The 57,446-nt window shown below is 76.8% G+C and carries 46 protein-coding genes, 1 tRNA gene and 1 pseudogene; 39 read left to right on the plus strand and 9 right to left on the minus strand.

Translation table 11 applies throughout. From position 1 onward, the window contains the following. Positions 1 to 279 precede the first annotated feature (279 nt). The 4 genes and pseudogenes from LO771_RS08440 to LO771_RS08455 all read left to right on the plus strand — a co-directional run. A complete protein-coding gene (locus LO771_RS08440) occupies positions 280 to 840 on the plus strand; it encodes a type II secretion system F family protein (protein WP_230649333.1) in 561 nt (186 codons plus the stop codon). Positions 841 to 1,076: 236 nt separating this feature from the next. Continuing rightward, entirely contained in the window at positions 1,077 to 1,376 is a 300-nt protein-coding gene (locus tag LO771_RS08445) for a DUF4244 domain-containing protein (RefSeq protein WP_308188861.1), read from the plus strand. Continuing rightward, complete coding sequence (locus LO771_RS08450; protein WP_304944774.1) at positions 1,363 to 1,809, plus strand: TadE family type IV pilus minor pilin; 447 nt, start codon at positions 1,363 to 1,365, stop codon at positions 1,807 to 1,809. The genes LO771_RS08445 and LO771_RS08450 overlap by 14 nt, the downstream gene beginning before the upstream one ends. Then, positions 1,806 to 2,150 (plus strand): annotated as a pseudogene (locus LO771_RS08455) (Rv3654c family TadE-like protein); the annotation flags it as partial. The gene LO771_RS08450 and the pseudogene LO771_RS08455, both read left to right, overlap by 4 nt. A gap of 237 nt (positions 2,151 to 2,387) precedes the next feature. On the opposite strand, the gene LO771_RS08460 reads toward LO771_RS08455, so the two are convergent. After that, positions 2,388 to 4,793 (minus strand): DEAD/DEAH box helicase, encoded by a 2,406-nt coding sequence (locus LO771_RS08460; RefSeq protein ID WP_230649335.1) that lies wholly within the window; start codon positions 4,791 to 4,793, stop codon positions 2,388 to 2,390. Positions 4,794 to 4,862: 69 nt separating this feature from the next. On the opposite strand from LO771_RS08460, the gene LO771_RS08465 reads away from it, so the two are divergent. The 3 genes from LO771_RS08465 to LO771_RS08475 all read left to right on the plus strand — a co-directional run bounded on the left by LO771_RS08465 (position 4,863) and on the right by LO771_RS08475 (position 8,798). Continuing rightward, positions 4,863 to 5,204, plus strand: coding sequence for an STAS domain-containing protein (locus LO771_RS08465; protein WP_230649337.1), 342 nt, complete (start codon positions 4,863 to 4,865; stop codon positions 5,202 to 5,204). Between the two features lie 92 nt (positions 5,205 to 5,296). Beyond that, the gene (locus tag LO771_RS08470; protein WP_230649339.1) at positions 5,297 to 5,722 is read left to right on the plus strand and encodes an ATP-binding protein; all 426 of its coding nucleotides are present in this window, start codon (positions 5,297 to 5,299) and stop codon (positions 5,720 to 5,722) included. A 607-nt stretch (positions 5,723 to 6,329) separates the two neighbouring features. Beyond that, entirely contained in the window at positions 6,330 to 8,798 is a 2,469-nt protein-coding gene (locus LO771_RS08475) for a sodium-translocating pyrophosphatase (RefSeq protein WP_230649341.1), read from the plus strand. A gap of 155 nt (positions 8,799 to 8,953) precedes the next feature. Here LO771_RS08475 and LO771_RS08480 read toward each other — a convergent pair whose 3' ends face one another. Then, a complete protein-coding gene (locus tag LO771_RS08480) occupies positions 8,954 to 9,805 on the minus strand; it encodes an ABC transporter permease subunit (protein ID WP_230649343.1) in 852 nt (283 codons plus the stop codon). Next, the gene (locus LO771_RS08485; protein WP_230649345.1) at positions 9,798 to 10,712 is read right to left on the minus strand and encodes an ABC transporter ATP-binding protein; all 915 of its coding nucleotides are present in this window, start codon (positions 10,710 to 10,712) and stop codon (positions 9,798 to 9,800) included. The genes LO771_RS08480 and LO771_RS08485 overlap by 8 nt, the downstream gene beginning before the upstream one ends. Before the next feature lie 101 nt (positions 10,713 to 10,813). Here LO771_RS08485 and LO771_RS08490 point away from each other — a divergent pair, with 101 nt between their 5' ends. The 15 genes from LO771_RS08490 to LO771_RS08560 all read left to right on the plus strand — a co-directional run bounded on the left by LO771_RS08490 (position 10,814) and on the right by LO771_RS08560 (position 31,557). After that, on the plus strand, positions 10,814 to 11,272 hold the full coding sequence (locus LO771_RS08490) for a GbsR/MarR family transcriptional regulator (protein ID WP_230649347.1): 459 nt from the start codon (positions 10,814 to 10,816) through the stop codon (positions 11,270 to 11,272). A gap of 138 nt (positions 11,273 to 11,410) precedes the next feature. After that, complete coding sequence (locus tag LO771_RS08495) at positions 11,411 to 12,031, plus strand: hypothetical protein (protein WP_230649348.1); 621 nt, start codon at positions 11,411 to 11,413, stop codon at positions 12,029 to 12,031. 205 nt (positions 12,032 to 12,236) lie between these two features. Further along, positions 12,237 to 13,844 carry a methyltransferase gene (locus LO771_RS08500; RefSeq protein WP_230649350.1) on the plus strand — a complete coding sequence of 536 codons (1,608 nt, stop codon included), beginning with the start codon at positions 12,237 to 12,239 and terminating at the stop codon, positions 13,842 to 13,844. 392 nt (positions 13,845 to 14,236) lie between these two features. Beyond that, positions 14,237 to 14,665: a DUF3592 domain-containing protein gene (locus LO771_RS08505; protein WP_230649352.1), complete on the plus strand. Its 429-nt coding sequence runs from the start codon at positions 14,237 to 14,239 to the stop codon at positions 14,663 to 14,665. Positions 14,666 to 15,038: 373 nt separating this feature from the next. Beyond that, on the plus strand, positions 15,039 to 17,891 hold the full coding sequence (topA, locus tag LO771_RS08510) for a type I DNA topoisomerase (RefSeq protein ID WP_230649354.1): 2,853 nt from the start codon (positions 15,039 to 15,041) through the stop codon (positions 17,889 to 17,891). A 134-nt stretch (positions 17,892 to 18,025) separates the two neighbouring features. Beyond that, a complete protein-coding gene (gene tmk, locus LO771_RS31005) occupies positions 18,026 to 21,538 on the plus strand; it encodes a dTMP kinase (RefSeq protein ID WP_304944775.1) in 3,513 nt (1,170 codons plus the stop codon). 172 nt (positions 21,539 to 21,710) lie between these two features. Next, complete coding sequence (locus LO771_RS08520) at positions 21,711 to 22,925, plus strand: DNA polymerase III subunit delta' (RefSeq protein WP_230649356.1); 1,215 nt, start codon at positions 21,711 to 21,713, stop codon at positions 22,923 to 22,925. Positions 22,926 to 23,219: 294 nt separating this feature from the next. Beyond that, positions 23,220 to 24,341: a hypothetical protein gene (locus tag LO771_RS08525; RefSeq protein ID WP_230649358.1), complete on the plus strand. Its 1,122-nt coding sequence runs from the start codon at positions 23,220 to 23,222 to the stop codon at positions 24,339 to 24,341. Between the two features lie 181 nt (positions 24,342 to 24,522). Next, positions 24,523 to 26,148, plus strand: a complete 1,626-nt coding sequence (locus LO771_RS08530) for an alpha/beta hydrolase (RefSeq protein ID WP_230649360.1) — start codon at positions 24,523 to 24,525, stop codon at positions 26,146 to 26,148. 274 nt (positions 26,149 to 26,422) lie between these two features. Further along, complete coding sequence (locus tag LO771_RS08535; RefSeq protein WP_230649362.1) at positions 26,423 to 27,229, plus strand: LysE family transporter; 807 nt, start codon at positions 26,423 to 26,425, stop codon at positions 27,227 to 27,229. Between the two features lie 119 nt (positions 27,230 to 27,348). Further along, a tRNA-Thr gene (locus LO771_RS08540) sits at positions 27,349 to 27,422 on the plus strand. 408 nt (positions 27,423 to 27,830) lie between these two features. Continuing rightward, complete coding sequence (locus LO771_RS08545; protein WP_230649364.1) at positions 27,831 to 28,562, plus strand: HAD family hydrolase; 732 nt, start codon at positions 27,831 to 27,833, stop codon at positions 28,560 to 28,562. Between the two features lie 193 nt (positions 28,563 to 28,755). Further along, positions 28,756 to 29,019 carry a CopG family transcriptional regulator gene (locus tag LO771_RS08550; protein WP_230649366.1) on the plus strand — a complete coding sequence of 88 codons (264 nt, stop codon included), beginning with the start codon at positions 28,756 to 28,758 and terminating at the stop codon, positions 29,017 to 29,019. Continuing rightward, positions 29,016 to 29,429: a PIN domain-containing protein gene (locus LO771_RS08555; RefSeq protein WP_230649368.1), complete on the plus strand. Its 414-nt coding sequence runs from the start codon at positions 29,016 to 29,018 to the stop codon at positions 29,427 to 29,429. Before LO771_RS08550 ends, LO771_RS08555 begins: the two co-directional genes overlap by 4 nt. Before the next feature lie 295 nt (positions 29,430 to 29,724). Beyond that, positions 29,725 to 31,557, plus strand: coding sequence for a coagulation factor 5/8 type domain-containing protein (locus LO771_RS08560; RefSeq protein ID WP_374228102.1), 1,833 nt, complete (start codon positions 29,725 to 29,727; stop codon positions 31,555 to 31,557). Positions 31,558 to 31,647: 90 nt separating this feature from the next. Here LO771_RS08560 and LO771_RS08565 read toward each other — a convergent pair whose 3' ends face one another. From LO771_RS08565 to LO771_RS08575, 3 genes are all read right to left on the minus strand, one after another. Next, positions 31,648 to 32,307, minus strand: coding sequence for a pentapeptide repeat-containing protein (locus LO771_RS08565; RefSeq protein ID WP_230649370.1), 660 nt, complete (start codon positions 32,305 to 32,307; stop codon positions 31,648 to 31,650). A gap of 9 nt (positions 32,308 to 32,316) precedes the next feature. Continuing rightward, the gene (locus LO771_RS08570; protein WP_230649372.1) at positions 32,317 to 32,682 is read right to left on the minus strand and encodes a hypothetical protein; all 366 of its coding nucleotides are present in this window, start codon (positions 32,680 to 32,682) and stop codon (positions 32,317 to 32,319) included. A gap of 115 nt (positions 32,683 to 32,797) precedes the next feature. Beyond that, the gene (locus LO771_RS08575) at positions 32,798 to 33,025 is read right to left on the minus strand and encodes a dodecin (protein ID WP_230649374.1); all 228 of its coding nucleotides are present in this window, start codon (positions 33,023 to 33,025) and stop codon (positions 32,798 to 32,800) included. A 254-nt stretch (positions 33,026 to 33,279) separates the two neighbouring features. Between LO771_RS08575 and LO771_RS08580 the strand changes: the two genes are divergently transcribed. Further along, entirely contained in the window at positions 33,280 to 33,909 is a 630-nt protein-coding gene (locus LO771_RS08580) for an NADPH-dependent F420 reductase (protein ID WP_230649375.1), read from the plus strand. A 155-nt stretch (positions 33,910 to 34,064) separates the two neighbouring features. Here the strand turns inward: LO771_RS08580 and LO771_RS08585 are convergent, their stop codons facing one another. Continuing rightward, the gene (locus LO771_RS08585; protein WP_230649535.1) at positions 34,065 to 34,724 is read right to left on the minus strand and encodes a VIT family protein; all 660 of its coding nucleotides are present in this window, start codon (positions 34,722 to 34,724) and stop codon (positions 34,065 to 34,067) included. Positions 34,725 to 35,278: 554 nt separating this feature from the next. Between LO771_RS08585 and LO771_RS08590 the strand changes: the two genes are divergently transcribed. Continuing rightward, a complete protein-coding gene (locus tag LO771_RS08590; RefSeq protein WP_230649377.1) occupies positions 35,279 to 35,563 on the plus strand; it encodes a hypothetical protein in 285 nt (94 codons plus the stop codon). Positions 35,564 to 35,724: 161 nt separating this feature from the next. Continuing rightward, a complete protein-coding gene (locus tag LO771_RS08595; RefSeq protein WP_230649380.1) occupies positions 35,725 to 36,114 on the plus strand; it encodes a hypothetical protein in 390 nt (129 codons plus the stop codon). A 96-nt stretch (positions 36,115 to 36,210) separates the two neighbouring features. On the opposite strand, the gene LO771_RS08600 is transcribed toward LO771_RS08595, so the two are convergent. After that, positions 36,211 to 36,531 (minus strand): hypothetical protein, encoded by a 321-nt coding sequence (locus LO771_RS08600; RefSeq protein ID WP_230649382.1) that lies wholly within the window; start codon positions 36,529 to 36,531, stop codon positions 36,211 to 36,213. Positions 36,532 to 36,756: 225 nt separating this feature from the next. On the opposite strand from LO771_RS08600, the gene LO771_RS08605 reads away from it, so the two are divergent. The 5 genes from LO771_RS08605 to LO771_RS08630 all read left to right on the plus strand — a co-directional run bounded on the left by LO771_RS08605 (position 36,757) and on the right by LO771_RS08630 (position 44,842). Beyond that, a complete protein-coding gene (locus LO771_RS08605) occupies positions 36,757 to 38,643 on the plus strand; it encodes an ATP-binding protein (RefSeq protein WP_230649384.1) in 1,887 nt (628 codons plus the stop codon). After that, positions 38,640 to 41,051 carry a hypothetical protein gene (locus LO771_RS08610; RefSeq protein ID WP_230649386.1) on the plus strand — a complete coding sequence of 804 codons (2,412 nt, stop codon included), beginning with the start codon at positions 38,640 to 38,642 and terminating at the stop codon, positions 41,049 to 41,051. Before LO771_RS08605 ends, LO771_RS08610 begins: the two co-directional genes overlap by 4 nt. Before the next feature lie 254 nt (positions 41,052 to 41,305). Then, positions 41,306 to 43,174, plus strand: a complete 1,869-nt coding sequence (locus tag LO771_RS08615; RefSeq protein ID WP_230649389.1) for a threonine/serine exporter family protein — start codon at positions 41,306 to 41,308, stop codon at positions 43,172 to 43,174. A gap of 8 nt (positions 43,175 to 43,182) precedes the next feature. Next, positions 43,183 to 44,253: a hypothetical protein gene (locus tag LO771_RS08620; protein ID WP_230649390.1), complete on the plus strand. Its 1,071-nt coding sequence runs from the start codon at positions 43,183 to 43,185 to the stop codon at positions 44,251 to 44,253. 220 nt (positions 44,254 to 44,473) lie between these two features. Next, on the plus strand, positions 44,474 to 44,842 hold the full coding sequence (locus tag LO771_RS08630; RefSeq protein WP_230649392.1) for a hypothetical protein: 369 nt from the start codon (positions 44,474 to 44,476) through the stop codon (positions 44,840 to 44,842). A 116-nt stretch (positions 44,843 to 44,958) separates the two neighbouring features. Here LO771_RS08630 and LO771_RS08635 read toward each other — a convergent pair whose 3' ends face one another. Then, positions 44,959 to 45,453 carry an inorganic diphosphatase gene (locus LO771_RS08635; protein WP_230649537.1) on the minus strand — a complete coding sequence of 165 codons (495 nt, stop codon included), beginning with the start codon at positions 45,451 to 45,453 and terminating at the stop codon, positions 44,959 to 44,961. A 76-nt stretch (positions 45,454 to 45,529) separates the two neighbouring features. On the opposite strand from LO771_RS08635, the gene dacB reads away from it, so the two are divergent. From dacB to LO771_RS08680, 9 genes are all read left to right on the plus strand, one after another. Beyond that, positions 45,530 to 47,218 (plus strand): D-alanyl-D-alanine carboxypeptidase/D-alanyl-D-alanine-endopeptidase, encoded by a 1,689-nt coding sequence (gene dacB / locus LO771_RS08640; RefSeq protein WP_230649396.1) that lies wholly within the window; start codon positions 45,530 to 45,532, stop codon positions 47,216 to 47,218. Between the two features lie 26 nt (positions 47,219 to 47,244). After that, on the plus strand, positions 47,245 to 48,414 hold the full coding sequence (locus LO771_RS08645) for a zinc-dependent metalloprotease (RefSeq protein WP_230649399.1): 1,170 nt from the start codon (positions 47,245 to 47,247) through the stop codon (positions 48,412 to 48,414). A 492-nt stretch (positions 48,415 to 48,906) separates the two neighbouring features. After that, on the plus strand, positions 48,907 to 50,013 hold the full coding sequence (gene tilS / locus LO771_RS08650; protein WP_230649401.1) for a tRNA lysidine(34) synthetase TilS: 1,107 nt from the start codon (positions 48,907 to 48,909) through the stop codon (positions 50,011 to 50,013). Between the two features lie 14 nt (positions 50,014 to 50,027). Then, positions 50,028 to 50,582 (plus strand): hypoxanthine phosphoribosyltransferase, encoded by a 555-nt coding sequence (gene hpt, locus LO771_RS08655; protein WP_230649539.1) that lies wholly within the window; start codon positions 50,028 to 50,030, stop codon positions 50,580 to 50,582. A gap of 244 nt (positions 50,583 to 50,826) precedes the next feature. Next, the gene (gene ftsH / locus LO771_RS08660) at positions 50,827 to 52,857 is read left to right on the plus strand and encodes an ATP-dependent zinc metalloprotease FtsH (protein ID WP_230649403.1); all 2,031 of its coding nucleotides are present in this window, start codon (positions 50,827 to 50,829) and stop codon (positions 52,855 to 52,857) included. A 190-nt stretch (positions 52,858 to 53,047) separates the two neighbouring features. Further along, positions 53,048 to 53,653 carry a GTP cyclohydrolase I FolE gene (folE, locus tag LO771_RS08665; protein ID WP_230649405.1) on the plus strand — a complete coding sequence of 202 codons (606 nt, stop codon included), beginning with the start codon at positions 53,048 to 53,050 and terminating at the stop codon, positions 53,651 to 53,653. A 198-nt stretch (positions 53,654 to 53,851) separates the two neighbouring features. After that, entirely contained in the window at positions 53,852 to 55,696 is a 1,845-nt protein-coding gene (locus tag LO771_RS08670; protein WP_230649408.1) for a phosphatidylglycerol lysyltransferase domain-containing protein, read from the plus strand. 233 nt (positions 55,697 to 55,929) lie between these two features. Further along, on the plus strand, positions 55,930 to 56,796 hold the full coding sequence (gene folP / locus LO771_RS08675) for a dihydropteroate synthase (RefSeq protein ID WP_230649410.1): 867 nt from the start codon (positions 55,930 to 55,932) through the stop codon (positions 56,794 to 56,796). Continuing rightward, the gene (locus LO771_RS08680; protein ID WP_230649412.1) at positions 56,793 to 57,305 is read left to right on the plus strand and encodes a nuclear transport factor 2 family protein; all 513 of its coding nucleotides are present in this window, start codon (positions 56,793 to 56,795) and stop codon (positions 57,303 to 57,305) included. The genes folP and LO771_RS08680 overlap by 4 nt, the downstream gene beginning before the upstream one ends. Positions 57,306 to 57,446 lie beyond the last annotated feature (141 nt).

The raw sequence follows: 57,446 nt of genomic DNA on the forward strand, positions 1-57,446 counted from the left end.
GCCGGGGAAGCCGTACGGCGGCCCCGACGGCCCCGACGGCCCCGACGGTCCCGGCGGGAGGGACGGAGTCGGACGGCCGTGTCGGACGGCGTCACCGCCGGGAAGGGGCGCCCTTCGAGGGGGCGGCCGCGCGCTCTGCGGTTCCGGCCGTGGCCGTGGCGCGGCACAGGACCCACGAGGGGGGCGGCGAGAGGCCCCGCAGGGCCGCCCGGGGCAACCGAGCCGGACGCGGACCGCAACCGGCTCCGCCGCACGGCGCCCGTGGCTGCGGGGGTCTGCGTGGCCCTGCTGGTCGGCGGCGCGGCAGGTGTCCTGGCCGGCGCCGTGGCGGGGTTCGCCCTGCAGTGGGGGCTGCGGAGGCTGTCGTCGAGGGGCGCGGACGCCCCCGACCCCCGCCTGGAGGCGCAGCTGCCGCTGACGGCGGAACTGCTGGCCGCCTGCCTGGGGGCCTCGGGGATCCCCGCCGAGGCCGCGGCAGCCGTGTCCCGGGCGGTGGGGTCCCCGATGCGGGAACGCCTGGCCGCGGTGGCCGCCGGGCTGCGCATGGGGGCCGAGCCGTCCGACTGCTGGAGCCGGGCTGCCGCCGACTGTCCCGGACTGGCGCCGCTGGGCCGCTGCCTGTCAGCGGCCGACACCGACGGAGCGCCCCCGGTGGCCACCCTCACCCGGCTGGCACGGGAGCAGCGTGCGGCCGCGGTCCGGGCAGCGGCCGTACGCACCCGGAGGGCCGGAGTCCTTGCGACGGCACCGCTGGGCGTGTGCTTCCTGCCCGCCTTCGTCCTCGTCGGCGTCGTACCGGTGGTCGCCGGGCTCGCCTCTACCTTCCTCGCGCCGCGGTGAAGCCCCGTGGCCCGGCCGGACCGGGCCCGCCCCTCTCCCGCCCGCCGCGACCGCCGTCTTCCTCCCGCCCGACGGCCGCCCGTCCGTCCCGCGGATCCGCCCCGTCCGACCGGAGCACCCGGGCCGCTCACCGCACGGTCCGATCACCCCGCCGTCCGAGTCACCGCACTGCCCGACCACCCCGCCATCCGAGTCACCCCGCCATCCGAGTCACCCCGCCGTCCGAGGAGGACACCATGACCGCCCTTCCCGCCCGCATTCCCGCCCCCCGCGTTCCCGCGCCCCGCAGGCCGCTGTCGCAGCTGCCCCGCATCACGCCGGCCCGGCGGGCCCGTGTCCCGCTGCCGCGACGGTTCGCCGCCTCGGCCCGCCGGGCGGCCGCCCGCCCGGACGCCGGGATGACCACCGCCGAGTACGCGGTGGGGACGGTGGCGGCCTGCGGATTCGCCGCAGTGCTCTACAAGGTCGTGACCAGCGACACGGTCAGTGCCGCCCTCGCCAAACTCGTCCAGCGGGCACTCGATGCGGCGTTCTGATCCCCACTGCTCCCGCCGCTCCCGCAGCGCCCGTCCCGCCCGCCGTACGTGGCGGGAGGGCGGGTACGCGACCGCCGAGACGGCGGTCGCCCTTCCGGCGCTCGTCCTGCTCGCCGCGATGCTCGTCTGGGGCGTGCTGGCGGCCGCCGCCCAGATCCGGTGTGTGGACGCCGCACGGGTGGGTGCGCGCGCCGCCGCGCGTGGCGAGGAGGACACGGCCGTGCTCGCGGCCGTACGCCGGGCCGCCCCGGTCGGCGCCGAGGTCCGCCTGGTCCGCGGGGCGGAGACCGTCCGGGTGGCGGTCACCGCCTCCTTCGGGGGGCCTGGAGGCCTGGCGGGGGTGCTGTCGGTCCGGACGGCTGCCGATGCGGTGGCCGCCCGGGAGGACCTGCCGCCGCAGGCGCCTCCCGTCGCGGACGGGGGTGCGCCGTGATCCGGCGGCCCGAGGGCGCCGCGGGCGACCGCGGCTCCGCGACGGTGTGGCTCGTGTCGCTGGCGGCGCTGGTCTGCTGCGCCTTCGCGGCCGTGTTCGCCGCGGGCGCCGCCGTGGCGGCACGCCACCGGGCGGAGTCGGCGGCGGACCTGGCGGCCCTGGCAGCGGCCCGCGGGCTGCTGCTGGATCCCGCCGGGGCGTGCCGGCGGGCTGCAGGGATCGCCGCGGCCCACCGGGTCCGGATGACGGCGTGCACGCCCCGGGACGACGCGGTGGAGGTCGGGGTGGAACTGCCGGTGCGCGGCCTGCCCGCCGTGCTGCCGCCGGCGCGGGCCCGGGCCCGCGCCGGACCGCTGCGCTCCGAGCCGCCCGCGGCCGGCGGCACCCCCGCGGCCGGCGGCACCCCCGCGGCCGGGGGCACCCCCGCGGCCGGGGGCACCGCGTCGCGGTCGGTGCCGGTCCGGCGGTCGGCACCAGACCCGGCTCCACCGCGGCCGCCGGGCCCTGCCGGGGCCCGGCGGCAGGCCTCCCGCACCGCTTTCGGCGGCAGGGCGCCCCGGTGTCGGAGCGCCCCGACGTCAGGGCGCTCCGGCGAGCAGGACGTCCAGCAGCCGGACCGCCGCCGCCTTGTCCAGCGGATCGTTGCCGTTGCCGCACTTGGGCGACTGGATGCAGGAGGGGCAGCCCCGCTCGCACTCGCAGGCGGCGATGGCCTCCCTGGTCGCGGTGAGCCACGCACGGGCCCGACGGAACCCCTGCTCAGCGAAGCCCGCGCCGCCCGGGTGGCCGTCGTACACGAACACCGTGGGCAGCCCCGTGTCGGGGTGGAGCGGTACGGAGACCCCGCCGATGTCCCAGCGGTCGCAGGTGGCGAAGAGGGGCAGCAGCCCGATGGAGGCGTGCTCGGCGGCGTGCGCGGCACCGGGCAGTTCCTCCGGGGCGACACCGGCCGCGTCCAGCTGGTCCTCCGTCACGGACCACCACACCGCGCGGGTCCGCAGCGTGCGGGGCGGCAGGTCGAGTCTGGTCTCGCCCAGCACCTCGCCGGTCGCGATCCGGCGGCGCAGGAAGGAGACGACCTGGTTGACGACCTCCACCGAGCCGTAGTTCAGCAGGGCCTCCCCCCACGGCACGGTGGTGTCCGTGCCCAGCACGCTCACCGAGGTGGTGTCCCGCGCGACGGTGGTGTACGGCGGGTCGGCCTCCTCCACCAGCGCGACCGACGCCTCCAGGTCCAGCTCCCGCACCAGGTAGCTGCGGCCCTGGTGGAGGTGGACGGCCCCGCTGTGGACCGCGGTGTGGGCCGCCGCCGCGTCGACCGTGCCCAGCAGCCGGCCGGTGGCCGCCTCGACGATCTGGACGGGTGTCCCCCCGCCGCCGCGGATGTCCACACCGTCCGCCGCCCGCTCCCGGCGGGTCCAGTACCAGGCGCCGCCGGCCCGCCGCCGCAGCAGCCCGCGCTGCTCCAGCCGGTGCAGCAGGGGTTCCGCGGAGGGGCCGAACAGCTCCAGGTCGGACGGGCCCAGCGGCAGCTCGGCCGCGGCCGCGCACAGGTGCGGGGCCAGGACGTGCGGGTTGTCGGGGTCCAGCACGGTGGACTCCACCGGCCGCCGGAAGAGCGCCTCCGGGTGGTGGACGAGGTAGGTGTCCAGCGGGTCGTCCCTGGCGATCAGCACCGCCAGTGCGCCCTGACCGGCCCGCCCCGCCCGGCCGGCCTGCTGCCACAGGGAGGCCCGGGTCCCCGGGTAGCCGGCCAGGAGGACCGCGTCCAGCCCGGAGACGTCCATGCCGAGCTCCAGCGCCGAGGTCGACGCCACGCCGAGCAGCCGCCCGGAGTGGAGGTCGCGTTCCAGGCTGCGCCGCTCCTCGGCCAGGTACCCGCCTCGGTAGGCCGCGACCCGCCCGGCCAGCCTCCGGTCCACCTCGGCCAGCCGTTCCTGGGCCTGCAGCGCCACCACCTCCGCGCCGCGCCGGGACCGCACGAAGACGACGGTGCGGGTCGCCTCCGCCACCAGGTCGGTGAGCAGGTCGGCGGCCTCCGCGGTCGCGGTGCGGCGGACGGGCGCGCCCTGCTCGCCCACCAGGTCGGTCAGGGGCGGCTCCCAGAGGGCGAAGACCAGCTCCCCGCGCGGCGAGGCGTCCTCCGTCACCTCGGTGACCGGCACGCCCGTCAGCCGTGACGCGGAGGCGCCGGGCTCGGCGGCGGTGGCGGAGGCGAGCAGGAAGACCGGTTCGGAGCCGTAGCGGGCGCAGATCCGCCGCAGCCGGCGCAGCACCTGGGCGACGTGGGAGCCGAAGACGCCCCGGTAGGTGTGGCACTCGTCGACCACCACGTACCGCAGCGCCTTGAGGAAGGAGGACCAGCGGGTGTGCGCCGGGAGGACCGAGCGGTGGAGCATGTCGGGGTTGGTGAGGACGTAGGAGGCGTACTGCCTCACCCATTCGCGCTGCTCCACCGGCGTGTCGCCGTCGTGCAGCGCGGCGCGCACCCGGGGCGGCGCCAGTTCGGCGGCGCGCCGCCGCTGGTCGGCGGCGAGCGCCTTCGTCGGGGCGAGGTAGAGCGCGGTGGCGCCGCGGCCGTTGGGGGCCTCCGTGCCGTCCAGCAGGGTGCTCAGCACGGGGGCGAGGTAGCCCAGCGACTTGCCGGAGGCGGTGCCCGTGGCGATCACGGTGCTGCGCCCCGCCAGGGCCAGTTCCATGGCCCGGGCCTGGTGTTTCCAGGGCCGGGCGATGCCGAGCCCGGCGGCGGCCCCGACGACCTCCGCACGGATTCCGGACGGCCAGTCCGCATGGCTGCCCGGACGGGCGGGCACATGCTCCGTATGGGTGAGCCGATCTTGCCGTCCCCGGACGGCGGACAGCCTCTCCAGTACGGCGGCGGGCGGGTGACTGCTGGGCGGCACAAGGACCCAGTGTGTCACTGCCGTGACGGAGAATCGCGGCAAGCCGTCGTGCTGCCCTGGTCGCAGGTGGTTGAATGCCATCGCGGGTGGCGGTCGCCCGCCCTGGGCGACCGAGATCGCAACGAAGCAAGGCAAGGTGCTGGAGGTTCCGTGGACCTGTCCCTGTCGACCCGTACCGTCGACGACCGCACGGTCGTCGAGGTGGGCGGCGAGATCGATGTGTACACCGCCCCGAAGCTGCGCGAGCAGCTCGTCGAGCTGGTCAACGAGGGTCACTACCACCTGATCGTCGACATGGAAGGCGTGGACTTCCTCGACTCGACCGGTCTGGGTGTCCTCGTCGGCGGGCTCAAGCGCGTGCGCGCGCACGAGGGCTCGCTCCGTCTGGTGTGCAATCAGGAGCGCATTCTGAAGATCTTCCGGATCACCGGTCTCACCAAGGTGTTCCCCATCCACACCACCGTGGACGAGGCCGTCGCGGCGACCGACTGAGCAGACGCGCCCCGGGGACCGTCCGCACCTCCCGTGCGGGCGGCCCCAGGGGCGTGGCTCACGGCAGCAGCGCAACGATCCGAGGGGAATCCATGGCAACCGTCGAGCTCCGATTCAGCGCCCTCCCCGAGCACGTGCGCACCGCCCGGCTGGTCGCCGCCGCGGTCGCGCGCCGCGCCGGGGTCGACGAGTCCGTCCTGGACGAGGTGAGACTGGCCGTCGGTGAGGCGTGCTCACGGGCTGTCGGGCTGCACCTGCGCTCCGGACTGGAGGACCCGGTGCGGGTCACCCTGGTGGAGCAGGAGAAGCGGTTCCTCATCGAGGTGGGCGACGGCGTCGGCCTCGAACCCGAGCCCGCGGCCCCCGCCGCCGACGCGGACGCCGACGACTCCGGCGAGGACGCGATGGGCCTGGCCGTGATCAGCGGCCTCGTCGACGACCTCGACGTCGCCAGCGACGACGTGGGCGGAGTGGTCCGGATGAGCTGGCCGGTCGCGGAGCCCCAGGTCTCCGCCTGACCGGACCGCCCGGTCCCGTACCGGGCGTGGACGAGGGGCGCCCCCCGCACGCGGGGGGCGCCCATCGTCCACGCCCGGGAGCTGCGGGGCCCGGGGGCGGCGAGTGCCGCACCGTCCGCCTCTCGTCCCCGCCCTGCCCCTCCCGCCCCTCTCCCCGCTTCCTGCCCCTCTCGCTCCATCCGCCCCGTCTGCGCGCCCCTGCCTGCACCCCGTCCGCCTCCCCCGTCCCGTCCGGGTCCGCCCCGGACCAGGCCCGCCGCGCGCCGGTCCCTTCCGCCGCCCCGCCGGCCCGTTGGTCCCCCGGTGTGAAGGCCGTCCGCCCCGATGGCCGGGATCAGCACGCCATTGGAGGATGTCCCCAGTGGTGGCGACTGCCGCCGACGACGCCGTCGCCGGTGCCGCTGGTCTGTTGTGATCAAGGGTTGGTCCTTACAATCCTCGGCATTCGGCCGGTACCGCACAGGTCCGGCCGGATGTGTTGCAACGCCCGCACTGCCGAGCAGTTTTGTGCGCACCGCTCAGGTCGCGGCTGTTCCAGCGGTTCCGCCCCGACCTCCCGGCCCGACGCGGCCGGCGGCGCCGACGTGCCAGACGTCAAGGAGGACTGATGGCGGGGCTCAATGACACGGCAAGCACGTACGCAACGACCCGGACCTTCCACCCACCACTCGCCGACGCCGCCTCGGGCGTCACGGCCGCTCTCACCGGACGCAACCTGACCCTCGTGGTCGTGGTCGCCGCCGTCGCACTCGCCGCCCTCGGCGTCGCCGCGATCCTGGTCCGCCAGGTGCTCGCCAACGACCAGGGCACCGACGCCATGAAGCGGATCGCCGCCGCGGTCCAGGAGGGCGCCAACGCCTACCTCGCCCGCCAGCTGCGCACCATCGCCGTCTTCGCCGTCGTGGTGTTCCTGCTGCTGCTCCTGCTTCCCGCGGACACCGGGAGCCAGCGCATCGGGCGCTCACTGTTCTTCCTGGTGGGAGCCGCGTTCTCGGCCGCCACCGGCTACCTGGGCATGTGGCTGGCGGTCCGCAGCAACGTGCGGGTCGCCGCGGCCGCCCGCGCCGCCACGCCCGCCGCCCCTCCCGCCGGGGCCGCCGCACCCACGGCCGCGGGCGGCCCCACCGCCGCCCCCGACGTGCGGCTCGTCTCCCACCAGGCGATGCGGATCGCCTTCCGCACCGGCGGGGTGGTCGGCATGTGCACGGTGGGCCTCGGCCTGCTGGGCGCGTCCGCCGTGGTCCTGATCTACCGGGCCGACGCGCCCAGGGTGCTCGAGGGCTTCGGCTTCGGCGCCGCACTCCTCGCGATGTTCATGCGCGTCGGCGGCGGCATCTTCACCAAGGCGGCGGACGTCGGCGCCGACCTGGTCGGCAAGGTCGAGCAGGGCATCCCCGAGGACGACCCGCGCAACGCCGCCACCATCGCCGACAACGTGGGCGACAACGTCGGCGACTGCGCCGGCATGGCGGCGGACCTCTTCGAGTCCTACGCGGTCATGCTGGTCGCCGCCCTGATCCTGGGCCGGGCCGCCTTCGGCGACGACGGCCTGGCCTTCCCCCTGGTGGTCCCGGCGATCGGCGTGGTCACCGCGGTGATCGGCATCTTCGCGGTGTCGCCCCGCACTAGGGACCGCAGCGGCATGACCGCGATCAACCGCGGCTTCTTCATCTCGGCGGCGATCTCGCTGCTGCTGGTGGCCGCCGCCGTCTTCGCCTTCCTGCCGTCCAGCTTCGCGGCCCTCCACCACGTGCCGGCGGCGATCAGCAGCCACGACGGCGACCCGAGGCTGTTCACCCTGGGCTCGGTGGCCGTCGGCATCGTGCTGGCGGCGGTGATCCAGCAGCTGACCGGCTACTTCACCGAGACGACGCGCCGTCCGGTGCGCGACATCGGCCGGACCTCCCTGACCGGCCCGGCCACCGTCATCCTCTCCGGCATCTCGGTCGGCCTGGAGTCGGCGGTCTACTCGGCGGTGGTGATCGGTGCCGCCGTCTACGGCGCCTACCTGCTGGGCGGCGGCTCCATCGTGCTGGCGCTCTTCGCGGTGGCGCTGGCCGGCACCGGCCTGCTCACCACGGTGGGTGTGATCGTCGCGATGGACACCTTCGGCCCGGTCTCGGACAACGCCCAGGGCATCGCCGAGATGTCCGGCGACGTGCACGGCGCCGGGGCGCAGGTCCTCACCGAGCTCGACGCGGTGGGCAACACGACGAAGGCGATCACCAAGGGCATCGCGATCGCCACGGCGGTGCTGGCGGCGACCGCGCTCTTCGGCTCGTTCACGGACGCCATCGCCACGGCGGTGGACGACGTGGGGCCGGCCGCCCACGGCAACAGCCTCTCGCTCTCCATCGCGCAGCCCAACAACCTGGTGGGCCTGCTGCTGGGTGCGGCCGTGGTGTTCCTCTTCTCGGGCCTGGCCATCAACGCCGTGTCCCGGTCCGCGGGCGCGGTGGTCTTCGAGGTGCGGCGCCAGTTCCGCGACCACCCGGGGATCATGGACGGCACCGAGACGCCCGAGTACGGCCGGGTGGTGGACATCTGCACCAAGGACGCGTTGCGCGAGCTGGCCACGCCGGGCCTGCTGGCGGTCCTCGCCCCGATCGCGGTGGGCTTCGGCCTCGGCGTCGGGCCGCTCGGCGCCTACCTGGCGGGCGCGATCGGCGCGGGCGCGCTGATGGCGGTCTTCCTGGCGAACTCGGGCGGCGCCTGGGACAACGCCAAGAAGCTCGTCGAGGACGGCCACCACGGAGGCAAGGGCAGCGAGGCCCACGCGGCGACGATCATCGGCGACACCGTGGGCGACCCCTTCAAGGACACCGCGGGCCCGGCCATCAACCCGCTGCTCAAGGTGATGAACCTGGTCTCGCTGCTCATCGCCCCGGCGATCGTCCGGTTCAGCTTCGGCGCCCACGCCAGCACGGGCCTGCGGATCGGCGTGGCGGCGTTCGCGCTGGCCGTGGTGGTGGCCGCGGTGTACGTCTCGAAGCGCCGTGGCATCGCCATGGGCGACGGCGACGGCGGCGACGGCGGCCACGTCACCCGGTCCGCCGACCCGGCGGCGGTGCACTGATCCCCGAACGGGCCTGATCCCTGAACGGGCCTGACCCCCGAACGGGCCCGGCCCCGAACGGACCCGGCACCCGGACCGGCCCGGCACCCGGCCCCGGCGCACGGAGCGGGCCCGTCCGCACCCCGGTGCGGACGGGCCCGTCCCGTACGGAGCCCTCAGACCCCGATGTCGCGGCGCCGGAAGGCCCAGGCGCCCAGCAGCACCAGCACGGCGCAGACGGCCGCCAGCACCCCGGCGTGCGCCCACTGGAAGCCGTTCCGCAGCGGGTCGCCGCCGATGTAGTAGTGGAACGCGGAGAAGCGGCGCGTCCACCCCAGCCCCACCAGCGGCCCCAGGGCGTTCGCCGCGTACGACAGCACGCCGACGGCCGCGGTTGCCCCGAAGACCGTGCCGCGCCGCCCGACGAAGCAGCCGATGCAGAGCGCGAGGGCGCCGAAGAACGCGCCGAACAGCGCCAGGTTCAGGCACTGCGCGGCGAAGGCGGTGACCGGGATGCCGCCGAGATCGGCGGGCCCGCGGACCGCCAGCATCATCAGCAGGACCCCGCCGGCGACCGCCGCGGACCCGGTGGCCAGCGCCGCGTACCGCTGGAGGACCAGCCGCACCCGGCCCACCGGGTGCGCCAGCAGCAGGTCGAGGTAGCCGGACTCCTCGTCGCCGGCGACGGCGCGGGCGCCGGCGGCCGCCCCGTGGAAGAGCGCCAGCAGCGGGACGACGAGCCCGAACGGCGTGGAGCCGAGGTAGCCGGCCGCGCTGGACAGGTCCTCCATGTGGAAGGCCTGCCGCAGGCCCTCGGGGAAGCTCCGGGTGAGGTCCCCCATGGAGCCGCCGATCTGCGGGTAGAAGCTCGCGTACATCGCCCCGGCGAGCGCGGTGCCCGCGGTCCATCCGGCGAGGGCGCGCCGGTTGTCGCGCAGGGCCTGGCTCCACACGGTGCGGGGCAGCCGGCCGTGCGGCAGGGCCTCGGGCGCCTCCGGAGTCCTGGCCGCCTCCGGGGCCTCAGGCATCCGTGACGCGGTCATCGCCGCCTCCGTTCCGGTAGTACGCGAAGAACAGCTCCTCGAGGTCGGGCTCCTCGCACAGCAGCCCGGTGACGGTGTGCCGCGCGGCGGCCTTGACCAGGGCGTCCGGGCTGCCGGCGATCCGGCAGCGCAGCCGCGGCCCCTCGGCCACGACGTCGGTCACGCCGGGCAGCCCCTCGAACTCCCCGGCCGGGGCCGGTCCGTCGAAGTGCAGCTCCACCGTCCGCACGGCGCGCTCCCGCAGGGAGGAGACGGTGTCCACGGTGACCAGCCGCCCCTCGCGGATGATCGCCACCCGGTCGGCGACGGCCTGCACCTCGCTCATGACGTGCGAGGACATGAAGACGGTGCGGCCCTCCGCGCGGGCCTCCCGGACGAGGTCCAGGAAGACCTGCTGGACCAGCGGGTCGAGCCCCGAGGTCGGCTCGTCCAGCACCAGCAGTTCCGGCTCGTGCATGAAGGCCTGCACCAGCCCCAGCTTCTGCCGGTTGCCCTTGGACAGCGAGCGGATCCGCGGGGCGAGCTCCAGCCCGAGCCGTTCCGCCAGTGCCGTGACCCGCCGCTCGGGCACCCCGCCGCGCAGCGCCGCCAGGAAGGCCAGGCACTCCCGCACGGTCTGCCGCCCGTCGACGGTGAAGTCGCCGGCCAGGTAGCCGGTGCGGCGGTGCAGCTCCACCGCGTCGCGGCGGGGGTCGAGTCCGAGGACGACGGCCCTCCCGCCGCTGGGCCTGATCAGGTCCAGCAGGAGCCGGATCGTGGTGGACTTGCCCGCACCGTTCGGCCCCAGGAAGCCGAACACCTCGCCGCGCCCGACGTCGAGGGTCAGGTCGACCAGGCCGCGTCTGCGGCCGTAGGTCTTGGCCAGCCTCTCCAGCTGGATCGCTTTGTCCATGGATCCGATCCTAGTGAAGTTTCAGTAATGATTGAAGATTCGGAAGCGTTAGGATTCCGGTACGCGATCCGGTACGCAGCCCGGCCGAGGGAGGGCCCACGATGACCGACATGTCCGCGACCGCCGAGCGGCTCGCCCTGGTCCTCACCCAGGCGGGGATGCAGCGGATGGCGGCCCGCGTCATGTGCGCCCTGCTCTTCTGCGAGGAGGAGACCACCACGGCGCCCGAGCTCTGCGAGCAGCTCGGGGCCAGCGCCGGGGCGGTCTCCGGCGCCCTGAAGACCCTGGTCTCCCTCCGGCTCGCGGAGCGGATGCCCGCCCCGGCCGGCGACCGCCGCGACCACTACCGGCTGCGGCCCGACGGCTGGGCGGTCATGACGTCCAGCCGGGACCACCTCCTCGACACCATGCTGCGGACCGCCGACGAGGGCATCGAGGAGGTGGGCGAGGACAGCCCCGCGGGGCTGCGGCTGCGGGAGATGCGCGACTTCTACGCCTACATGCTCCGCGAGATGCCCGCCCTGATCGACCGGTGGCACGAGCAGCGCCGGGTGCGCTGAACCGGGCGCGCCGAGGGGTGCGCCGAACCTCGCGCGGGCCCGGGACCGGCCTCCCGGACCCCCGCCGCGACCGCTCCGCCGTGTAGGTTCCCAGGCGGTGCACCCGCACCCGCCGCCGAACCGAAGGGGAACACTCCGGTGAAGATCAAGCTGCTGGCCCTGCCCGCTGCGGGCGCCCTCCTCGCCTTCGGCGCGGCGGCGTGCACCGGCGGCAGCGACGACACCGCGCAGCTGGACGCCTGGGCCAAGAAGCTCTGCGGCACCGCCGGGGCCCCCTACGCCCGGTCCCAGGACGCACAGGCCGACCTCGGCCGGGTCCGGCAGGGCGAGAGCCCGGACGACCTGCGCAAGCGGCTCTCCGCCGACATGGCGGCCCAGGCGCAGGCGGCCCGGCAGATCGCCGCCGCCCTGGACGGGGCCGGGGCGCCGAAGGCCGACGGCGGCGCGCAGCTCCAGCAGCAGGTCCTGCGGGGCCTGCGCGACGCCGCCGCCGGCTTCGGGCAGGTGCAGCAGAAGGTGGACTCGCTGCCCACCGACGACCAGGCCAGGTTCGCCGACGGCCTGAGGAGCGTCAAGGACCAGATACAGCAGCCGGCCCAGCTCTACGGCTCGGCCGTCCGCAGGCTGCAGGCCGGGAAGACGGGCGAGTCCATCGCCAGGCAGCCCGGCTGCCTGGCGCCCGCCGGGGGCTCCGCCCCCGCCCAGGCGCCGTCCGGCTCCCCCGCCGCGTCCCCGTCGTCCGCCGCCCCCCAGGGCTGAGCCCCCCGGGCTCCGGACGGACCCCCGGGCTCCGGACGGACCCCGCGGCGCGGACGGGCACGGCGTGGACGGGCCCGGCGCGGACGGACCCGGCGCGGGACGCCGGTGCCGGTGCCGGTGCCGGGAGGGCAGGGTTCCGGCGCCGGGGGCAGGGGCCGGGCGCCGCGGAGTGGGTCCTCGGCGCGCGGCCGGGGAGAATGGGCGCGTGACGACCAGCGACGCCCCCGCCGACCCCCGCCTCCCCGCCCCCGACCCGGCCCGCGCCGCCCGGCTCCGGGAGGCGTTCACGGCCGCCGACTTCACCGCCGACGGCTGCCTGGAGCTCCTCGGCGCCACCGCGTACGCCGCCCTCGCCCGCAGCGAGACCGCGCCCGCCCTGCGCGCCACCCGGGGCGGAAGCCCCCTGGAGACCCTCGTCCGGCTCTTCCTGCTGCAGCAGTCCGTGCCCTGGGCGCAGGCCGCGGCGGCCCTGCCGGCCGACGACTGCCTGGCCGGCGGCTGGCTGCTGCGGGACGGCGACGCGGTGCGGGCCGCCGTGGACGTGCGCCCGTACGCCAACGAGGTCGCCGGGGCCGACAGCGCCGACGCCTGGGTGGTCTCCGACCTCGGCTGCGCCGTCGGCGGCGCCGGCGGCATCGGCGCCGCCGGCGCCGCGACGGGCGTGGACCGCCGCGACCTCGTCCTGGGGGTCGGCGGCGCCTCCACCACGCTCGCCGGCATCACGGTGCGCCGGCCCGCGCGCGAGACGCTCGACCTGGGCACCGGCTCCGGCGTCCAGGCCCTGCACGCGGCCCGCCACTCCGGCCGGGTCACCGCCACGGACGTCAACCCGCGCGCCCTGCACTTCACCCGGCTGACGGCTGCGCTCTCCGGGTTCGGCAACGTGGAGACCGCCGGGGGCAGCCTCTTCGAGCCGGTCGCGGACCGCCGGTTCGACCTGGTGGTCTCCAACCCGCCGTTCGTGATCTCGCCCGGCGGCCGGTTCACCTACCGCGACGGCGGCCTGCCCGGCGACGAGCTGTGCCGGCGCCTGGTGCGCGGCGCCGCGGACCACCTGGCGCCCGGCGGCTACTGCCAGCTCCTCGCCAACTGGCAGCACGTACGGGGCGAGGACTGGCACGAGCGGCTCGCCGGCTGGGTCGCCGGCACCGGCCTGGACGCCTGGGTGGTGCAGCGCGAGGTGCAGGACACCGCCCAGTACGCGGAGCTGTGGCTGCGCGATGCGGGCGACCACCGGGTCGGCGCGGAGCCCGGCGAGACGGCGGAGGAGGCCCGCGTCCGCTACAACGCCCGCTACGACGCGTGGCTGGACGCCTTCGAGGCGTCCAGGGTCGAGGGGGTCGGCTTCGGCTGGATCACGCTGCGGGCCTCCGGCTCCGACCGGCCCGCCGTCCACGTCGAGGAGTGGCCGCACCCGGTGGAGCAGCCGCTGGGGCCGCACGTCGAGCGGTGGTTCGACCGCCAGGACTTCCTGCGGACACGGGACGACGCGGCGCTGCTGGCCGCCCGCTACCGGCTCGCCCCCGAGGTGGTGCAGGAGCAGGTCGGCGCCCCGGGCGCGGAGGACCCCGAGCACGTGATCCTGCGCCAGAACCGCGGCATGCGGCGCGCCACCAAGGTCGACACGGTCGGAGCGGGCTTCGCGGGCGTCTGCGACGGCACCCTCGCCGCGGGCGACATCGTGGACGCCATCGCCCGTCTGCTCGGCGAGGACCGGGTGGTGCTCCGCGACCGGGTGCCGCAGTCGCTGCGGCTGCTGGTCGAGCAGGGCTTCGTCGAGCCGGTCGGGTCCGGGGAGGCCGCCGGCGCCTGATCCGGCGGTACGGGCGCGGGCGCGGGCACGCCGCCCCGGGCCGGTGCCGACTCCCGTGGCCCCGGCGGTCCTCGGCCTCCGACGGCCCCCCGCAGCCGCCCCCGCCCGCGCGGCGGAGGCCGCCCGTCCCGCTCCGGGGGACCTGCGGTACGGAGGGCCGGGCGTGGCCCCGGCGGGGGCAGCGGGCCGGTTCATCCGTGCGTCGCCCGGGATTCGCCCGCGGGACGCCCCGGATCGGTGCGGCGTTGGCCCGGCCGCCGGATGCTGGACCCCGCACCCGCGCCGGCGGAGAACGGCCGCCACGGGCCGCGGAGGCCGCCGGCCCCGGCCGGGGCGCTTCGGCGGATCCGGCGGCTCCCGGGTGCGGCGGACCGCGGACGGGGAGGCGACGGGTGGAGACGCCGACGGCGGTGGCGGCGGGGACGGTCTTCGTGCTCTTCGGCGGCGCGCTGCTGTGGTGGTGCGCCGCCGAGGCACTCCTGCGCCGCCGTCTGCGCCGCCACGGGGTGCCCGCCGTCGCCCGCGTCCTGGCCGACCGCGGCCCGGCGGAGGCCGACGACCCGGCGCCCGCCCTGGCGTACGCGACCGCCGACCGCGACGCCCCCGTGGTCTCCCGCCCCCGCGGACGCACCCCGCTGCGGCGTCCCGCCCGGCTCTCCCCGGGCACGCTGGTCCCGGTCGTCCACGATCCGCTGCACCCCGGCCGGACGGCGGTGGCGGACGGGCTGCGCACCGCGCCGACGGACGTCTTCTGGACGATCCTCGGCGCGGCCTCCCTCGCGGCCGGCCTCGCCCTCGTCCTCTCCGCCGCCGGCCGCTGACCGGTCCCGGACCGCCTGCCCGCACCCGGTCCGCGCCCGCTCCGCGCCCGCTTCCCGCCCGCTCCGGCGGGCCGTTCCCCGGGCAAAGACCGTGCCAAGACGGCCCCTTCCCCTCCGCCGTGAGGGCGGTCCGCGCGGCACGAACCCCCGCCATCGGGTTACCGTTCGAGTGGCGTCGGTGGACCCCGCCGGTGAAAAAGCGGGATCCGTCCGTTTGACAAGGGTGGCCGGGGTACGGTCACACTCCGCAGTTGGGGGCGCGTCGTGCAGCGCGGCGGGCCCCGGCGGAGGCCGGGTCGAACGGCGCGGCCGACACAGGAGCCGCGCACCACCGGCCGGCCCACCACCCACGACCGGGAGAGAAGAGCAGAAGGTGTCCCCGACCAGCGAGACCGCCCGCGACGGACGTCGACTCGTCATCGTCGAGTCGCCGGCCAAGGCGAAGACGATCAAGGGCTACCTCGGCCCCGGATATGTCGTCGAGGCGAGTGTCGGGCACATCCGGGACCTCCCCAGCGGCGCGGCCGAGGTGCCCGCCAAGTACACGGGCGAGGTGCGCCGCCTCGGCGTCGACGTGGAGCACGACTTCGAGCCGATCTACGTCGTCAACTCCGACAAGAAGAGCCAGGTCGCCAAGCTCAAGTCGCTGCTCGCCGAGGCCGACGAGCTCCTGCTCGCCACCGATGAGGACCGCGAGGGCGAGGCCATCGCCTGGCACCTGCAGGAGGTCCTCAAGCCCAAGGTGCCCGTCCGCCGGATGGTCTTCCACGAGATCACCAAGGACGCCATCCAGGAGGCCGTCCGCAACCCGCGCGACCTCAACCAGCGCCTGGTGGACGCCCAGGAGACCCGCCGCATCCTCGACCGCCTCTACGGCTACGAGGTCTCCCCGGTGCTGTGGAAGAAGGTCGCCCGCGGCCTCTCCGCCGGCCGGGTGCAGTCCGTGGCGACCCGCCTGGTGGTCGAGCGCGAGCGCGAGCGCATGGCCTTCCGCTCCGCCTCCTACTGGGACCTCACCGGCACCTTCGCGACCGGCCGCGCCGGCGACGCCTCCGACCCGGAGTCCTTCGCCGCCCGCCTCACCGCCGTCGACGGCCGCCGCGTCGCCACCGGCCGCGACTTCGGTGCCGACGGCCGGTTGAGGGCCGCCTCCGCGCAGGTGCTGCACCTGGACGAGCAGGCCGCCCGCGCCCTGGCCGCCGGCCTCGCCGACGCCGCCTTCGCGGTGCGCAGCGTGGAGTCCAAGCCCTACCGGCGCTCCCCCTACGCGCCCTTCCGCACCACCACGCTCCAGCAGGAGGCCAGCCGCAAGCTGGGCTTCGGCGCCAAGCGCACCATGCAGGTCGCCCAGAAGCTGTACGAGAACGGCTTCATCACCTACATGCGCACCGACTCCACCACGCTCTCCGAGACGGCGGTGACGGCGGCCCGCGCCCAGGTGACGCAGCTGTACGGGCAGGCGTACCTGCCCGACGCCCCCCGCACGTACGCCAGCAAGGTGAAGAACGCCCAGGAGGCGCACGAGGCGATCCGCCCCTCCGGCGACCGCTTCCGCACCCCGGCGGAGACCCGGCTCTCCGGCGACGAGTTCCGCCTCTACGAGCTGATCTGGATGCGCACCGTCGCCTCCCAGATGAAGGACGCGGTCGGCCAGTCCGTCACCGTCCGGGTCGGCGGGCGCAGCGCGGACGGGCGGGACGCCGAGTTCGCCGCCTCCGGCAAGATCATCACCTTCCACGGCTTCCTCAAGGCCTACGTCGAGGGCGCCGACGACCCCAACGCCGAGCTCGACGACCGCGAGCGCCGGCTGCCCCAGGTCGCCGAGGGCGACCCGCTCGCCGCCGAGCGGATCACCCCCGAGGGCCACGCCACCAAGCCCCCGGCCCGCTACACCGAGGCGTCGCTGGTCAAGGAGCTGGAGGAGCGCGAGATCGGCCGCCCCTCCACCTACGCCTCGATCATCGGCACCATCCTCGACCGCGGCTACGTCTTCAAGAAGGGGACGGCCCTCGTCCCCTCCTTCCTCTCCTTCGCCGTCGTCGGCCTGCTGGAGAAGCACTTCGGCCGCCTGGTCGACTACGACTTCACCGCCCGCATGGAGGACGACCTCGACCGCATCGCCCGCGGCGAGGCCAAGTCCGTGCCGTGGCTGCGGCGGTTCTACTTCGGCGACGGCGACGTGGACGCCTCCTCGGCCGCCCACGCGGGCAACGGCGACGGCGACCACCTCGGCGGCCTCAAGGAACTGGTCACCGACCTCGGGGCCATCGACGCCCGCGAGGTCAGCTCCTTCCCGGTCGGCGACGGCATCGTGCTGCGCGTGGGCCGCTACGGCCCGTACGTGGAGCGCGGCGAGCAGCGCGCCGACGTCCCCGACGACCTGCCGCCGGACGAGCTGACCACGGAGCTCGCCGAGGAGCTGCTGGCCCGCCCCAGCGGCGACTACGAGCTGGGCACCGACCCCGCCACCGGGCGGCCGATCGTGGCCAAGGACGGCCGCTACGGCCCCTACGTCACCGAGATCCTCCCCGAGGACACCCCGAAGACCGGCAAGAACGCGGTCAAGCCGCGCACCGCCTCGCTGCTGAAGTCGATGTCGCTGGACACGGTGACGCTGGAGGACGCGCTGCGGCTGCTCACCCTGCCCCGCACCGTCGGCACCGACCCGGCGGACGGCCAGGAGATCACCGCGCAGAACGGCCGCTTCGGCCCGTACCTCAAGAAGGGCACCGACTCCCGGTCGCTGGAGACCGAGGAGCAGATGTTCACCATCACCCTCGACGAGGCGCTCGCGATCTACGCCCAGCCCAAGCAGCGCGGCCGCCGTGCCGCCGCGCCGCCGCTGAAGGAGCTGGGCGCCGACCCGGTCAGCGGCAAGCCGGTCGTGGTCAAGGACGGCCGCTTCGGCCCGTACGTCACCGACGGGGAGACCAACGCCACCCTGCGCAAGGACGACGAGATCGAGACCCTCACGCCCGAGCGGGGCTTCGAGCTGCTCGCCGAGAAGCGCGCCAAGGGGCCGGTGAAGAAGACCGCGGCGAAGAAGGCCCCGGCGAAGAAGACGGCCGCGAAGAAGACGGCGACGGCGAAGAAGACCGCCGCCAAGAAGACCGCGACGGCCAAGACGGCGACGGCGAAGACCGCGACGGCGAAGAAGGCCGCCGGGAGGACTGCTGCCCCGGCCGAGCCCGACACCGCCGGCCTTCCGGTCTCCGGGCAGGTCTGACGCCCCGGTGGGCGGACCGGCACCGGCCGGTCCGCCCACCCGCCGGGGTCCTGCCGGTCACAGCGGTGTCATGAACGCGCGTACGGATGGTCACCCCCCGGTTTGAACCGGAGCCGGACGGTTAGGCTGGCCGCATGACGCGTGACGAGCAGCCACAGCCCAGTGCCGAGGCCGCGGCGGCGAAGCAGCCGCCCACGTCATCGCAGGTACCGCCCGGAACAGCCGGGCCGGGGGAGCCGGCGTCCGGCACCCCGCAGCCGCAGCCGCAGCCGGAGGGCCGGAAGCCGCAGGCCGCCGGGCCGCGGCCGGCGAAGCCGGAGCTCCGCAAGCCCGCGGCCCCGGAGCCGCAGGCCGCGAAGCCCCGGACCCCGGGACCGCAGAACCCGGAGCCGCAGACCCCTGAGCCGCAGGCCACGGGGCCGAAGTCCCCGGAGCGGGGAGCGCCGGAGGGCGCTTCCGCGCCCGGGGCCGGAGCGCCGTCCGCGTCCGCACCCGAGGCCGCCCCCGCCGGCACCCCCGGCGAGCGGGTCCGGGCCCTGCTGCGCCTGCGCCCCTACCGCCGCCTGTGGACCGCCCAGCTCGTCGGCGGCACCGCCGACCGGCTCTCCCTGCTCGTCCTGCTCGCGCTCACCGTGCAGGCGTCCGCCGCCGCGGGGCTCCTCGGCGGCGGCTACCGGGGCCTCGCCCTGACGGTCGCCCTCGTGTTCGCCGTCCGCCTGGCCGCGACCCTGCTCGTGGGGGCGGCGCTCCTGCGCCCGCTGCACGGCCTGCTCGCCGGCCGCCCCGACCGCCGGTGGACCCTTCTGGGCTGCGACCTGCTGCGCGCCGTCCTGGTCGGCACCGCCCCCTGGTGGATCGTCTGGACCGGGGACCGCGCCGCCGTCTGGCTCCTCGCCGCGGTCCTCCTCTCCGGCGCCGCCGAGCGGGTGTGGGCCGTCGCCAAGGACGCGACCGCCCCCGGCCTGCTCCCCGCGGCCGACCCGTGGGCCCCGGCCGCCCAGGCCCGCCCCTCCGGTGCCCAGCTCGACACCCTGCGCACCCTCGACCGGACCACCGGCTGGGCCACCGTTCCGCTGGGCGCCGCCGCCCTCGTCGTGCTCACCCTCGCCGCGAACCTGGCCGCCACCGGCTCCGACTGGCTGCGCGCCCACCAGTACACCGTCGCCGCGCTCGGCGCCGCCCTGCTCTTCGCCGCCTCCGCGGTGCTGCTGTACCTGCAGACCCTGCCCTCCGGCCGCACCGCGGCCGCCCCCCGCTCGCCCCTGCAGGGCCTGCGGGCCCCCGCGGACGCCGCCGGGCCCGTGCTCTCCCGCGGCCGCACCGGCTCCGCGCCGTTCTTCACCCTCGCGACCGCCGCCGCCTGCGCCGCCACGGCCGGCGCCGCCTCGGTGGCGCTGCTGCACGCCGGGGACCGCGGTGCGGGCCCGGTCGGCTACGGCCTGCTCGTGCTGGCGGCCGCGGGGGCCCCGGCCCTCGGCGTCCGCACCGCCCGGGCGGTGCTGCCCGCCCTGTCCCGGCGCCGGCTGCTGGTCCTCGCCCTCGGCGTCCTCGGGGCCTCGCTGGTCCTCGCCGGGCTCGTCCCCGACTTCGTCCTCGTCCTCCTCCTGACCGCGCTCGCGGGCACCGCCGCCGGCACGGCGGTCGCCACCGGCCGCACCCTGCTCGCCCAGGAGACCGAGGAGGCCCGGCAGCCCAAGGTCACCGAGCACCTGCACGCCGTCCTGCGCGCCGCCGTCGGCGCGGCCCTCGTCGGGGTGCCGCTCCTGGCCGCCGCCATCGACGCCCGCCGCCACGGCGACGGCACCCCCGGCACCTTCACGTTCAGCCAGGGCGGCGCCGGGCTCGCGCTGGCCGCCGTCGGCCTGCTCGTCCTGGCCGTCGCCGCGGCCGTGCTGCTGCGCACCGACGACCGGCGCTCCACCGCCCCCTTCGGCCGCGACCTGTGGCACGCCCTGCAGGGCGGCCCGACCCGGCCGCCGCACCGGGCCGGCACCGGCTACTTCATCGCCCTGGAGGGCGGCGACGGCGCGGGCAAGTCCACCCAGGCCCAGGCGCTCGCCGAGTGGATCCGCAGCAAGGGGCACGAGGTCGTACTGACCCGCGAGCCCGGCGGCAGCCCCGTCGGCCAGCGGCTGCGCTCGATGCTCCTGGACGTCGGCAACACCGGCATCTCCCACCGCGCCGAGGCCCTGCTCTACGCGGCCGACCGGGCCGAGCACGTGGAGAACGTCATCGTGCCCGCCCTGCGGCGCGGCGCCGTCGTGATCACCGACCGCTACATGGACTCCTCCATCGCCTACCAGGGCGCCGGACGGGACCTGTCGGCCGACGAGGTCACCCGCATCTCCCGCTGGGCCACCGGCGGCCTGGTCCCCGACCTCACCGTGGTGCTGGACGTCGACCCCGAGGCCGCCCGGGAGCGCTTCACCGAGGCGCTCGACCGGCTGGAGTCCGAGCCGGACGACTTCCACCGGCGGGTCCGCGCCGGGTTCCTCGGGCTGGCCGCCGCCGACCCCTCCCGGTACCTGGTCGTCGACGCCGCCCGCCCCGCCGCGGCCGTCACCACCTCCATCCGCCACCGGCTCGACCGCGAGCTGCCCCTCTCCGAGCAGGAGAGGGCGCAGCGCGCCGAGCAGGAGCGGCTCGCCCGGGAGGAGGCCGAGCGGCGCGCCGCCGAGGAGGCCCGCCTGAAGGCGGAGGCCGAGGAGGCCGAGCGCCGGCGCAAGGAGATGCTCGCCCGGCTGCGCGCCGAGGAGGAGGAGCGGGAGCGGCAGCGCAAGGCCGAGGAGGAGCGCCAGGCCGCCGAGGCCGCCCGCCGTCTCGCCGAGGAGGAGGCCAGGCGCCGCGCCGAGGAGGAGGAGCGCCGCCGCGCCGCCGAGGAGGCCCGCCGCAGGGCCGAGGAGGAGGAGCGCCGCCGCATCGAGGCGGAGGCCGCCCGGCAGGCCGAGCTCCAGCGGCAGCGCGAGGTCCAGCGGGCCGAGCAGCGCCGCCGCGCCGAGGAGGCGCTGCAGCGGGCGGAGGAGGCCCGGCTGCGCGCCGAGGCCGCCGCGGCCGCCGCGGGGGCGGGCGCCCTGCCCGGTACCGACGAGACCACCGCGGAGCTGCCGCAGGTCGGCCCCCGGCAGGAGGCCGCACCGGCCGGGTCCGCCCCGGAGCGGGACGCGGCCCCGGGCGACGTGACCGCCCGGCTGCCCCGCGTCCCGGACGCCGAGCGGACCGCCCCCCTGCCGCGGGTCCGGCCCGGTGGCGCCGCCGACGAGACGGCCGTGCTGCCCCGGATCTCCGGCGCCCCGGACGAGACGGCGGTGCTGCCCCGGATCTCCGACGGCCCCGCGGACCGTTCGCCCCGCCCGGTGCGGCGCCCCGGCGGGCCCTCCGCCGCCGCACAGGAGCCGGTGGAGCCGGTCGGGTCGGTGGAGCCGGTGGAGCGCACCCGGGAGATGCCCGCCCTCGACCTCGGGGAGCCCGGCGGCGGGACCGCCGGGGCGGCGGAGCGCCCGCGCCCGGACTGGGCCGAGGAGACCCCGATGGACGACCTCCCCAGCCTGACCGACCGCCTGCTGGGCAGCCGCGAGGAGTGGGAGCGGTGGGAGTCGGCCAGGGACGACGCCGACGGCGCCGACGGCGGCAGGAAGCGCCGCCGCTGACCGCCGAGCCGGTCCGCCGGCCCGTGGACCGGGTCCGCCGGCCAGGGAGGGGAGGGGCCCGGAGCCGTGACGGCTCCGGGCCCCTCCCCTCCCTGGTCCGGACGGCCTGTCGCACCCCCGGGCTAAGCTCGGGGCACGGAACCGGCAGAGGCGGAAGCGTGGAGATGGCGCCGTGAGCGTGTGGGACGACCTGGTCGGCCAGGAGCGGGCGGTCGAGCAGCTGACCACCGCCGCCGTCGCGGCGCGCGCCGTGGTGGCCGCGGGCCGCGGCGCGCCGACCGGTCCCGGCTCCGGTTCGGCCATGACCCACGCCTGGCTCTTCACCGGACCGCCCGGCGCGGGCCAGGCGACCGCCGCCCGCGCCTTCGCCGCCGCCCTGCAGTGCACCAGCCCCGACCTGGACCTCGGCGGCACCCCCGGCTGCGGCTTCTGCGACGGCTGCCACACCGTGCTCGCCGGCAGCCACGCCGACGTGAAGACCGTCCGCAACGACGGCCTCTCCATCCCCGTGCGCGACATGCGCGAACTGGTCCTGCGGGCCTCCAGCTACCCCACCGGCGGCCGCTGGTCCGCGATCCTCCTCGACGACGCCCACCGCCTCACCGAGCAGGCCGCCAACGCCCTGCTCAAGGGCGTCGAGGAGCCCTCGCCCCGCACCGTCTGGCTGCTCTGCGCGCCCTCCGTGCAGGACGTCCTGCCCACCATCCGCTCGCGCTGCCGCCTGCTGGTCCTGCGCACCCCGCCGACGGCCGCGGTCGCCGACATGCTGGTGCGGCGCGACGGCGTCGACCCGGCACTGGCCGACCTGGCCGCCCGCGCCTCCCAGGGCGACCTGGACCGCGCCCGCCGCCTGGCGGTGGACGAGCAGGTCCGCTCCCGCCGGGCCGACGTGCTGCGGATCCCCCTGGAGGTCGCGGACGTCGGCGGCTGCCTCACCGCCGCGCAGCGCCTCGTCGACACCGCCAAGCAGGACGCCGAGCAGCTCGCCGGGACCAGGGACGCCAAGGAGACCGACGACCTCAAGGCCGCCTACGGCGCCTCCGAGGGCCTGGGCGGCCGGGCCCCGCGCGGCATGGCCGGCGCGATCAAGGAGCTGGAGAAGCGGCAGAAGAGCCGCGCGACCCGCACCCGCCGCGAGACCCTCGGCGTGGCGCTGGGCGAACTCCTCGGCTTCTACCGCGACGTGCTCGCCCTCCAGCTCGGCAGCACCGGCGAACTGGCCAACGAGGACCAGCGGCCGGCCCTGCAGCGGGTCGCAGCCGCCGGTCCGCCGGAGTCCACCCTGCGCCGCATGGAGGCCGTCCTCGCCTGCCGCACCGCCCTCGACCGCAACGTGGACCCGCTCCTCGCGGTCGAGGCCATGACGCTCGCCCTCCGCGCGGGCTGACACCCGCCCCGCAGCACCTCCGCGCCCCGGGCCCCCGCGCATCCGCGCCCCCGGGCCCCTGGGCACCGTGCCCCCGCGCACCGTGCACCGTGCACCGCGCACCGCGCCCGGCCGACGGTCCCCCCGCACCGCCGTACGGCCCACGCCCTCCTCACCCGTACGTGTGGTCCGGGCGGCCCCGCCGGAGCAGTCCGCCGCGACCGCCCGCCGGTCCTGGAGGGTGGGTCTCCCGCGCGCCCGACGCGGCCGACGCGGACCCCGGGGCGCCGACCCCGTCCCGGAGGTGCTGCGCCCATGGTCCGTCCGGTCCTCGTCCTCGTCCTCCTCGCCGCCGGCGCCGCCGCGGTCCGGCTCGGCCGCACCGCGGCCGCGGGCTGGCGCGAGCAGGCGGCGGGGGAGGCGTACGACCTGCCCGCCGACCGCCGCGGCCCGCTGCGGCACGCCGCCGGCGCTGCGGTGGCCGCGCTCTGCGCGCTCGCCCTCCTGGCCGCGCTCGCCGACGGCGCGGGCGGAGGCGGCGGGGGAGCCACGGCCGCGGCCGGTCCCGCCGCCGCCGAGGCCCCCGGCGACGCCCTGCGGGCGCACGGCGGCCCGCCCCCCGCCGCACCCCCCGCCGACACCTCCGCCTCCGCCTTCACCACCGTCGGCAGCCCCGCGGGCGGCTCCCTCCTCCAGGGAACGCTCCCCGCCGCCGACGGCGGCCGGCGCACCGTGCACGTCTGGCTCCCCCCGCAGTACGCCGAGGACGACCGCACCCGGTTCCCGGTGGTCGTCCTGCAGCCGGACACCCCGGGGCGCACCGCGGACGCCGGTGCCCCGTACCTCTTCGACGGCTTCGCCGACGCGGTGCGGCAGCACCGCGCGGTGCCGTTCGTGGTCGTCGCCCCGCAGGCGCCGCCCGGTACCGGGCACCCCTGCGACCTGCTCGCGGCCGCTCCCGAGGCCGTGCCGGACGACGCCGTGCTGCGCTCCGCCGTCGCCGCCCGCTTCCGCACCCTGCGCCCCGGGCCGCGCGGCTGGGAGACGCTCGGCGTCGGCGGCGGGGCCCCCTGCGCGGCGGCCGCCGGCCTCGCCCGCCCCGACCTGTACGGCGCGGCGGCCGCCCTCACCGGCCGCTACGCCGCCGCCGTCCTCGCCCGCACCGCCGCCGACGGCCGTCCCGGACCCGAGGCCCCCCGCCTGCTCCTGGCCGCCGCCCGCCGGGACACCGCGGGCCGGGCCGCCGCCCGCGCGCTGCGCGACGCCCTGCACGCCGCGGGCGGCCGGGCGGCCGGGGCGCGGGTGCGCGTCTCCGAGGTGGTCCGGGACTTCGCGCCGGACCGCGAGCGGCTGCGCCTGGTCCGGGTCGCGGTGCAGTACCTGGCCGAGGCCCTGCCCGGCGAGGCCCGCCCGGCCCGGGGCCCCCGCGTGCGCTGAGCGGGCCCGCCCCGCCCGCCCCTGCCCCGGGCAGGCGGACCTGCCCCGCCGGCCCCTCCGGACGGTCCCCGCGCCCCCTGCCGCCGCCGACACGCCCCTGGGCGGCGGCGCACCCGTACCGCCCCGTGCCGGACGGTTACGCTCGGTGCAGGCCGCACCGCCGACACGGAGGGACACCGCGATGAGCAGCGCACGGAGCGTGCACCGGGCAGCGTGGCGAGCACGGCGGGGCGGTGCCGCGCTGCTGGCCGCCTGCGGGCTGCTGCTCGCCGGCTGCTCCTCCGGCGGCGGCCCGCAGGCGCCCGCCGGGGGCCGCCCGGCCCCCCGCTCCACCGCGGGGGACTCCGTCACCCCCGGTTCCGCGGCGCCGACCGCCCTGCGGCCGCTCCCGGCCGCCACCCCCGCCGCCCTGCTCCCGTACTACCGGCAGAAGCTCGCCTGGCACGCCTGCGACGGCTCGTTCGAGTGCGCGACCTTCAGGGTGCCGCTGGACTACGCCCGCCCCGGGGCCGGGGACCTCACCCTCACGGCGGCCCGGAAGAAGGCCACCGGCGCCGGCCACGCCCGTGTCGGCTCGCTGCTGCTCAACCCCGGCGGCCCCGGCGGCTCGGCCGTCTCCTACCTGGAGGGTGTCGCCGGGACCTTCGCCGCGCCGGTCCGCGCCGCCTACGACCTGGTCGGGTTCGACCCGCGCGGCGTCGGCCGCAGCAGCCCCGTGCAGTGCCTCGCCGGCCCCCGCATGGACGCCTACGCCGCCGCCGACACCACCCCCGACACCCCGGCGGAGGTCGACGCGCTGGTCCGGCTGGACCGCGAGTTCGCCGCCGGCTGCGAGCAGCGCTCCGGCCGCAGCCTGCCGCACGTGGGCACCGTCGACGCGGCCCGCGACATGGACGTCCTGCGGGCCCTGCTCGGCGACGCGAAGCTCCACTACCTCGGCAAGTCGTACGGCACCTACCTCGGGGCCGTCTACGCCGGACTCTTCCCGGGCCGGGTCGGCCGCATGGTGCTGGACGGCGCCCTCGACCCCTCCCTCGACGCGCGGCGGGCCGCCCTCGGCCAGGCGTCCGGCTTCGAGACGGCCTGGTCGTCCTTCGCCCGCGACTGCGTCACGCACGCCGACTGCCCCTTCGGCCGCACCACCGCGGCCGCCGGACGCAGCCTCGACGCCCTGCTCCGCTCGATCGACCGCAAGCCGCTGCCAGCCGGGGGCGGCCGCCGCCTCACCGAGGCGCTGGCCACGACCGGCGTCATCCAGGCCATGTACGCGGACTTCCTCTGGCCGCAGCTGCGCACCGCGGCCAAGGACGCCCTGCGCGGTGACGGCAAGGCGCTCATGGCCCTCGCCGACGCGTACTACGAGCGCCGCAGCGACGGCGGGTACGACAACCTGATGTACGCCAACATGGCGGTCAACTGCCTGGACATGTCCGCGCCCTTCCCCGGACCGCGGCAGGTCGCCGCCGCCGTCCCCGCCTTCGTCCGCGCCTCGCCGCACTTCGGGCGCGCCATGGCCTGGATGTCGCTGACCTGCGCCTACTGGCCGGTCAAGTCCGTCGGCGGCCCCCGCACCGTCACCGCGGCGGGCGCCCCGCCCATCGTCGTCGTCGGCACCACGCGCGACCCGGCCACGCCCTACGCCTGGGCCCGCTCCCTCGCCGCCCAGCTCTCGTCCGGCCGGCTGGTCACCTTCCGGGGCGACGGCCACACCGCGTACGGGAACCGCAGCGACTGCGTCGACACCGCGGTGAACACCTACCTCCTGGAGGGAGAGGCGCCGCCGGAGGACAAGACCTGCGCCTCCTGAACCGGGCGCCGCCCGCCGCCGCCTCCGGACGCCCCGGCCCGCGCACACCGCAGCGGACCGGGGCGTCCCGCCGTGCCCGGCCCGTACCGCCGCCTCCGTCCGACCGGTGTCCCCGCCCGCGCGCGCCTTCGTCCGCCCGCGCCCCCCCCGGGCGGCCCCGCCCCGGCCGCCCGGTGTCCCCGGCCCCGGCTCCTCCCAGGCCCCGGCCCATCCCCGCCCCCGGATGGCACAATTCCCTGGCCGCCCCGAACACCCGACCAGGAAGGGAGCCGCCGTGCTGGGAGTCACCGACCTGGCGACCTACACCCTCGGCGCACTCGTCATCGTGCTGCTCCCGGGCCCCAACTCGCTCTACGTGCTCTCGGTGGCTGCCCGCCGCGGCATCCGCACCGGCTACCGGGCGGCGTTCGGCGTCTTCCTCGGCGACACCACCCTGATCGCGCTCACCGCCGCCGGCGCCGCCTCCCTCCTGGAGGCGAACCCCGCGCTCTTCGACGTCGTCCGGTACGGCGGCGCGGCCTACCTGGTCTGGATCGGCGCCAACATGCTCCGCTCGGCCCGCGCCCTCTGGCGCGAGCACCGCGCCGACGCAGCCCCCGACACCACCGCCGCGGCGCCCGGGACCCCCGGCCCCGCCCGGCGCACCCTCGCCGCCGCCCTCGCGGCGCTGCGCTCGTACATCCCCCTGGCGGGCCGCGCCGCCCGGGACCGCCCGGCGCCCGCCGACGGCCCCGCGGAGGCGCCCGCGACCGCCGCGGGCGGCATGGAGGAGCGCCGGGAGCGGCCGTTCCGGCGGGCGCTGGTGGTCAGCCTGCTCAACCCCAAGGCGATCCTCTTCCTGCTGAGCTTCTTCACCCAGTTCGTGGACCCCTCCTACGGCAGGCCGGTCCTCTCCTTCGCGCTGCTGGGCGGCATCCTGCAGACCTTCAGCGTCCTCTACCTGTCCGCGCTGATCCTCGCGGGCACCGCCCTCGCGAACGCGTTCCGCCGGCGCCGCCGCCTGTCGGCGGGGCTGACGGGCGGCGTCGCCGTCCTGTTCGGCGGCTTCGCCCTGAAGCTCCTGGCCTCCTCCGGCGTCTGACCCCGCCGGTGCGGGGCGCGGCGGACCCGCCGCGCCCCGCACCGGAAGCACCCGCGGAACTGTGTAGACTGTCCCGCGTTGCCGATGCACGGACCACCCGCGGTGTTCCCGTCGGCACTGCCGCCTTAGCTCAGTTGGCCAGAGCGACGCACTCGTAATGCGTAGGTCAAGGGTTCGATTCCCTTAGGCGGCTCAGCTGGGAAAGGCCCGGGACACCAGTGGTGTCCCGGGCCTTTCTGCTTCACCTCGCGCGTCGGCGGCGCCGGGCGTGCGCCACCCCCGCGGTGCCGGTCCCGGGCGTGGTCCCGTGTGCGGCCGGAGGGCCGTCCCCGTCCGGCGCACCGCCTCCCGCATGAGGGGCGTTGCCGCGTCGACGCGGCGCCGGGCCGTGCGGAGCCGGCGGCACCCGGGGACCTCCGTGACGGTCCGGCCGTCCCGGGACCTGCGTGCGGCCCTCGGCCGTGGTCGAAGCGGCCCGGTACCGGCGGCCGCACCGGACGGCGTCCGCCCTGCCGTGACCACCTGGGACGGCCGTCCCGAAAAGAGGATCGCGGCACCTGCCGTCTGGCGTCAGGGACGGGCACCACGGAATGATCCCCCCGTGGCAGACGTGGTCTTCTTCGACCTGGACGGCACCCTGGTCGACCATCGGAGCGCGGTCCTGGAGGCGATCGGCCGGATCGTCCGGGCCGCGCCGAACGCGACGGCCCCGCCGGAGGAGCTGGTGGCGTCGTGGTGGGCGCTGGAGGCGCGCCACATGCGGGAGTACCTGGCCGGCCGGTGCTCCTTCGCCGAGCACCACCGGCGCAGGCTCCGCTCCTTCCTGCCGATGCTCGGCGAGCCGGTCCCCGAGAGCCCCGGCCTCCTGGACGCCTGGATCGCCGAGCGCTACCTCCCCGTGTTCGAGGAGTCCTGGCGGTGCTACCCCGACGTCCAGCCGTGCCTGGAAGCCCTGGGACGGCTTCCCCGGGGGCCGCGGCTGGCCGTCCTCACCAACGGGGACCCCGGGCAGCAGCGAGCCAAGCTCGCCCGCTTCGGCCTCCTCGGGTACTTCGAGGGCGTCCTGACCCCGACCGAGCTCGGCGCGGCCAAGCCCGCCGCCTACGCCGCCGCCTGCCGGCTGATGCGGACGGACCCCGCGCAGGCGGTCAACGTGGGCGACATGCTGGAGAGCGACGTGAACGCAGCCGCCCGCGCCGGGCTCACCGGCATCTGGCTGGACCGCGGTGTCGACTTCGCCACCGGCGGACCGTCGCCGACGGCGGACGGTGCGGTCCTCCGCATCGAACGGCTCACCGACCTCCCCGGCCGCCTGCCGGGCACGAACACCTGACCGTCCCTCACGGCCGTCGTGGGTGAGCGGCCCGGGTCGACCCGGCGGACCGCCCGCGGCACCGGACGAGGCCTCCGCCCTCGCGGACGGCCGGAGGAGGCGGAGTGCGGGGGGCGGTGGACGGTGCTTCCGACGGCCGGTGCACCGGAAGCCCCTCCGCCGCGGGGGTGGCATCGGCGGTAGCATAAGGGGTATGAGCGAGCCCACCCGGAAGTACTCGATCACCATGCCCCGGGACATCGCCGAGGCCGCCCGTGCCCGGAGCGGCCCGTCCGGTCTCTCCGCGTACGTCGCCGCAGCGGTCGCCCGCCAGATCGAGCGTGACAACCTCGGCGAGCTCATCGCCGTGGCGGAGGCCGAGCACGGCCCGATCACGTCCGAGGAGGTCCAGCAGAAGCGCGACCTCCTGCGGCGCGCCCACGGGGAGCGGCGCGGTTCCGGGGTGGACGCGGCGTGACCCGCGGTGCCGCCGTGCCCGCCGGCACCCTCGTCCTGGACAGCGATGGGCTGGCCAAGGCGGTGCTCCGGGACCGCGAGGTGACCGCGTGGCTGGCGACGGCGCTGGCGGACGACCTCCGGGTGGTCACCAGCGCGGCCACCCTGGTGGAGGCCGTCCATCCCCGCATCAACCGGCCCGCCCTCGAGTGGACGCTGTCCCGTCTCGTGGTCGAACCGGTCACCGAGTCGATCGCCCGTCACGCGGCCGCCCTCCTTGCCGACGCCGGACTGCACGGGCACAAGCACGCCGTCGACGCGATGCTGTCCGCCACCGCCCTCGCTGCCCCCGGGCCGGTCACGATCCTCACGTCGGACCCCGACGACCTCGCCGCCCTGTGCGGCAGCCGCCTCGCGGTCGTCAAGGTCTGATGCCGGCGGTCCCCTGCCCGGGGCGGGGGCGTCGTGCGCCCGCCGGGCGCGGCGGTCCCGCGGGACCGCGGATGTCCCGCCGGTCGTCGCCGGCTGCGGGGCCCGGGATGCCCGCCCGTCGCCGCAGGGCGCACTCCCACCAGGGCCGGAGAGCGCTCTCCTGCCGCAGGCATTGACCCCTTTCTTCCCCGGCGTGTAGAAACGCACGCGGTGGATCCGGAGGAGCCGCGCGCTGCGCGACCCGGGTCGACCGGCCCCCGAGGGCCCTTCCACCCTGAAAAGGCAGGTACCGCCCGTGCTGCACGACCGTGGTGAGAGCGCTCTCAGAAGATGCCGTGGAGGACCGGCCCTCCGGACCGCCCGCCGCCTGGCCGCCGCCGCGGCGGCCACCGCCGTCACGGTGGCGCTCGCCGCGCCCGCCGGAGCGGCGCCCGCGCCCGCGCACCACCGCCCCGGGGGGCAGCCCGACTTCGGCCCCAACGTGACGGTCCTCGACCCCGGCACCCCGAAGGCGGACATCCAGGCCGCGCTGGACGGGGTGCTGAGGACGCAGGAGTCCGACCAGTTCGGCCCGGGCCGGCACGCGTTCCTCTTCAAGCCCGGCCACTACGACGTGGACGCCCAGCTCGGCTACTACACCTCCGTCTACGGCCTCGGCATGTCGCCCGACGACGTGGACGTCACCGGCGAGGTCCGCGTCGAGGGGCAGCGGCAGCCCGACGGGAGCTACAGCGCGCTGGAGAACTTCTGGCGCTCCGCCGAGAACCTCTCCGTCACCCCCACCGACGGCATCGACTGGTGGGCGGTGTCGCAGGCCGCCCCGCTGCGGCGGGTGCACGTCCGCGGCGGCCTCTTCCTCTTCCCCCGGCAGGGCGGGTACGCCAGCGGCGGCTACCTGGCCGACTCGAAGGTGGACGGCACCGTCGTCAACGCCTCGCAGCAGCAGTGGCTGACCCGCGGGAGCTCCGTCGGCGGGTGGTCCAACGGCGTCTGGAACCAGGTCTTCTCCGGCGTCCAGGGCGCCCCGCCGCAGTCCTTCTCCACCACCCCCTACGACCCCCCGCCCTACACCACCCTGGACACCTCCCCGGTCAGCCGGGAGAAGCCGTTCCTGTACGTGGACTCCCAGGACCGCTACCGGGTCTTCGTGCCGGCCGTGCGCCGCGACTCCTCGGGCCCGTCCTGGACGGGCGGGGCCCCCGCCGGCTCGTCCCTGCCCATCGACCGGTTCTTCATCGCCAAGCCGACCGACCCGGCCGCCCGGATCAACGCCGAGCTGGCCCGCGGCAGGGACCTCGTCCTCACGCCGGGCATCTACCACCTGGACCGCTCCCTCGAGGTCCGGCGGTCCGGCACCGTGGTCCTCGGCCTCGGGTACCCGACGCTCGTGCCCGAGCACGGCGTCGTGCCGATGAAGGTCGCCGACACGGCGGGCGTCAAGCTCTCCGGGCTGCTCTTCGACGCCGGACCGGTCACCTCGCCGGTCCTCCTGCAGGTCGGCACCCGGCACTCCCGCCACAGCGACCCGGCCGACCCGACGACCGTCCAGGACGTCTACTTCCGCGTCGGCGGCGCGGGCCCCGGCCGTGCCACCACCAGCCTGGTGGTGAACAGCGACGACGTGCTGCTGGACCACGTCTGGGCCTGGCGCGCCGACCACGGCACGGGCGTCGGCTGGGACGTCAACACCGCCGACACCGGGGTGGTGGTCAACGGGGACGACGTCACCGCGTACGGACTCTTCGTCGAGCACTACCAGAAGTACCAGCTGGTCTGGAACGGCGAGCGCGGCCGCACCGTCTTCTTCCAGAACGAGATGCCGTACGACCCGCCGAACCAGGCCGCCTGGTCGCACGACGGCGTCAAGGGGTACGCCGCCTACAAGGTGGCCGACTCCGTGAAGCGGCACGAGGCCTGGGGCCTGGGCAGCTACTGCTACTTCAACGTCGACCCGACGGTCCACGCGGCCCGCGGCTTCGAGGTGCCGGACCGGCCCGGCGTCAGGCTGCACGACGTCCTCACCGTCTCGCTCGGCGGCGTCGGCGTCATCGACCACGTGGTCAACGACACCGGCGGCCCGGCGCAGGGCGCCGACACGCGGCCGAGCAACGTGGTCTCCTACCCCTGACCGGTGCGCCCGCGGGCGGGGCCTCCCCGCCCGCGGGCGCCGGACGTCCCGCCGGACGCCGCAGCCCGCCGGGCCTCCCGCCGGTCGGCCTCAGCGGTCCCGCACGGCGATGCCGAGGGTGTCGGCCAGCAGGGGCGCCAGCTCCACCAGCTGCGCACTGCTGACCGTCGCCCCCCGCAGCCCGTCGAGCCCGCCCGCGATGCCCAGCGCCGCCGCCCCCCGCAGGTCCACCCGGCTCAGCCGCGCCCGGTCGAACCGCACGCCCTCCAGGACGGACCCGGGGAAGGCGGCCCCGGTCAGCGAGGCACCCGCGAAGTCCACGTCGCGCAGCACGCAGTCGTGGAACACCACGTCGCGCAGGACGGCGCCCCGCAGGTTGACCGAGTCGAACTTGCAGTGGTGGAAGGACACCCGGCGCAGCTCCGCGTCGTACACCTCCAGGCCCGCCAGCATCCCGGCGACCACCTCGGCGTCCAGCCAGCCCGACTGCGCCAGGTCGGTGCCCACCCACCGCACCGTGTGCAGCCACACGTCGTTGAACCGGGCCCGCCGCATCCTGCCGCCGTTGAAGGAGACGGAGGCGAAGGCGCACTCGGTGAAGCGGGCCCCGCCGGCCTCGGGCCCGTCGAACTCCACGTCCTCGAAGAGGACCGTGTCGTAGTCCCCCTCCCGGGAGAGCGGCCCGTCGGCCGGTTCCAGGTGGGCCGCGTAGGGGAGGTCGGCGCGGTCGCGGGGCAGGGCAGTGGCCATGCGCCGACCCTAACCGGCGGGGAGCCCCGCGGCGCTCCGCACGGCGCCGCACACCGCCTCCGGGGCGTCGGCGGAGACCGCCAGCCGGGCGAACGGCGCCCCCCGGGCCAGCTCCACCCGCACCACGGGGCGACGGGCCCGGACGGCCGTGAAGTCGACCCCCACCGCGTGGCGCCGGGTGCCCGTGCAGGACAGGCCGGGCATACAGGTCCCCCGGAGCGGCGTCCCGCGCAGGGCCCGCCACCAGAACCGTTCGACCGCGACCTCCCGTACCGCGTCGAGGGGCACCCGCACCTCGCCCTGGCGGGCCGCCATCCGCTCCCACCAGACCAGGCGCACGACGAGTTCGCCGTCCTCCACGACCAGCCGAGCCATCGCGCCTCCACACCGGGCCGTCCCCCGAAGGCACGGTAGCGGCCGGGGCGGGCCGGTGGCGGGAGGCCGCCGCGTCGTACCGGTGCGTCCCCGACGTGCCGTCGGGGACGCACCGTCAGGATCCCGCGGAGTCGCCGGCCTCGAGGCGGAAGCCCACCTTGAGGCCCACCTGGTAGTGCTCGACCCGGCCGTTCTCCAGGTGGCCGCGGATCTGCACCACCTCGAACCAGTCCAGGTGGCGCAGCGTCTCGGCGGCGCGGCCGACGCCGTTGCGGATGGCGGCGTCCAGGCCCTCGTGCGAGGACCCGACGATCTCGGTCACCCGGTAGGTGTGGTCGGACATGGCGGTCTCCCGGACTCGTGGGGGCGCGGACTCGTCGTGCGCCGCCCCGCGGGACACGGCCCGCCCGGGGCACGGCCCGTCCGGGGCGCGGCCCCGCAGGGGTGCGGCCCGTCCACCGTGCCCCACCCGGGCGGGGCCCGCGAGGCCGGTGGGCCGGTCGGGCGGTGCCAACGGGCGGAGGTTTCCGCCGCCGCCCGTCCGGGCACGGCTTGCCGCCGGGGCGCCGAGCAGGCCGAGCAGGGAGAGGACCGCACATGCGCATCGGGATCATCGGAGCCGGACACATCGGGGCCACGCTCGCCCAGCACTTCGCCCGGATCGGGCACGAGGTCGCGGTCAGCAACTCACGCGGCCCCGAGACCCTCCAGGACCTCGTCCGGGAGCTCGGCGCCGGTGCGCGTGCGGTCACCCCGGCCGAGGCGGTCGCGTTCGGCGAGGTGGTCGTGGTGTCCGTCCCGTACGGGCGGTACCGGGAGCTGCCCGCCACCGGCTACGAGGGCAGGATCGTGGTCGACACCTGCAACTACTACCCGGAGCGGGACGGGCAGGACCCCGACCTCGACTCCGACGCCACCACCTCCAGCGAGAAGATCCGCGACCACCTGGGCGGCGCCGACGTGGTCAAGGCGTTCAACGCCATCCACTGGCAGAACCTGCGCGACCGCGGCCGCCCCAAGGGCGACCCCGAGCGGCTGGCCATCCCGGTCTCGGGCGGCGACGAGGAGGCCAAGGCCGTGGTGGCGGGCCTGATCCGGGACATCGGCTTCGACCCGGTCGACGCCGGCTACCTGGGGCGCGGCGGCCGCAGGCACCAGCCCGGCAGCAGGCTCTACGGGGCCGAGCTGACCGCCCGTGAGGTCAGCGCCCTGCTGCACGCGGTCTGACCGGGACCGGCGCGGCCCGGCCCGTGCGGGCGGACCGGGCCGTGGGGGCGGACCGGGCCGTGGGGGCGGAACCCGGACCGCCGGGCCCTGTTCCGCCGGGCCCCGTTCCGTCGGATCCCGGCCCGTCAGGTTCCGGACCGTCGGGTGCCGGACCGTCAGATCCCGGCCGCGCCCAGCAGGGAGCCCGCCGCGTAGGTGACGGCCATCGCCAGGGTGCCGCCCGCCATGTTCCGCAGCACCGCGGGCCGCACCCGGGCCCCGCCCAGCCGGGAGCTGGTCCATCCGCAGACGGCGAGTGCCGCCAGCACCGCCACGACCGTGATCCACAGGCGCACGGCGGGCGGCGGCAGCACGATGGCGAGCAGCGGGAGCAGCGCCCCCGCCGTGAACGCGCCGAAGCTGGCCAAGGCCGCGTGCCAGGGGTTGGTCAGCTCGTCCGGATCGATGCCCAGCTCGGTCTCGGCGTGCGCGCCCAGGGCGTCGTGCCGGGTCAGCTCCTCGGCCACGGCCTGCGCCAGTCCGGGGGAGAGGCCCTTGCCCCGGTACATCGCGGCCAGCTCGGCCAGCTCCGCGGCGGGCTCCTGCGCCAGCTCGCGGCGCTCCGTCGCGAGTGCGGCCCGCTCGGAGTCCCGCTGGGTGCTCACCGAGACGTACTCGCCCACGGCCATCGAGAGCGACCCGGCGAGCAGGCCGGCGAGGCCCGCGGTGAGCAGGGCGGCGCGGGAGTCGGTGGCGCCGGCGACGCCGACGACCAGCCCCGCGGTGGAGACCACGCCGTCGTTGGCGCCGAGGACGGCGGCGCGCAGCCAGTTCAGCCGGGTGCCGAGACCGCCCGCCCGGTGCGGCTCGTCGTGGTCCGCCGTCCGGCCGCCGTCCGCGCCGCCGTCGTCCGCGCCGCCGCCGTCCGTACCGCCGCCGTCCGCCGCCCGGGCGCGGTCCGCCGCACCGCCGTCGTCCGCCGCCGGGCCGCGGGCCCCAGCCCCGGTGCCGGCCTGCTGTCCGTCTGGATCTGCGCCCGTGTTCTGCTGCACTGTTCGAGTGTGCACCTCCCGGGGCGCGGCGCGGGCGGCGACCTGCCGGACCGCCGGGGGGCCGCCCGCGCCCCCCGCAGGCCGTCCCGATGGCCGGCTGGCCCCGGCGCCCGGCGGCGTCCCGGGCCGGTCCCGCACCGGGCGTCCCGGCCGTCCCTCCCCGTTCACCCGTTCGCGTGCCCCCCTGCAGATCACTCCCTGCACTCGGGGACTCTTCTGTACGCTGCACGCTCAGTACGGACGTCGAGGCCGCCGCGGGTGACCGCGCCGGCCACGGCCGGCGGGAACCACGGCCGCCGGTCCGGTCGTCCCGTACGACACCGAGAAGGAGCACGACCATGGCCGCCGTCACCGCCGAGACATCCACCTGCCGCCTCTGTCCGCCCGGTGGGGGCACGGTGGTGGCCAGGTACCCCGGTGACGCGCCCGCCGCCAAGGCGTCCGCCCGCGCCCACCAGGAGGCGCAGCTGACCGGGCTGGCGCACCACGACCACTACGACCCGGCCCTCGACGCCTTCGTGGTCGTCCGCCACGACGAGCGTCCCGCCGGGGCGTCCGGTCTGGCCGAGATCCCGGGCCAGACGGGGGTCGGAGCGGTCGCCGGGATTCCCGAGGCGGCCTGAGCCGCGCCGGGACGGCCGGGGAGCACCACGGGGCGCCGCCCCCGGCACTGCGGCGGGGGCGTCCGCCCCTGTCCCGTTCCGGTGGCGGACCGTCACCCTTGGTGGGGGGAAGGGCGGGTACGCGCCCTGCCGGACGAGATCCGGCGACGGGAGGGACCCCCATGAACGAGGCAGGCGCCAGACGCCACGCCGATCCCCTGGACGGCACCGCACCCGGCGGCACCGCACCCGGCAGCGCGGCGACCGCGCCGCTGCCGGTGGCCGGACCGGACGGCACGGACCTGCCCGGCGGCGACGGCGCGGCCGCCGTCAGGGCGGACTGCGGCGCCGCCCCCGGCGCGGTGGCGGAGGACGGGGGCTCCGGGCTGCCGGACACCGTGGAGGACCTGACGGACGCCGTGGAGCAGGCGGCGGACCGGCTGGGGCGGCGCAGGACGCTGCTGGCCGCCGCGGCGGTGGTGGGCGCCGCCGGCGTCGGGGCCACCGTCGTGCGGATCGTGGCCGCCCGCCGCCACCCGTGGCGCACCCGGCTGCACGGCCTGCTGCACTGACGGGGGACCGGCGGGGCGGGGCGGGAGGGACCGGACCCGCGGGCGCACGCCGGGGGCGGGCGGGACCCCCGCCCGCCCCCGGCGCCGTGCGTGCGGCTAGTTCGGGGCGGCCGGCGGGAGCAGGCCCGTGACGTTGCCGTTCCCCTGGACGGACCCGACCGTGCCGGACCTCCCGTCGACGGCGGCCGTGTTCCCCTGGTCGGACGCCTGGGAACCGGTGGCGGTCTGCAGCAGGCCCGCGGCGTCGCCCTGCAGCGGGCCGACGAGGTTGCCCCAGCCGCCGCCTACGACGGCGCTGCCGGCCGAGCCCCTCCCCGCCGCGGGCGGGGGAGCGGCGGACGCCGGGGCGGATCCCGGGCCGAGGGCGGTGAGGAGGGCGGCGACGGCGAGGGCCGCCGGTGTGCGGAAGCGTGACACGCGTTCTCCCTGTGCTGGTGGAGGTGGTGCTGTCGGCGTCGCACCGCAAGGCTCCACCGCGGGACCGGACCGGCACCACCGGTCCGGCCCCCGTTCGCCCGACCGTGTCATGGCGGGACGTCCAAACCTCCCCGCTCCGCCTCGTCCGGGGAGGGCGGCGGGCAAGATCCGCACCGCCCCGAAACCGCTGGTCGTCCGGGTGCCGTCCTGGCACACTGTGGCCCCATGTCCCAGGGCCTGCGTGCCACCGAGGTGGACCTCGGCGGCCTCGTCACCGTGCTTGCCTCGCACCTCTACTCCACCCCGCTGGTCGCCCTGCGCGAGCTCGTGCAGAACGGCCACGACTCCCTCACCCGCCGCCGCCTGGAGGACCCCGCCCACCCGGGGGCCGGCCGGATCACGGTGCGCGGCGACCGCGCCCGCGGCACCGTCTCCGTCGAGGACGACGGCGCCGGACTCACCGAGCCCGAGATCCACGCCTACCTGGCGACCGTCGGCACCGGCTACACGCGGCTGCTGCGCGAGGTCACCGGCAGCGACGAGCTGATCGGCGCCTTCGGGCTCGGCTTCCTCTCCGCCTTCGCCGTCGCCGACGAGGTCACCGTCACCACGACCTCGCACCGCGAGCCCGCCGCCGGCCACCGCTACCGCAGCGTGGGCGGCGAGCGGTACGAGGTGGCGCCCGTGCCGCCCCGCGCCCCCGGCACCCTGGTGGAGCTGCGCCTGAAGGCCGAGCACGCCCACGTCGCCGACGAGGACGTGCTGCGCGAGGTGCTGACCCGGTACTGCGTGCTGCTGCCCGTCCCCGTGCACCTGGGCGACGACCCGCAGCCGCTCAACGCCGTCCCCGTCCCGTGGCGCCTCGACCCGCAGCCCGCCGACCCGCAGCAGGCCCGCACCGCGTTCGCGGCCCGCTTCGGCCGCCGCTTCGAACCGCTCGCCACCCTCCCCGTCGCCCCGCGCGGCGACTCCGACGCCGCCGGCCTGCTCTGGGTCCAGGACGGCTCCACCTACGGCACCAGCGACAACCGCGACCTCGCCGTCTACCTGCGCGGCATGCTCCTCTCCGAGGACGCCCGCGACCTGCTGCCCCGCTGGGCCGGGTTCGTCGGGGGCGTGGTCGAGTCCGCCCGCCTCACCCCCACCGCCAGCCGCGAGGACCTGCAGCGCGACGACCACTACCGCGCCGTGCAGGCCGCCCTCGCCGACGCCGTCGTCGACGGCCTGTACGAGACCGCGCGCCTGCAGCCGGGCGCCTGGCGCCGCATCCTGGCCCGGCACGGCCAGGAGCTGCTGGGCGCCGCCCTCTGCGACGACCGCCTCTTCACCCTGCTCGCCGACGACGTGCCCGTGCCCACCTCGCAGGGCGACCTCACCGCGGGCGCGCTCCGCGCCGCCGGCGGCGGCACCGTGCACGTGGCGCTGGGCTCCTCGGGCGGCTTCGAGGAGATGCTGTACCGGGCCATGCAGGTGCCGATCGCCCGCGGCGACCGCTACGCCGTGCTGCCGTTCCTGCGCCGCTACGGGCAGCTGCGCGGCTGCCGGGTCGTGGAGCTCGGCAGCGAGGACGGCAACCGGGCGCTCTTCCGGGACCCGGACCGGCCGCTCGCCGCCGACGAGGCCGCCTGGCTCTCCGCCGCCCTCGCCGACGACGGCGAGCAGCTCGTCCCCGTCCGCTTCGCCCCCGCGGAGCTGCCGCTGGTCCTGGTCCCCGACCGGGAGGCCGAGCTCAAGCAGCGGATCGAGGACGACCGGGCCGACGCCCGCATCCCCGGCGCCGCGCTCCGGCTCGCCCGCGCCTTCACCGCCCGCACCGACGGCGGCGTGACGGCACGGCTCCACCTCAACCTGGACAGCCCCGCGGTGCGGAGCCTGCTGGACGCCTACCGCGCCGGCCACCCGGGGACCGCCACCGCGGCCGGGCTGCTCCGCTCGATGAAGGTGGTGATGGCCGCGGCCTCGGGGGAGGGGCGCGGCGACCTCACCGGCGCCCTGGCCGCGCTCGGCGACGCCGTCGCCGCCCTCACCGCGCCCGCGCCCACCGCACCCGCCGCGGCGCCCGCCGTCGCCACCACCGCCACCGCCACCGACCACGGGGAGGACACCGTATGAGCGGCACCGACATCTGGGCCTGGGTCCGCGACACCCACGGCAGCCTCGCCGAGGCCGGCCACCACCGCCTGGCGCAGGCCATCGTCGACATACCCGGCCACGCCACCGACGGCCGCAGCGCCCAGCTGGACGCGGTCCACCCCGAGGCGCTGGCCGCCGCCCGCGCCCTGGACCTGCCCTGGGTCGAGGTCTACCTGCGGCACTGGCGGCTGCAGAGCCTCCTCAACAAGCGCCAGCAGGGCGAGGCGGCCCTCGCCGAGGCCGTCTCGCTGCTGGAGTTCGCCCACCGCGAGGAGACCGCGGACTGCCCGCAGTCCGTCTGCACGGTGCAGGACTTCGCCATCTGCCACGCCCGCATCGACGGCCCCGGCTACGTCGCCGAGCGCCTCGCGGTCCTGGACGAGACGCTGGAGCGCGTCGAGCCCTCCCGGGCGTGCTTCGACTGCCTGTCGCGCGAGTACTCCGACACCCTGGAGGACGACGGCCGCCCCGCGGACGCCCTGGCCCACCTGGACGCCGCGGCCGCCCGGATGCACGCCGCCGGCCAGCACCCCTCCCTGGACCTCCACCTCTCCCGCGCCGGCGCGCTCCACCTGCTCGGCCGCCACGAGGAGGTGCTGACGGCGCTGGACGAGGCGGAGAAGGGCCGCCTCGCCCGCGGCCTGAAGCCCGACGAGGACGACCGCCGCTCCCTCGCGCTCGCCCGCGCCCGCGCCCTGGCCGCCCTCGGCCGCGCCGAGGAGGCCGCCCAGCTGCTGCCCTCCGCGGAGGACGCCGAGGAGTACCCCGACCTGCGCGCCCACTGGGCCGAGACCGTGGAGGTCCTGGCCGGGCTCGGCGCGGTGCCCGCCGACGCGGCGCTCGGCGCCCGCCTCGCCCGCTGGGCCGGGTACCTCGACGGCGTCGGCTCCCACCGCCCCTGCCTGGACCTGGTGCTCGTGGCCGGACGGCTCGCCGTCGCCCGCGGTGCCCGCACCGTCGCCCTCGCGCTGGCGGACACCGCGGAGCGCAAGCTCGCCGACCTGCGCCGCACCGACGGCGTCGCCGACCGGACCGCCGCGCTGCGCGCCGCCGCCGAGGCGCTGCCGGTGCCCGGGCTCCCCGTGCCCGCCGAGGGGCTGCTCGCGTGGCTGTCCGGACAGGACGGGCCGGTCGAGGACGGGCCCGCGGAGGACGCCGCGGCGGAGGACGGGGACGGCCAGGGAGCCCGGACCCCGCACGACCCGGAGGCCCACCTCGACCTGGTGGCCGCGGCCCGCGCGCAGCGCCCCGGCGACTCCGGCCTGCTGGTGGCGCAGGCGTCCCTGCTGGGCGCCCTCGGCCTGGCGCGTCCCGCCGCCGACCTGATGTGGCGCGGGCTGGACGCCCACCCGGACGACGAGCACCTCGCGGGGGCGCTGGTCGGCGCCCTGGTCGAGGCCCGCGACGGGGACGGCGTGCGCCGCCTCGCCGACCGCCTGGCGGCGGCCGGGCGGGCCGAGGAGGCCCACTGGACCCGCGCCCGCTGGGCGGCCGCCGAGGCCCGCTGGAGCGAGGTGGCCGAGGAGTGCGCGGCGATCGTCGCCCGCGCCCCGGACCGCATCAACACCCGCCGGCTCTGGGCCCGCGCCGCCGCCGAGCTCGGCGACCACGCCGCGGTCCAGCGGCTCTGCGAGGAGATCCTCGAGCACGCGCTGCCGGACGGCGGGGCGGGGCCGGAGGAGGAGCACCGGACCGTCCGGGGGGCCGACCTGTGGGCCCTGGTGGTCGCCGCCACCGTCAACCGGGACTGGGCCGCCGTGCGCGCGGCGGCCTGCCGCCTCGGCATGGAGTTCGACTCCGACGAGGGCCCCGTCGACGAGGAGTGGCAGGTCGTCGCCGTCCGGGTGACCGGCGACCGGGGCACCCACACCGACCTCCCGGCGGTCCGGACCGGCCCCGCCACCGCCCGGATCCTCCCGGTCACCGGGGACGACGTGCCGGTCAACCACGGCGACACGGTGGTCTTCGAGCCCAGCCTGCTGGAGCCCCGGCCGCAGACCGAGGAGGAGCTGCGGCACTGGCGGCCGCTCTTCGGCATGGTCGCCCTCCTCGACCCCGCCGGGTACACCACGTACTGGATCGACGGGGCCTGGCCCGGCGACGAGGCGTGGGCCGCCCTCCGCGACGGGCTGCGCGGGCTGGGCTACGGCGTCTGGGCCTGGAGCGGCGGCGGGTACCGGGTCACCGACCCCGGCGGGGGCGAGCCGCTGCCCGGCCTCTACGCCGCCGTGGGCGTGCCGCCCCTGGCCTCCGCGGCCGAGGCCGACGCCCACCTGGCGCGCCTGACCGCCGGGTGGGAGCACCCGCTGGCCTGGCCCGGCCTCGCCGAGGCTGCGGGCGCGGACACGGCACCCCACCGCGACACCGTGGAGCGCTACGGCCTCTGAGCCCGTCCCGTCCGCCCGTCCGCCCGTCCGCCCGTCCGCCCGTCCGCCCGTCCGCCCGTCCGCCCGTCCGCTCGTCCGCCCGGCCCCGTCCGCCCGGCCCCGGGCGGACGGGCGCCCCGTCCGCGGGCCCGGCCGCACCGCCCACGAGGGGTGTGTGCATTCCCGCCGGTGATCAGGCAAAGTGTAGGAAAAGATCACAACCGGTGGGGGCGGCCCGGCAGGAGCCGACCGCCGGAGCGGCGAGGAGCGGGCAGGTGCCGGAGGCGGCGGACCGTACGGGCCGGGGGACGACCCGGCAGGCGGACGGCGAGCGGGAGGCGGAGAGCAGGAGGACGGACGGGCGCGGCCCGGCCGGACACGGGCGCGGCGGGCGCACGGGGCAGGACCGGCGGGCCGACGCGGCCCGGACCCGTGCCGCCGGGCCGCGCGGCGCCGGGCCGTCCCCCTCCGACGCGTCCCCCTCCGACGCGCCCGCCTCCGACGCAAGGCCCTCCGGGCCCCGCTCCTCCGGGCCCGAGCCCTCGGGGCCCGAGCCCTCGGGGCCCGCCCCCGCCGGACTGCCGCACCCCTCCGAGGCGCCCCCCACCCAGGGCCTGCTCGGCCCGGTCGGCGACCCCGCCCCCGCCGGGGACGACTGGCGCACCCTCGGCTACACCCCGCCGTCCGGCATCCCCGTGCCCTCGCTGCAGATCGGCGCCCCCGGCGCCGCCCCCTGGCCGGACCGCATGCGCACCCTGCTGCGCACCCCCATGTCGGAGCGCCCCCTCTTCGAGCGCACCCAGCAGGAGGACAAGCCGGAGGGCTCCGGCCCGAACGTGCCCCGCGTCCTCGACCTCGCCCTGCGCATCGGCGAGCTGCTGCTCGCCAGCGGCGAGAGCGCCGAGGACGTCGAGGCCGCGATGCTCGGCGTCACCCACGCCTACGGCCTGGACCGGTGCGAGCCCCAGGTCACGTTCATCATGATCTCCATCTCCTACCAGCCGTCGCTGGTGGACGCCCCCGTCACCGCCGACCGCACGGTCCGCCGCCGCGCCTCCGACTACACGCGGCTCGCCGCCGTGTACCGCCTGGTCGCCGACATCACCGCCGAGCGCGCCGGGGTCAACGACGCCTACCGCCGGCTCGCCGAGATCCGCCGCAACCGCCACCCCTACCCCGGCTGGCTGCTCTCCCTGTGCGCGGGCGGGCTGGCCGGCGCGGCCTCCCTCCTCGTCGGCGGCCAGCTCGACGCCCGGGCGTGGCTGGTCTTCGCCACCGCGTTCACCGCGGCCGTCCTCGGCGACCGGCTGGCGTGGCTGGTCGCCGGACGCGGCCTGCCGGAGTTCTACCAGTTCGTCCTGGCGGCCATGCCCGCCGCCGGCACCGGCGTGATCCTCGCCCTCGCCGGTCCGGGCACCGGCCTGCGCGGATCGGTGGTGATCACCGGTGGCCTCTTCGCGCTGATCCCCGGCCGGGCCCTGGTCTCCGCCGTGCAGGACGGCCTCACCGGCTTCTACATCACCGCCGCGGCCCGGCTGCTGGAGGTCCTGTACCTGGTCGCGGGCATCATCACCGGCGTCCTGCTGGTCCTGTACGTCGGGGTCCGCTTCGGCGCCGAGCTGCGGCCGGAGCAGAGCCTGCTCTCCCACAGCTACCCCCTGCTGCAGCTCGCCGCGGCGATGCTGCTCACCCTCGCCTTCGCCGTCATGCTGCAGAGCCACCGCCGCACGCTGCTCCTGGTGACCCTCAACGGAGGCGTCGGCTGGGCCGTGTACGGCGCGCTCACCGTCGACGCGGACGTCTCCCCGGTGGTCGCGACCGGCGTCGCGGCCGGCATCGTCGGCCTCTTCGGCCAGCTGGCCTCCCGCTACCGCTACGCCTCCGCACTGCCGTACGTCACCGCCGCGCTGGGCCCGCTGCTGCCCGGTTCCGCCATGTACCTCGGCATGCTCTCCGTCGCGCAGGGCGACGCCACCGAGGGCCTGGTCGCGGTCAGCCGCGCCGCCGCCCTCGCGCTGGCGCTCGCGGTCGGGGTGAACCTCGGGGGCGAGGTCGCCCGCCTGTTCATGCGGATGCCGGCCGGCGTCGGCGCGGGCGTGGGCGCCGCGCAGCGGCCGGCCGCCAAGCGCACCCGGGGCTTCTGAGGCCGCCGGTGCACTGGAGCGGCCTGGTGGACGCCTACCGCCACCACATCCTGGAGCAGGGCAAGGAGCCGCTGTTCCTGCTGCTGGTGGGGTTCATCGGGTCGTTCCTGTTCATCCGGTTCAGCGTGCGCATGATCCGGCGCGGGGTGCGCTGGTGGCCGGGGAACGTCACGCCGGGCGGGCTCCACATCCACCACGTCGTCTTCGGCCTCGGGTTCCTCCTCGCGGGCGGCTTCGGGGTGTTCACCACCGGCGGGGCGCGGCTGGGCCTGTTCGGGCTGCTCTTCGGCATCGGCTGCGGGCTGGTGCTCGACGAGTTCGCGCTGCTCCTGCACCTGGAGGACGTGTACTGGAGCGAGCAGGGCCGCAAGTCGGTGGACGCCGTGATCATCGGGATCCTCGTCACCGGCCTGCTGCTCACCGGGTACGTCCCGCTGGGCGTCGTGCCCGGCGAGTCCACCCGGTGGGGCCTGGTCGCGGGCCTCTCCGTGAACGCCCTGCTGTCCGTGGTCACCCTGGTCAAGGGCAAGGTGTGGACCGGGCTGCTCGGCATCCTCGTCCCCGGTCTGTCCCTGGTCGGCGCCGTCCGGCTGGCCCGCCCCGCCAGCCCGTGGGCGCGGTGGCGCTACCGGACCCGGCCGCGCCGCGCGGCCCGCGCCGAGCGCCGGGAGCGGCGGCTCCACCGGCGGGCCGACCTGGCCCGCACCCGGCTCTTCGACCTGATCGCCGGGGCCCCCGACAAGGTCGCGCCGCACCACACCGCCACCCGGCGGGTCGCCGAGCGGATGGCCGCCCGGATGACGGCCCACCTGGACGCCCACGAGGCGCGCCGGCTGGCTCTGCTCGCCGCCCGCCGGTCCGACCGCGGACCCGCCGGCCGCGTGCCCGCCGGCCGTGTCCCGGCGGGCCGGGACGCGCCCGCGCCCTCCCGGTCCGCGCCCCTCCCGCCCGGCCGTACCGCCGACGGCCGGCCGCCGGCGCCGCCCGCCGCCCGCCGGGACCTGTCCGCCGCCCGCCGCCGCACCGTCGCCGCGGGCCGGACCCGCACCCTGCGGCGGGGCCCCCGCACCCCCCGCTGACCCGCTCCGGTCCCGGCCCGGCCCGGCCCCGGCCCTTCGAATCCCGCGGTTCCCGGCCCCGGGCCCGGGACCGGCCGGTCCCCGCCCGCGCGCCCCCGCCGTCCGCACCCCTCCGCCGCCCGGCACCGGTCGTTCCCCGTCCCGGAACGGTCGCCCGTGAACAGCTTCGGGCCCGGATGCGTAGGACTCCGCACAGGACCGCCCGTCCCGGGGAGGAACCATGCAGACCACCATCGGTGCACGAACCGAGCCGGGCGGCCGCCGCCCCCGTCCGGGCGAGGCCCGCCGCGCGGCGACGCGGGTCATCGAGGCCTGGGCCGCCGACCACTGCCTCGCCGCCACCGGCGAGGAGCTGGAGGAGCTGGCCCAGGAGGTCGTCAAGGCCGTCCGGCGCGCCGTGACCCCCCGCGTGGTGCCCCCGGCGCACGGCGGACTGACCTCCAAGCCGGGCGCGGACGCCGATGCGGCCCGCCGCATCGCCGCCCGCCTGGAGGCCGAGCTCGCCCCCGCGGGGCGCAGGCCCGAGCCCCGCGACGCCGCCCCCCGGCCGACCCGCCGCCCGCTGCACCAGCCCCACCCCCGCCGCTGAGGCCGCCCCGCCTCCGCCCCGGCGGCGGTGCGGCGGTGCGGCCGCGCCCGGACAGCAGTGAGGGCCGGGACCGCGAGAGGCTCTCCGCGGGTCTCGGCCCTCCTTCCGTCCGTGCCTCAGTGGGCGTGGCCGGACTCCTTCAGGCGCTTGACCGAGTTCTCGATCTCGGCCTCGGCCTCGACCCGGCCGACCCAGTGGGCGCCCTCGACCGACTTGCCCGGCTCCAGGTCCTTGTAGACCTCGAAGAAGTGCTGGATCTCCAGGCGGTCGAACTCCGACACGTGGTGGATGTCGCGCAGGTGCTCCCAGCGCGGGTCCGACGCCGGGACGCAGAGCAGCTTGTCGTCGCCGCCGGCCTCGTCCGTCATGTGGAACATGCCGATGGCGCGGCACTTGATCAGGCAGCCGGGGAAGGTCGGCTCCTCCAGGATCACCAGTGCGTCCAGCGGGTCCCCGTCCTCGCCGAGGGTGCCCTCGACGAAGCCGTAGTCGGCCGGGTAGCGGGTCGAGGTGAAGAGCATCCGGTCGAGGCGGAGACGGCCCGTCTCATGGTCCACCTCGTACTTGTTCCGCGAGCCCTTCGGGATCTCGATGGTGACGTCGAACTCCAACGGGTCCTCCAAGATTCGGCACTGTCAGAATCAAGTGTCTCCTACGGTACGGAGTGCTCGGGAAAGGGGCCGCCGGGTGGACGGGGCGGGGCAGTGGGCGGGTCGGGCGAAGGACGCCGCGCGGGCGGCGGGGAAGGCCGCGCGGGCGGCGGGGCGCGCGGCGGGCAGGGCGGCCGGCAGGGCGGCGCGTGCGGCCCTGGAGGCCGGGCGGGCCGCCGGACGGGCGGGAGGCCCGGCCCTGCGCCCGGCCCTGCGCGCCGCCGGGAGCGCCGCCGGGCGCACGGCCCGGGTGTGCGCCGGCCGGCTGACGGCCGCCACCCCGGCCCGCACCGCGGCGGTCGCCGGGGTGCTGGGCCTCGCCCTCGCGCTGGCCTCCGCCGTCGCCGCAGGCCCCTGGGAGGGCGGCCGCCGCACCGCCGAACGGGCCGCCGACGCCCCGCGCCCCGCCGTCACGCGCCCCGCCGTCGCGGGTCCCGCCGCGCCGCGGGCCGCGGCGCCCCGGCGCCGCCCCGCCGTCCCGGTCCTCCTCGCCGCCGGGACCGCACCCGCCGGCGGTCCGGCCCCGGTCCCGACCGCGGCGGGCCTGCGCGCCGCGCTGGCCGGCCCCGTCGCCGACCCCGCCCTGGGCACCCTCACCACGGCGGTCGCCGACGCCGCGACCGGCCGGCTGCTCTACGGTTCGGGCGACACCGTGCCCGCCACCCCCGCCTCCACCACCAAGCTCGGCACCTCGGTGGCCGCCCTCGCCCTGCTCGGCCCGGACCACCGGATCACCACCCGGGCCGTGCGCGGCGCCGCCCCCGGCGAGGTGGTGCTGGTCGGCGGCGGCGACCCCACCCTCACCGTGCTGCCCCGCCCGGCGGGCGCCGACCCGCGGACCGCCCCCGCCTCGCTGCGGGACCTCGCCGACCGCACCGCCGCCGCCCTGAAGGCGTCCGGCACCTCCTCCGTGCGCCTCGGCTACGACACCTCCGCGTACTCCGGGCCCGTCCGCCACCCGTACCACGACGGCTTCAACATCGCCCCGATCACGGCCCTCACCGTCGACGAGGGCCGCATGGACCCGCACACCTCCGGTCCCGCCGCCCGCTGGGGCGACCCCGCCGGCCAGGCCGCGCAGGCCTTCGCCGAGCTGCTGGGACGCCACGGCGTCACCGTCTCCGCCGTCCGTCCCGCCACCGCGCCCGCGCACGCCGCGGAGCTGGCCCGCGTGCAGTCGCCCGTCCTCGCCCGGCTGGTCGAGCGGCTGCTCACCGACTCGGACAACGACCTCGCCGAGGCCGTCGCCCGCCAGGCCGCGGTGGCCGCCGGCCGGCCGGTGAGCTTCGAGGGCGCCGCGCGCGCCGTCCGCGAGACGCTCACCCGCCTGGGCGTGCCGCTCGGCGGAACGATCCTGCACGACGGCAGCGGCCTCAGCCGCGACAACGCCATCCCGCCGCGGGTCCTCACCTCCCTGCTCGCCCTCGCCGCCTCCCCCCGCCACCCCGAGCTGCGGCCCGTCCTCACCGGGCTCCCCGTCGCCGCCTTCACCGGCACCCTCGGCGCCCGCTACTCCGCCGCCGCCGGATCGGCCGCCGCGGCCGGACTGGTCCGCGCCAAGACCGGCACCCTCAACGGCGTCAACACCCTCGCCGGGCTGGTCGTCGACCGTGACGGGCGGCTGCTCTCCTTCGCGCTCATGGCCCGGGGCGGCGCCGACGCGCCCTCGGTCCGCGCGGCCCTGGACCGGATCGCGGTACGGGTCGCCGCATGCGGCTGCCGGTAGCGGTCGGCAGCACGTACGGTGAAGACATGACGAGCGCGAGTGCTGACATGGTCGACTGGAACCTCGCAGTCGCGACGGCGACCCGGCTGGTGCGCCCCGGGCCGGAGATCACCCGCGAGGAGGCCCGCGAGGTGGTGGCGGAGCTGCGCCGCCACGCCCGGGACTCCGAGCAGCACGTCAGGTCGTTCACCGGCCTCTCCTCGCCCGGCGGCGGGACGCCGGTCCTCGTCGTCGACCGGCCCGGCTGGGTCCGGGCGAACGTCGCCGGGTTCCGCACCGTCGTCCAGCCGCTGGTCGCCAAGCTCCAGGCCCGCCGGCAGAACGTCCCCGGCGCGGCCCTCATCGGCGGCGTCGGCGAGAAGGTCACCGGGGTGGAGGTCGGCGCCCTGCTGGCCTTCCTCTCCTCGAAGGTGCTCGGCCAGTACGAGACCTTCGCCCCCGCGGAGGCGCCCGACAGCCCCGCCCCGCTCTTCGGGGGACCCGGCGAGCGGCCCGCCGGGGGCGCCGCCGCGGGCCGGCTGCTGCTGGTGGCCCCCAACATCGTCCACGTGGAGCGGGAGCTCGACGTGGACCCGCACGACTTCCGGCTCTGGGTCTGCCTGCACGAGGAGACCCACCGGACCCAGTTCTCGGCCGTCCCCTGGCTGCGCGACCACGTCGAGTCGGAGATCCAGGCGTTCCTCGCCGAGACCGACATCGACCCCGCCACCCTGCTGGAGCGCCTCGTCGAGGCGGCCCGCGGGCTCGCCGGCGGCCTCCCCGTCCCCGGCCTGGGCGGCGACCGGCGCCCGCAGGAGGGGCCCGCCGGGCCCGGCGGCCTCCTCGAGGCCGTCCAGACCCCCGCCCAGCGCGAGATCCTCTCCCGGCTCACCGCCGTGATGTCGCTGCTGGAGGGCCACGCCGACGTCGTGATGGACGGCGTCGGCCCCGACGTCGTCCCCTCGGTCGCCGAGATCCGGGAGAAGTTCCAGCAGCGCCGCGACCGGGGCGCCGGACGGCTCGACGTGCTGCTGCGCCGCCTGCTCGGCCTCGACGCCAAGCTGCGGCAGTACCAGGACGGCGCCGCCTTCGTCCGGGCCGTCGTCGACCGGGTGGGCATGGACGGCTTCAACCGCGTCTGGACGTCCCCCAACACCCTGCCGACCCGCGACGAGATCCACGACCCGGCCTCCTGGGTCGCCCGCATGCACGGCTGACCCCCGCGCAGGGCCCGCCCCGCAGCACTCCTGACGGCCCGTCGGGAGTCCGCCGCCTGCTGCCCGATGCCCGCCGCCCGCCCGCCGCCCGCGGGGACCGCACGGCGCGGGCGCCCGGCGGGGCAGCGCGGTGCCCCGGGCGGAGCGGCCGTCCGGCGCCTCGCCGGGCGCGCCCTGCCCGGACGTGACGGGAAGGGACCGCAGGGGCCCGCCCGGGTGAACGGTTCTGCCCGGCGGACCGTTTCTCCATTCACCCGTCCGTGGGACCGTTGTCGTACCGGTGGCGCGGGCGCCCCGGCGGGCGCTGCACTTCTGCGACGATCTGTGTCAGGCGGGGCATACCCGGCACCACCCCCCGACGCCCCGACGCCCCCGCGCCGGCGTACCGGGAGCGCCGTGGCCCGGCCCGCCGCAGCCGCCCGTGGAACGGCACGCCCCTCCGGCCCCGCCGGCCCGGGCGCGGCCCGACCCGTCCCGAAGGAGGAGCCCGCCGTGGGTCCGCACCCCGCCGTCGCAGCGATACGCCTGGCAGTCCGCCGCACCCTCGCCGACCTCGCCCGCCACGCGGTGCCCGGCGGCGCCTTCGCCGCCCCGCCCCCCACCCCGCCGCGCCAGGTCTCCGCCGACCCCACCCGGCTGCCCCGGGCCCAGGCCCCCGCCGGCGCCCCCCTCGTCCTCGTCGCCTGCAGCGGCGGCGCCGACTCCATGGCCCTCGCCGTCGCCACCGCCTTCGAGGCCCCCAAGCTCGGCCTGCGCGCCGGCGCCGTCACCGTCGACCACGGCCTCCAGCCCGGCTCCGCCGACCGCGCCCGGGACCTCGCCGACCGGCTGCGCGCCCTCGGCCTGGACCCCGTCGAGACCGCCGCCGTGAGCGTCGGCCGCCACGGAGGCCCCGAGAACGCCGCCCGCACCGCCCGCTACGCCGCCCTGGACGAGGCCGCCGCCCGCCACGGCGCGGTCGCCGTGCTGCTGGGCCACACCCGCGACGACCAGGCGGAGACCGTGCTGCTCGGCCTCGCCCGCGGCTCCGGCGCGCGCTCCCTCGCCGGCATGCCCGCCGCGACCGGCCGCTACCGCCGCCCGCTGCTGGAGGTCGACCGCTCCGCCACCCGCCAGGCCTGCGCCGCCCAGGGCGTCCCCGTCTGGGACGACCCCCACAACACCGACCCCGCCTTCACCCGCTCCCGCGTGCGCCACGAGGTGCTGCCGGTCCTGGAGAAGCACCTCGGCGGCGGCGTCGTCCAGGCCCTCGCCCGCACCGCCCGCCTCTTCCGCGACGACGCCGACGCCCTCGACGCCTGGGCCGACCTGGCGGAGCGCGAGGTCCGGGAGGCGGGCACCGCCGACGGCGGCCCCGACGGGGGCCTCGACACCGGCCGGCTCGCCGCCCTGCCGCCCGCCGTGCGGCGCCGGGTGCTGCGCCGCGCGGCCGTCCGGGCGGGCAGCCCGCCCGGTGACCTCTTCGCCCGGCACGTGGAGGCGGTCGAGCAGCTGGTCACCGGATGGCGGGGCCAGGGCCCGCTCCACCTGCCCGGGGGCGTCGAGGTGCGCCGCAGGTGTGGCAGTCTGTTCTTCCGGACGCAGACCCCGAACGCTTGAGGAAGTACCGCGCGGTGGACGACAAGGACATGGGCACCGATCTCGCCAAGGTGCTGATCACCAAGGACGAGATCGACGCCAAGCTCGCCGAGCTTGCCGGCCGGATCGACCAGGACTACGCGGGCCGGGACCTGCTGATCGTGGGCGTCCTCAAGGGTGCCGTGATGGTGATGGCCGACCTGGCCCGCGCCCTGCACACGCCCGTCACCATGGACTGGATGGCGGTGTCGTCGTACGGCATGGGCACCAAGTCCTCCGGCGTGGTGCGGATCCTCAAGGACCTCGACACCGACATCGCCGGCCGCGACGTCCTCATCGTCGAGGACATCATCGACTCCGGCCTCACCCTCTCCTGGCTGATCGGCAACCTGGGCTCGCGCGGCCCGGCCTCCCTGGAGGTCTGCACCCTGCTGCGCAAGCCCGACGCCGCCAAGGTGGAGATCGACGTCAAGTACGTCGGCTTCGACATCCCCAACGAGTTCGTGGTCGGCTACGGCCTGGACTACGCGGAGAAGTACCGCAACCTGCCGTTCGTCGGCACCCTCGCGCCGCACGTGTACGGCGGCTGAGGGGCGGGGATCCGCACGAGCGGGGAGCGGCGCGGGAACAGAGCGCCGTTCCCCGCCGTTTGAACTTCCAGCGGTCGGCATTCGTCCCCGAGGTGGGCGGCTGCGGTACCGTCCAATAAACCGCTCTTCGTACCGGGGGGCGGTGACCGCAAGGTCGAAGCACTCACCGGAAAGCGCCGGCGGGCCACAGACCGGCCGGCGCCCTCGAATGGCAGGAGGGACGGGGCGGCGACGCCCCGCATGGATGGACGTCAAACGATACTTCCGTGCGCCGATCATGTGGATCGTGCTGGCCGTCCTCGCCGTCATCGTGCTGATGCAGGTCGTCACCTCGTCGAACGGCTACAAGACGGCGAACACCGGCGACGTGGTCGCGGCCATCGACGCCGGCAAGGTACAGCAGGCGCAGCTCACCACCGGTGACGAGAACACCGTCAAGATCCAGCTCAAGCCGGGCGAGAAGATCGACGGCAACGACAAGGTCAAGGCGTCGTACATCGGCAACCAGGGCGTCGCGATCGCCGACAAGCTGCAGGCCGCCCAGGAGGCCAAGAAGCTGCCCGACGGCTACACCGTCTCCCCGACGAAGCAGAACGCCTTCCTCAGCATCGTCTTCTCGATGCTGCCGATCGTCTTCATCGTCATCGTCTTCCTGTTCCTGATGAACCAGATGCAGGGCGGCGGCTCCCGGGTGATGAACTTCGGGAAGTCCAAGGCCAAGCTGATCACCAAGGACACGCCCAAGACCACGTTCTCCGACGTGGCCGGGGCCGACGAGGCGGTGGAGGAGCTCCACGAGATCAAGGAGTTCCTGCAGGAGCCCGCCAAGTTCCAGGCCGTCGGAGCCAAGATCCCCAAGGGCGTCCTGCTCTACGGCCCCCCCGGAACCGGCAAGACCCTGCTGGCCCGCGCCGTGGCCGGCGAGGCCGGTGTGCCGTTCTACTCCATCTCCGGCTCGGACTTCGTCGAGATGTTCGTCGGTGTCGGCGCCTCCCGGGTGCGCGACCTCTTCGAGCAGGCCAAGGCGAACGCCCCCGCCATCGTCTTCGTCGACGAGATCGACGCGGTCGGCCGCCACCGCGGCGCCGGCCTCGGCGGCGGCCACGACGAGCGCGAGCAGACCCTCAACCAGCTGCTCGTCGAGATGGACGGCTTCGACGTCAAGGGCGGCGTCATCCTCATCGCCGCCACCAACCGCCCCGACATCCTCGACCCCGCGCTGCTGCGCCCGGGCCGCTTCGACCGGCAGATCGCCGTCGAGCGCCCCGACCTGCAGGGCCGCCTGGAGATCCTCAAGGTCCACCAGAAGGGCAAGCCGATCGCGCCGGACGTCGACCTCATGGCCGTCGCCCGCCGCACCCCCGGCTTCACCGGTGCCGACCTCTCCAACGTCCTCAACGAGGCGGCGCTCCTCACCGCCCGCTCCGACAAGAAGCTGGTGGACAACACCACGCTGGACGAGGCGATCGACCGCGTCGTGGCCGGCCCGCAGAAGCGGACCCGGATCATGAGCGACAAGGAGAAGAAGATCACCGCGTACCACGAGGGCGGACACGCCCTGGTCGCGGCGGCGTCCCCGAACAGCGACCCGGTGCACAAGATCACCATCCTGTCGCGCGGCCGGGCCCTGGGCTACACCATGGTCCTGCCGGACGAGGACAAGTACTCCACCACGCGCAACGAGATGCTCGACCAGCTCGCCTACATGCTGGGCGGCCGGGCCGCCGAGGAGCTCGTCTTCCACGACCCGACCACCGGTGCGGCCAACGACATCGAGAAGGCCACCGCCACCGCGCGGGCCATGGTCACCCAGTACGGCATGACCGAGCGGCTCGGCGCCATCAAGTTCGGCTCGGACAACTCCGAGCCGTTCCTCGGCCGCGAGATGGCGCACCAGCGCGACTACTCCGAGGAGGTCGCCGCGCTGGTCGACGAGGAGGTCAAGAAGCTCATCGAGACCGCGCACAACGAGGCGTGGGAGATCCTGGTCGAGAACCGCGACGTCCTCGACAACCTCGTTCTGGCCCTCCTGGAGAAGGAGACGCTGAACAAGGAGCAGATCGCCGAGATCTTCAAGCCCATCGTCAAGCGCCCGCCGCGCCCGGCCTGGACCGGCTCCACCCGGCGCACCCCGTCCACCCGGCCGCCGGTGCAGTCCCCCAAGGAGCTGGCCCTCACCAACGGCAGCCAGACCGCGACCCCCACGGTCACGGACACCGCCCCGGTGGACACGGTCAAGCTCCCGCCGCTGGAGGAGCCCCCCTCCGCCGGCTGAGCCACCGGGCCCGGCCGCCGGACCGCCCGCCGGCCGGGCCCGCACCCGGAATGACCTGCCGCACCCCCGGCGCTCTACGCTGGGGGTGCGGCATTCCTGCTGCTCGCACCGCGTTCCGTGCACCCCGCCGTGAACCGGTCCCCCGTGTACCGATCCGCCGTGAACCGCCCCGAAACGAAGCGAGGACCGCATGACCGACCCGGTGACTCTCGACGCCGCCACCGCCGTCGGGACGTTCGACCAGAAGCGGGCCGAGAACGCGATCCGCGAGCTGCTGCTCGCGGTCGGCGAGGACCCGGACAGGGAGGGCCTGCGGGAGACCCCGGCCCGGGTCGCGCGCGCCTACCGGGAGATCTTCGCGGGGCTGTGGCAGGAGCCGGAGGACGTGCTCACCACCACCTTCGACCTGGGCCACGACGAGATGGTGCTGGTCAAGGACATCGAGGTGTACTCCACCTGCGAGCACCACCTGGTCCCCTTCCACGGTGTCGCCCACGTGGGGTACATCCCGTCGGCGAGCGGGAAGATCACCGGTCTCTCCAAGCTGGCCCGCCTGGTGGACGTCTACGCCCGCCGCCCGCAGGTCCAGGAGCGTCTCACGACCCAGGTGGCCGACGCCCTGATGCGCATACTGGAGCCGCGCGGCGTCATCGTGGTCTTCGAGTGCGAGCACATGTGCATGTCGATGCGCGGCATCCGCAAGCCCGGCGCCAAGACGACCACCTCCGCGGTCCGCGGCCAGCTCCGCGACCCCGCCACCCGCGCCGAGGCGATGAGCCTCATCATGGCCCGCTGACCCCTGCGCCCCCGCCCCCGCCCCCGCCCCCCGCACCCCGGTGCGGGCTCCCCCCTTCGGGGGAACCGGTGCGGGGGCGGCCGCGTCCCAGGACACGGACGACGGGTACGTACAAAGGGGGAGTGGTCATGGGGAATCATCGCGTCTCATACTTCAGGTCTACGGAGCGTTCTGCTTTCACGCCTACGCTGAAGAACCATGAGCGATCCCGTGCCCACTGAGCCGTCCCCCCGGCAGGACCGGCGTTTCGGCCTGCAGACGCTGCGCCACCAGGCCGCCGCCGCGCCGCAGGCGTGGGTGCCCACCGCCGTCGGGTACGCCACGCTGGTCATCGGTCTGCTGGACATCGCCGGCGCCGTCTTCCCCCGGTTCCGCCGCTCCAGGATGCACGAGCTCGCCGGGATGCTGCCCGGCGGGGTCACCACCCTGGCCACCGCCGGCTCGCTGATGATCGGCATCCTGCTGGTGCTCCTGGCCCACGCCCTGCGCCGCCGCAAGCGGCGCGCCTGGCGGGCGGTGGTCGTGCTGCTGCCGGTCAGCGCCGCCCTCCACCTGCTGCGGTGGCACGCCGCCGTGCCGGCCGCGGTCTCGCTGATCCTCTTCGTGGTGATGCTGGCGCACCGCCGCGAGTTCTACGCCCGGGCCGACCCGCGCACGCGGTGGCGCGCCCTGTGGAACCTCCTCGGCATGGGCACGGTCAGCTTCCTGCTCGGCCTGCTCATCGTGAGCGTCCACCCGCGCAGCGAGATCGGGAACCCCGGCCTCGGCGAGCGGATCCAGCACGTCGTCTACGGCCTCTTCGGCTTCGAGGGCCCGATCCGCTACACCTACGAGCGCACCTCCGACCTGGTCGGCTACTCGCTGGCGGCGCTCGGCCTGCTCACCGCGCTCACCACCGCCTACCTGGCGCTGCGCCCGTCCGAGCCGGTGGCGGCGCTCACCGTCGAGGACGAGCGGAAGGTCCGGGCCCTGCTGGACCGGCACGGCGACCGCGACTCGCTGGGCTACTTCGCGCTGCGCCGCGACAAGAGCGTGCTCTTCTCGCCCACCGGCAAGGCGGCGATCTCCTACCGGGTGGTCTCCGGCGTGATGCTGGCCTCCGGCGACCCCGTCGGCGACGTCGAGGCGTGGCCCGGCGCCATCAAGGTCTTCATGGCCGAGGCCCGCGCCCACGCCTGGGTGCCCGCGGTGATGGGCTGCAGCGAGGTCGGCGGCGAGGTGTGGACCCGGGAGGCCGGTCTGGACGCGCTGGAGCTCGGCGACGAGGCCATCGTGCACACCGACGCCTTCTCCCTCTCCGGCCGGGCCATGCGCAACGTCCGGCAGATGGTCAAGCGCATCGAGCGCAACGGCTACTCCTGCAAGGTGCGGCGGGTGGCGGAGCTGGAGCCGGAGGAGCGGGAGCGGATCACGCTCGCCGCGGCCCGCTGGCGCGGCACCGACACCGAGCGCGGCTTCTCCATGGCGCTCGGCCGCTTCGGCGACCCCACCGACGACGACTGCCTGGTGGTGACCGCGCACCGCGAGGCCGGTCCGGAGGAGCCGGCCGGGGACCCGGCGCTGGGCGACCTCAAGGCCGTGCTGCACTTCGTGCCGTGGGGCCGCGACGGCATCTCGCTGGAGCTGATGCGCCGTGACCGGGCCGCGGACCCGGGCCTGAACGAGCTGCTGATCGTGGCCGCGCTCCAGGCCGCCCCGGGCCTCGGCATCCGGCGGGTGTCGCTGAACTTCGCGATGTTCCGCTCGGCCCTGGCGCGCGGCGAGCGGCTCGGCGCGGGGCCGGTGCTGCGCGCCTGGCGGGGGCTGCTGGTCTTCCTGTCCCGCTGGTTCCAGATCGAGTCGCTGTACAAGTTCAACGCCAAGTTCCAGCCGGAGTGGGAGCCGCGGTTCCTGGTCTACCCGGCCGCCCGCGACCTGCCGCGGATCGGCCTGGCCGCGATGCAGGCGGAGGCCTTCATCACCCTCGGCATGCCCCGCCTCGGCCGCCGCGGTCTGGGGCAGGGCGGGCCCTCGGAGCCCAAGCGCGCGCAGCTGGCGGCCTGACCGCCGGCGCCCCGCGGCCCGGACGGCAGCGCCGTCCGGGCCGCGGCGTGTCCGGGGCCCGGCGTGTCCCGGCCGCGGTGTCCGGACCGCGGCGCCTCCCGCCGCGCACGGACCCGGTCCCGGACGCCCCGTCGCGCCCGGTCCCGGACGCCCCGTCGCGCCCGGTGCCGGGCGCGGCGGGGCGTCCCCGCCCTGCCCGGCGCACGGCGGTCCGCACCGCCGATAATGGGCCCATGAGCACCCCCACCGCCTCGGCGCTTCCCGGCCTCCCCCCGCTGGACCGCTGCGCCGTGATGGGCGTCGTCAACGTCACCCCCGACTCGTTCTCCGACGGCGGCCGGTGGCTCGACCCCTCCGCCGCGGTCGCCCACGGCCTCGACCTGGTCGCGCAGGGCGCCGACCTGGTGGACGTGGGCGGCGAGTCCACCCGCCCGGGCGCGGTCCGCGTGCCCGAGGAGGAGGAGCTGCGCCGGGTGGTCCCGGTGGTGCGGGAACTGGCCGCGGCCGGCGCCGTCGTCAGCGTCGACACCATGCGGGCGTCCGTCGCGGAGCGTGCGGTGGCGGCCGGCGCGGCCGTCGTCAACGACGTCTCCGGCGGCCTGGCCGACCCGGACATGGCCCGGGTCGCGGCGGAGACCGGCGTGCCCTTCGTGGTGATGCACTGGCGCGGGCACTCGGCGGACATGAACAGCCTCGCGGTCTACGACGACGTCGTCACCGACGTGGTGAAGGAGCTGCAGCAGCGGATGGAGGCGGTGGTCGCCGCGGGCGTCCGGCCCGAGCAGGTGATCCTCGACCCCGGGCTCGGCTTCGCCAAGCAGGCCGCGCACGACTGGGCCCTGCTGGGCGCCCTCGACTCCCTGGTCTCGCTCGGCCGGCCCGTCCTGGTGGCCGCGTCCCGCAAGCGCTTCCTGGGCGCGCTGCTGGCCGACCCGGCCACCGGCGAGCCGCGCCCGGCCCGGCAGCGGGACGACGCGACCGCCGCGGTCTCGGCGCTCTCCGCCCAGGCGGGCGCCTGGGCGGTGCGGGTGCACGACGTGCGGGCCACCGCCGACGCCGTCCGGGTCGTCGCCGCCTGGCAGCGGGCGGCCGCCGAATGACGCCGCCCGGCTGGACGGGCGGCGGCGCGGCCGGCGACGGCGGCGCCGCGGACCGTGCGGCGGCGGACCGTGCGGCGGTCCTCGCGGCCAACACCGCGCTCTACGAGGCGCTGGAGCGGGGCGACGCGGACGCCCTCACCGACGTCTGGCTCTCGGCGGCGGACGCCGACGACGCGGGGGGAGTGGTGTGCGTGCACCCCGGGTGGCCGGTGCTGCGCGGGCGGGCGCGGGTGCTGCGCTCGTACATGCTGCTGATGGCGGACACCGACTACATCCAGTTCATCCTCACCGACGTGGAGGCGCAGGTCGCCGGGGATGTGGCGCTCGTCACCTGCACCGAGAACATCCTCTCCGGGGGCGAGGCGGAGGAGGAGGGCGGGCTGGGGCCGCTGGTCGGCGGCAAGGTCGTCACGACGAACGTCTTCCGCCGCACCGCCGACGGCTGGCGCCTCTGGTCGCACCACGGTTCCCCCGTCCTGACCAGCACCGATGCCGAGGACGAGGGCTGACGCCCGCCGCCCGGCGGCGCGCCCGGGGGAATGCGGGACCCTGCACCGGATGTTCACCTGGCCGGGCCGGGTTCCCGGCTTGGGGGCCGCGGTGCGCGGGTAGGACGGTTCCGCCCCCCGGTCGGCGGCCTCCCGGGACCG

The sequence above is a fragment of the Streptacidiphilus sp. ASG 303 genome (assembly GCF_020991365.1).
Lineage (GTDB): Bacteria > Actinomycetota > Actinomycetes > Streptomycetales > Streptomycetaceae > Peterkaempfera.

Excerpts from the sequence above, each read along its gene's own strand:
- LO771_RS08445 (WP_308188861.1), top strand. The coding sequence starts at position 1,077 with ATGACCGCCCTTCCCGCCCGCATTCCCGCCCCCCGCGTTCCCGCGCCC.
- LO771_RS08450 (WP_304944774.1), top strand. The coding sequence starts at position 1,363 with ATGCGGCGTTCTGATCCCCACTGCTCCCGCCGCTCCCGCAGCGCCCGT.
- LO771_RS08460 (WP_230649335.1), bottom strand. The coding sequence starts at position 4,793 with ATGGCATTCAACCACCTGCGACCAGGGCAGCACGACGGCTTGCCGCGA.
- LO771_RS08470 (WP_230649339.1), top strand. The coding sequence starts at position 5,297 with ATGGCAACCGTCGAGCTCCGATTCAGCGCCCTCCCCGAGCACGTGCGC.
- LO771_RS08475 (WP_230649341.1), top strand. The coding sequence starts at position 6,330 with ATGGCGGGGCTCAATGACACGGCAAGCACGTACGCAACGACCCGGACC.
- LO771_RS08480 (WP_230649343.1), bottom strand. The coding sequence starts at position 9,805 with ATGCCTGAGGCCCCGGAGGCGGCCAGGACTCCGGAGGCGCCCGAGGCC.
- LO771_RS08485 (WP_230649345.1), bottom strand. The coding sequence starts at position 10,712 with ATGGACAAAGCGATCCAGCTGGAGAGGCTGGCCAAGACCTACGGCCGC.
- LO771_RS08490 (WP_230649347.1), top strand. The coding sequence starts at position 10,814 with ATGACCGACATGTCCGCGACCGCCGAGCGGCTCGCCCTGGTCCTCACC.
- tmk (WP_304944775.1), top strand. The coding sequence starts at position 18,026 with ATGACGCGTGACGAGCAGCCACAGCCCAGTGCCGAGGCCGCGGCGGCG.
- LO771_RS08525 (WP_230649358.1), top strand. The coding sequence starts at position 23,220 with ATGGTCCGTCCGGTCCTCGTCCTCGTCCTCCTCGCCGCCGGCGCCGCC.
- LO771_RS08530 (WP_230649360.1), top strand. The coding sequence starts at position 24,523 with ATGAGCAGCGCACGGAGCGTGCACCGGGCAGCGTGGCGAGCACGGCGG.
- LO771_RS08550 (WP_230649366.1), top strand. The coding sequence starts at position 28,756 with ATGAGCGAGCCCACCCGGAAGTACTCGATCACCATGCCCCGGGACATC.
- LO771_RS08565 (WP_230649370.1), bottom strand. The coding sequence starts at position 32,307 with ATGGCCACTGCCCTGCCCCGCGACCGCGCCGACCTCCCCTACGCGGCC.
- LO771_RS08570 (WP_230649372.1), bottom strand. The coding sequence starts at position 32,682 with ATGGCTCGGCTGGTCGTGGAGGACGGCGAACTCGTCGTGCGCCTGGTC.
- LO771_RS08575 (WP_230649374.1), bottom strand. The coding sequence starts at position 33,025 with ATGTCCGACCACACCTACCGGGTGACCGAGATCGTCGGGTCCTCGCAC.
- LO771_RS08580 (WP_230649375.1), top strand. The coding sequence starts at position 33,280 with ATGCGCATCGGGATCATCGGAGCCGGACACATCGGGGCCACGCTCGCC.
- LO771_RS08590 (WP_230649377.1), top strand. The coding sequence starts at position 35,279 with ATGGCCGCCGTCACCGCCGAGACATCCACCTGCCGCCTCTGTCCGCCC.
- LO771_RS08595 (WP_230649380.1), top strand. The coding sequence starts at position 35,725 with ATGAACGAGGCAGGCGCCAGACGCCACGCCGATCCCCTGGACGGCACC.
- LO771_RS08605 (WP_230649384.1), top strand. The coding sequence starts at position 36,757 with ATGTCCCAGGGCCTGCGTGCCACCGAGGTGGACCTCGGCGGCCTCGTC.
- LO771_RS08610 (WP_230649386.1), top strand. The coding sequence starts at position 38,640 with ATGAGCGGCACCGACATCTGGGCCTGGGTCCGCGACACCCACGGCAGC.
- LO771_RS08630 (WP_230649392.1), top strand. The coding sequence starts at position 44,474 with ATGCAGACCACCATCGGTGCACGAACCGAGCCGGGCGGCCGCCGCCCC.
- LO771_RS08645 (WP_230649399.1), top strand. The coding sequence starts at position 47,245 with ATGACGAGCGCGAGTGCTGACATGGTCGACTGGAACCTCGCAGTCGCG.
- ftsH (WP_230649403.1), top strand. The coding sequence starts at position 50,827 with ATGGACGTCAAACGATACTTCCGTGCGCCGATCATGTGGATCGTGCTG.
- folE (WP_230649405.1), top strand. The coding sequence starts at position 53,048 with ATGACCGACCCGGTGACTCTCGACGCCGCCACCGCCGTCGGGACGTTC.
- LO771_RS08670 (WP_230649408.1), top strand. The coding sequence starts at position 53,852 with ATGAGCGATCCCGTGCCCACTGAGCCGTCCCCCCGGCAGGACCGGCGT.
- folP (WP_230649410.1), top strand. The coding sequence starts at position 55,930 with ATGAGCACCCCCACCGCCTCGGCGCTTCCCGGCCTCCCCCCGCTGGAC.
- LO771_RS08680 (WP_230649412.1), top strand. The coding sequence starts at position 56,793 with ATGACGCCGCCCGGCTGGACGGGCGGCGGCGCGGCCGGCGACGGCGGC.